The 54,682-nt window shown below is 74.1% G+C and carries 55 protein-coding genes (2 of these 55 cut by a window edge); 31 read left to right on the forward strand and 24 right to left on the reverse strand.

Translation table 11 applies throughout. The annotated features are described in order from the left end of the window. On the forward strand, positions 1-398 hold the 3' end of the coding sequence (locus ACTMS9_RS24165; RefSeq protein WP_441166154.1) for a BTAD domain-containing putative transcriptional regulator. 2,746 nt of this gene lie to the left of the window's left edge; the window shows 398 of its 3,144 coding nt (coding positions 2,747-3,144); its start codon lies beyond the left edge, outside the window; it ends in the stop codon at positions 396-398. Positions 399-414: 16 nt separating this feature from the next. Here the strand turns inward: ACTMS9_RS24165 and ACTMS9_RS24170 are convergent, their stop codons facing one another. The 3 genes from ACTMS9_RS24170 to ACTMS9_RS24180 form a co-directional block, all read right to left on the reverse strand. Continuing rightward, positions 415-1,191, reverse strand: a complete 777-nt coding sequence (locus ACTMS9_RS24170) for a DUF4097 family beta strand repeat-containing protein (RefSeq protein WP_441166092.1) — start codon at positions 1,189-1,191, stop codon at positions 415-417. 245 nt (positions 1,192-1,436) lie between these two features. After that, positions 1,437-2,186, reverse strand: a complete 750-nt coding sequence (locus tag ACTMS9_RS24175; RefSeq protein ID WP_280837635.1) for an ABC transporter permease — start codon at positions 2,184-2,186, stop codon at positions 1,437-1,439. Beyond that, positions 2,183-3,130: an ATP-binding cassette domain-containing protein gene (locus ACTMS9_RS24180; protein WP_441166093.1), complete on the reverse strand. Its 948-nt coding sequence runs from the start codon at positions 3,128-3,130 to the stop codon at positions 2,183-2,185. Before ACTMS9_RS24180 ends, ACTMS9_RS24175 begins: the two co-directional genes overlap by 4 nt. Positions 3,131-3,243: 113 nt before the next feature. On the opposite strand from ACTMS9_RS24180, the gene ACTMS9_RS24185 reads away from it, so the two are divergent. Beyond that, positions 3,244-3,405, forward strand: a complete 162-nt coding sequence (locus tag ACTMS9_RS24185) for a hypothetical protein (protein WP_441166094.1) — start codon at positions 3,244-3,246, stop codon at positions 3,403-3,405. Between the two features lie 156 nt (positions 3,406-3,561). Here ACTMS9_RS24185 and ACTMS9_RS24190 read toward each other — a convergent pair whose 3' ends face one another. Both ACTMS9_RS24190 and ACTMS9_RS24195 read right to left on the reverse strand, forming a co-directional pair. Beyond that, complete coding sequence (locus ACTMS9_RS24190) at positions 3,562-5,952, reverse strand: ATP-binding cassette domain-containing protein (RefSeq protein WP_441166095.1); 2,391 nt, start codon at positions 5,950-5,952, stop codon at positions 3,562-3,564. A 331-nt stretch (positions 5,953-6,283) separates the two neighbouring features. Then, the gene (locus ACTMS9_RS24195; RefSeq protein ID WP_441148218.1) at positions 6,284-6,718 is read right to left on the reverse strand and encodes a helix-turn-helix transcriptional regulator; all 435 of its coding nucleotides are present in this window, start codon (positions 6,716-6,718) and stop codon (positions 6,284-6,286) included. 189 nt (positions 6,719-6,907) lie between these two features. Here ACTMS9_RS24195 and ACTMS9_RS24200 point away from each other — a divergent pair, with 189 nt between their 5' ends. Both ACTMS9_RS24200 and ACTMS9_RS24205 read left to right on the forward strand, forming a co-directional pair. Then, complete coding sequence (locus tag ACTMS9_RS24200) at positions 6,908-7,855, forward strand: SRPBCC family protein (RefSeq protein WP_441148217.1); 948 nt, start codon at positions 6,908-6,910, stop codon at positions 7,853-7,855. Between the two features lie 22 nt (positions 7,856-7,877). Next, positions 7,878-9,050 carry a zinc-dependent alcohol dehydrogenase gene (locus tag ACTMS9_RS24205; RefSeq protein ID WP_441148216.1) on the forward strand — a complete coding sequence of 391 codons (1,173 nt, stop codon included), beginning with the start codon at positions 7,878-7,880 and terminating at the stop codon, positions 9,048-9,050. Between the two features lie 24 nt (positions 9,051-9,074). On the opposite strand, the gene ACTMS9_RS24210 is transcribed toward ACTMS9_RS24205, so the two are convergent. After that, the gene (locus tag ACTMS9_RS24210; RefSeq protein ID WP_441148215.1) at positions 9,075-10,553 is read right to left on the reverse strand and encodes a glutamate--cysteine ligase; all 1,479 of its coding nucleotides are present in this window, start codon (positions 10,551-10,553) and stop codon (positions 9,075-9,077) included. Between the two features lie 165 nt (positions 10,554-10,718). Between ACTMS9_RS24210 and ACTMS9_RS24215 the strand changes: the two genes are divergently transcribed. Then, positions 10,719-11,057 (forward strand): DUF3817 domain-containing protein, encoded by a 339-nt coding sequence (locus ACTMS9_RS24215; RefSeq protein ID WP_350794221.1) that lies wholly within the window; start codon positions 10,719-10,721, stop codon positions 11,055-11,057. Here ACTMS9_RS24215 and ACTMS9_RS24220 read toward each other — a convergent pair. Both ACTMS9_RS24220 and ACTMS9_RS24225 read right to left on the reverse strand, forming a co-directional pair. Next, entirely contained in the window at positions 11,041-11,922 is an 882-nt protein-coding gene (locus ACTMS9_RS24220; protein WP_441148214.1) for an alpha/beta fold hydrolase, read from the reverse strand. The genes ACTMS9_RS24215 and ACTMS9_RS24220 overlap by 17 nt on opposite strands. A gap of 39 nt (positions 11,923-11,961) precedes the next feature. After that, the gene (locus ACTMS9_RS24225) at positions 11,962-12,513 is read right to left on the reverse strand and encodes a hypothetical protein (protein ID WP_441148364.1); all 552 of its coding nucleotides are present in this window, start codon (positions 12,511-12,513) and stop codon (positions 11,962-11,964) included. 144 nt (positions 12,514-12,657) lie between these two features. On the opposite strand from ACTMS9_RS24225, the gene ACTMS9_RS24230 reads away from it, so the two are divergent. Genes ACTMS9_RS24230 through ACTMS9_RS24240 form a run of 3 tightly spaced genes read left to right on the forward strand, consistent with a single transcriptional unit; the run spans position 12,658 to position 16,633 of the window. Next, entirely contained in the window at positions 12,658-13,776 is a 1,119-nt protein-coding gene (locus tag ACTMS9_RS24230; protein ID WP_441148213.1) for a baeRF2 domain-containing protein, read from the forward strand. Then, positions 13,769-15,529, forward strand: a complete 1,761-nt coding sequence (locus ACTMS9_RS24235) for a thiamine pyrophosphate-binding protein (protein WP_441166096.1) — start codon at positions 13,769-13,771, stop codon at positions 15,527-15,529. The genes ACTMS9_RS24230 and ACTMS9_RS24235 overlap by 8 nt, the downstream gene beginning before the upstream one ends. Before the next feature lie 51 nt (positions 15,530-15,580). Further along, complete coding sequence (locus ACTMS9_RS24240; RefSeq protein ID WP_441166097.1) at positions 15,581-16,633, forward strand: iron-containing redox enzyme family protein; 1,053 nt, start codon at positions 15,581-15,583, stop codon at positions 16,631-16,633. Between the two features lie 65 nt (positions 16,634-16,698). On the opposite strand, the gene ACTMS9_RS24245 is transcribed toward ACTMS9_RS24240, so the two are convergent. Continuing rightward, positions 16,699-16,929 (reverse strand): CDGSH iron-sulfur domain-containing protein, encoded by a 231-nt coding sequence (locus ACTMS9_RS24245; RefSeq protein WP_154937606.1) that lies wholly within the window; start codon positions 16,927-16,929, stop codon positions 16,699-16,701. Positions 16,930-17,163: 234 nt separating this feature from the next. Here ACTMS9_RS24245 and ACTMS9_RS24250 point away from each other — a divergent pair, with 234 nt between their 5' ends. Together ACTMS9_RS24250 and ACTMS9_RS24255 are read left to right on the forward strand one after the other, a co-directional pair. Beyond that, a complete protein-coding gene (locus tag ACTMS9_RS24250; RefSeq protein ID WP_441148363.1) occupies positions 17,164-18,534 on the forward strand; it encodes a hypothetical protein in 1,371 nt (456 codons plus the stop codon). Between the two features lie 280 nt (positions 18,535-18,814). Beyond that, on the forward strand, positions 18,815-19,954 hold the full coding sequence (locus ACTMS9_RS24255; protein WP_154937603.1) for a SigB/SigF/SigG family RNA polymerase sigma factor: 1,140 nt from the start codon (positions 18,815-18,817) through the stop codon (positions 19,952-19,954). Between the two features lie 418 nt (positions 19,955-20,372). Here the strand turns inward: ACTMS9_RS24255 and ctaD are convergent, their stop codons facing one another. From ctaD to ACTMS9_RS24280, 5 genes are all read right to left on the reverse strand, one after another. Further along, positions 20,373-22,376, reverse strand: a complete 2,004-nt coding sequence (gene ctaD, locus ACTMS9_RS24260; RefSeq protein WP_441148209.1) for an aa3-type cytochrome oxidase subunit I — start codon at positions 22,374-22,376, stop codon at positions 20,373-20,375. Positions 22,377-22,465: 89 nt separating this feature from the next. Next, on the reverse strand, positions 22,466-23,194 hold the full coding sequence (locus tag ACTMS9_RS24265) for an ATP-binding protein (protein WP_441148208.1): 729 nt from the start codon (positions 23,192-23,194) through the stop codon (positions 22,466-22,468). A 91-nt stretch (positions 23,195-23,285) separates the two neighbouring features. After that, positions 23,286-23,750 carry a DUF4383 domain-containing protein gene (locus ACTMS9_RS24270; RefSeq protein WP_441166098.1) on the reverse strand — a complete coding sequence of 155 codons (465 nt, stop codon included), beginning with the start codon at positions 23,748-23,750 and terminating at the stop codon, positions 23,286-23,288. A gap of 99 nt (positions 23,751-23,849) precedes the next feature. After that, positions 23,850-25,007 (reverse strand): glycosyltransferase, encoded by a 1,158-nt coding sequence (locus tag ACTMS9_RS24275; RefSeq protein ID WP_441166099.1) that lies wholly within the window; start codon positions 25,005-25,007, stop codon positions 23,850-23,852. 104 nt (positions 25,008-25,111) lie between these two features. Continuing rightward, positions 25,112-26,125 (reverse strand): glucosyl-3-phosphoglycerate synthase, encoded by a 1,014-nt coding sequence (locus tag ACTMS9_RS24280; RefSeq protein WP_210778326.1) that lies wholly within the window; start codon positions 26,123-26,125, stop codon positions 25,112-25,114. Between the two features lie 219 nt (positions 26,126-26,344). Here ACTMS9_RS24280 and ACTMS9_RS24285 point away from each other — a divergent pair, with 219 nt between their 5' ends. The 7 genes from ACTMS9_RS24285 to ACTMS9_RS24315 all read left to right on the forward strand — a co-directional run bounded on the left by ACTMS9_RS24285 (position 26,345) and on the right by ACTMS9_RS24315 (position 35,051). Further along, entirely contained in the window at positions 26,345-27,358 is a 1,014-nt protein-coding gene (locus ACTMS9_RS24285) for a Gfo/Idh/MocA family protein (protein ID WP_441166100.1), read from the forward strand. Further along, positions 27,351-28,439, forward strand: coding sequence for a zinc-binding dehydrogenase (locus ACTMS9_RS24290; protein WP_441166101.1), 1,089 nt, complete (start codon positions 27,351-27,353; stop codon positions 28,437-28,439). Before ACTMS9_RS24285 ends, ACTMS9_RS24290 begins: the two co-directional genes overlap by 8 nt. Positions 28,440-28,493: 54 nt before the next feature. Then, on the forward strand, positions 28,494-30,242 hold the full coding sequence (locus tag ACTMS9_RS24295; protein ID WP_441148203.1) for an ABC transporter ATP-binding protein: 1,749 nt from the start codon (positions 28,494-28,496) through the stop codon (positions 30,240-30,242). A 110-nt stretch (positions 30,243-30,352) separates the two neighbouring features. Continuing rightward, a complete protein-coding gene (gene secA2, locus ACTMS9_RS24300; protein WP_441166102.1) occupies positions 30,353-32,644 on the forward strand; it encodes an accessory Sec system translocase SecA2 in 2,292 nt (763 codons plus the stop codon). Between the two features lie 177 nt (positions 32,645-32,821). After that, positions 32,822-33,562: an ANTAR domain-containing protein gene (locus ACTMS9_RS24305; protein ID WP_441148201.1), complete on the forward strand. Its 741-nt coding sequence runs from the start codon at positions 32,822-32,824 to the stop codon at positions 33,560-33,562. 76 nt (positions 33,563-33,638) lie between these two features. Beyond that, positions 33,639-34,145: a DUF2231 domain-containing protein gene (locus ACTMS9_RS24310; RefSeq protein WP_441166103.1), complete on the forward strand. Its 507-nt coding sequence runs from the start codon at positions 33,639-33,641 to the stop codon at positions 34,143-34,145. Positions 34,146-34,292: 147 nt separating this feature from the next. Beyond that, positions 34,293-35,051, forward strand: coding sequence for a class I SAM-dependent methyltransferase (locus ACTMS9_RS24315; protein ID WP_441166104.1), 759 nt, complete (start codon positions 34,293-34,295; stop codon positions 35,049-35,051). Positions 35,052-35,057: 6 nt separating this feature from the next. Here the strand turns inward: ACTMS9_RS24315 and ACTMS9_RS24320 are convergent, their stop codons facing one another. Then, a complete protein-coding gene (locus ACTMS9_RS24320; RefSeq protein ID WP_441148198.1) occupies positions 35,058-36,002 on the reverse strand; it encodes a DUF3500 domain-containing protein in 945 nt (314 codons plus the stop codon). Between the two features lie 233 nt (positions 36,003-36,235). Between ACTMS9_RS24320 and ACTMS9_RS24325 the strand changes: the two genes are divergently transcribed. The 9 genes from ACTMS9_RS24325 to ACTMS9_RS24365 all read left to right on the forward strand — a co-directional run bounded on the left by ACTMS9_RS24325 (position 36,236) and on the right by ACTMS9_RS24365 (position 42,233). After that, the gene (locus ACTMS9_RS24325; RefSeq protein WP_441148197.1) at positions 36,236-36,610 is read left to right on the forward strand and encodes a signal peptidase I; all 375 of its coding nucleotides are present in this window, start codon (positions 36,236-36,238) and stop codon (positions 36,608-36,610) included. A 104-nt stretch (positions 36,611-36,714) separates the two neighbouring features. Continuing rightward, the gene (locus tag ACTMS9_RS24330) at positions 36,715-37,164 is read left to right on the forward strand and encodes a cysteine dioxygenase (RefSeq protein ID WP_441148196.1); all 450 of its coding nucleotides are present in this window, start codon (positions 36,715-36,717) and stop codon (positions 37,162-37,164) included. A 53-nt stretch (positions 37,165-37,217) separates the two neighbouring features. Then, positions 37,218-37,715 (forward strand): rhodanese-like domain-containing protein, encoded by a 498-nt coding sequence (locus ACTMS9_RS24335; protein ID WP_441166105.1) that lies wholly within the window; start codon positions 37,218-37,220, stop codon positions 37,713-37,715. 19 nt (positions 37,716-37,734) lie between these two features. Then, complete coding sequence (locus ACTMS9_RS24340; RefSeq protein ID WP_441166106.1) at positions 37,735-38,331, forward strand: winged helix-turn-helix domain-containing protein; 597 nt, start codon at positions 37,735-37,737, stop codon at positions 38,329-38,331. Between the two features lie 279 nt (positions 38,332-38,610). Beyond that, positions 38,611-39,219 (forward strand): winged helix-turn-helix domain-containing protein, encoded by a 609-nt coding sequence (locus tag ACTMS9_RS24345; protein WP_210778335.1) that lies wholly within the window; start codon positions 38,611-38,613, stop codon positions 39,217-39,219. Positions 39,220-39,336: 117 nt separating this feature from the next. Beyond that, on the forward strand, positions 39,337-40,032 hold the full coding sequence (locus ACTMS9_RS24350) for a uridine kinase (protein ID WP_441166107.1): 696 nt from the start codon (positions 39,337-39,339) through the stop codon (positions 40,030-40,032). 139 nt (positions 40,033-40,171) lie between these two features. Then, positions 40,172-40,570, forward strand: coding sequence for a TraR/DksA family transcriptional regulator (locus tag ACTMS9_RS24355; RefSeq protein WP_441148192.1), 399 nt, complete (start codon positions 40,172-40,174; stop codon positions 40,568-40,570). 51 nt (positions 40,571-40,621) lie between these two features. Then, positions 40,622-41,497, forward strand: a complete 876-nt coding sequence (locus tag ACTMS9_RS24360; RefSeq protein WP_441166108.1) for a DUF72 domain-containing protein — start codon at positions 40,622-40,624, stop codon at positions 41,495-41,497. Positions 41,498-41,804: 307 nt separating this feature from the next. Then, complete coding sequence (locus tag ACTMS9_RS24365; RefSeq protein WP_441148190.1) at positions 41,805-42,233, forward strand: DUF2267 domain-containing protein; 429 nt, start codon at positions 41,805-41,807, stop codon at positions 42,231-42,233. Between the two features lie 47 nt (positions 42,234-42,280). Here ACTMS9_RS24365 and ACTMS9_RS24370 read toward each other — a convergent pair whose 3' ends face one another. Next, positions 42,281-43,030: a DUF72 domain-containing protein gene (locus tag ACTMS9_RS24370; protein WP_441166109.1), complete on the reverse strand. Its 750-nt coding sequence runs from the start codon at positions 43,028-43,030 to the stop codon at positions 42,281-42,283. Between the two features lie 9 nt (positions 43,031-43,039). Further along, on the reverse strand, positions 43,040-43,789 hold the full coding sequence (locus ACTMS9_RS24375) for a PIG-L deacetylase family protein (RefSeq protein WP_441148189.1): 750 nt from the start codon (positions 43,787-43,789) through the stop codon (positions 43,040-43,042). 220 nt (positions 43,790-44,009) lie between these two features. Between ACTMS9_RS24375 and ACTMS9_RS24380 the strand changes: the two genes are divergently transcribed. After that, complete coding sequence (locus ACTMS9_RS24380; RefSeq protein WP_441148188.1) at positions 44,010-44,300, forward strand: hypothetical protein; 291 nt, start codon at positions 44,010-44,012, stop codon at positions 44,298-44,300. A 7-nt stretch (positions 44,301-44,307) separates the two neighbouring features. Further along, on the forward strand, positions 44,308-45,576 hold the full coding sequence (locus ACTMS9_RS24385; protein WP_441148187.1) for a cupin domain-containing protein: 1,269 nt from the start codon (positions 44,308-44,310) through the stop codon (positions 45,574-45,576). A 73-nt stretch (positions 45,577-45,649) separates the two neighbouring features. Here ACTMS9_RS24385 and ACTMS9_RS24390 read toward each other — a convergent pair whose 3' ends face one another. The 5 genes from ACTMS9_RS24390 to ACTMS9_RS24410 all read right to left on the reverse strand — a co-directional run bounded on the left by ACTMS9_RS24390 (position 45,650) and on the right by ACTMS9_RS24410 (position 50,797). Then, complete coding sequence (locus ACTMS9_RS24390) at positions 45,650-46,315, reverse strand: hypothetical protein (RefSeq protein WP_441148186.1); 666 nt, start codon at positions 46,313-46,315, stop codon at positions 45,650-45,652. Continuing rightward, positions 46,312-48,996 carry an FtsK/SpoIIIE domain-containing protein gene (locus ACTMS9_RS24395; RefSeq protein ID WP_441166110.1) on the reverse strand — a complete coding sequence of 895 codons (2,685 nt, stop codon included), beginning with the start codon at positions 48,994-48,996 and terminating at the stop codon, positions 46,312-46,314. Before ACTMS9_RS24395 ends, ACTMS9_RS24390 begins: the two co-directional genes overlap by 4 nt. Beyond that, on the reverse strand, positions 48,989-49,906 hold the full coding sequence (locus tag ACTMS9_RS24400; protein ID WP_441166111.1) for a hypothetical protein: 918 nt from the start codon (positions 49,904-49,906) through the stop codon (positions 48,989-48,991). Before ACTMS9_RS24400 ends, ACTMS9_RS24395 begins: the two co-directional genes overlap by 8 nt. A gap of 10 nt (positions 49,907-49,916) precedes the next feature. Beyond that, entirely contained in the window at positions 49,917-50,177 is a 261-nt protein-coding gene (locus tag ACTMS9_RS24405; protein WP_441166112.1) for a hypothetical protein, read from the reverse strand. 224 nt (positions 50,178-50,401) lie between these two features. Beyond that, positions 50,402-50,797, reverse strand: coding sequence for a hypothetical protein (locus ACTMS9_RS24410; protein WP_280837595.1), 396 nt, complete (start codon positions 50,795-50,797; stop codon positions 50,402-50,404). 123 nt (positions 50,798-50,920) lie between these two features. Between ACTMS9_RS24410 and ACTMS9_RS24415 the strand changes: the two genes are divergently transcribed. Genes ACTMS9_RS24415 through ACTMS9_RS24425 form a run of 3 tightly spaced genes read left to right on the forward strand, consistent with a single transcriptional unit; the run spans position 50,921 to position 54,002 of the window. Then, positions 50,921-53,473: an ATP-dependent Clp protease ATP-binding subunit gene (locus ACTMS9_RS24415; RefSeq protein ID WP_441166113.1), complete on the forward strand. Its 2,553-nt coding sequence runs from the start codon at positions 50,921-50,923 to the stop codon at positions 53,471-53,473. Positions 53,474-53,487: 14 nt separating this feature from the next. Continuing rightward, a complete protein-coding gene (locus tag ACTMS9_RS24420; protein WP_179804587.1) occupies positions 53,488-53,652 on the forward strand; it encodes a hypothetical protein in 165 nt (54 codons plus the stop codon). Beyond that, the gene (locus tag ACTMS9_RS24425; protein ID WP_441148181.1) at positions 53,652-54,002 is read left to right on the forward strand and encodes a DUF3140 domain-containing protein; all 351 of its coding nucleotides are present in this window, start codon (positions 53,652-53,654) and stop codon (positions 54,000-54,002) included. The genes ACTMS9_RS24420 and ACTMS9_RS24425 overlap by 1 nt, the downstream gene beginning before the upstream one ends. A gap of 65 nt (positions 54,003-54,067) precedes the next feature. Here the strand turns inward: ACTMS9_RS24425 and ACTMS9_RS24430 are convergent, their stop codons facing one another. Both ACTMS9_RS24430 and ACTMS9_RS24435 read right to left on the reverse strand, forming a co-directional pair. Further along, complete coding sequence (locus tag ACTMS9_RS24430; RefSeq protein ID WP_210779741.1) at positions 54,068-54,307, reverse strand: hypothetical protein; 240 nt, start codon at positions 54,305-54,307, stop codon at positions 54,068-54,070. A 19-nt stretch (positions 54,308-54,326) separates the two neighbouring features. Further along, a protein-coding gene (locus tag ACTMS9_RS24435; RefSeq protein ID WP_441148180.1) for a LysR family transcriptional regulator crosses the window boundary here: on the reverse strand, positions 54,327-54,682 show its end. The gene runs 625 nt beyond the window's last position; the window shows 356 of its 981 coding nt (coding positions 626-981); its start codon lies off the right edge, out of view; its stop codon occupies positions 54,327-54,329.

Genomic DNA, 54,682 nt, shown 5'->3' on the forward strand with positions numbered 1-54,682 from the left:
TCGCGACAACCATGCTGGGCACCGACGCGGAGCAGGCGAACATCCGCGCGGTGAAACACGACCTCCTCGGCCACCTTGCCGACGATCTCAGCGAGGCCCGTACGCACCACGCGGCGGCCTGCCAGGCGGCCTCCGAGGCGGGGCACGCACCCCTGATCGCGCAGATACTCGTCGGGATCGCGGACCTGGCACTACGCAGCGAAGAGTACGGGCAGGCCGCGCGGCTGCTCGCGGCGAGCACCGGCGTGCGCGGACTGCCGGATCGTTCCCACCCGGATGTGGCCCGGATCGAGCAGGCCGCGCGGAGCCGCCTCGGCGACACACGGTTCGCCGAGGCGGCTCGGGAAGGCACGCAGACGAGCTGGTCTCAGTTGGTCACGGTCACGCTCGCCTCCTGAACGAGGCGCGCGCCCGTCAGCTTGCTGCGCGTTGGATGGTGATGTCGCCGTGCCGCGTACGGGCGTGGACCGTGACCTGGTTGTCGGACGTGTCAGGGTCCTCCTGGGGCGGTAGGGAGTTGTGCACCGACCCTCGCTTGCTGTTGGCGTCCACCCGGGCAGCGGTGCCCTCGCTGATGCCGACCTCGATGTTTCCTGAGTGGTTCGCCAGCTCCGCCCGACCGCGGGTCAACCGGCCGATCCGAATGGCGCCGTCGCCGGTCTTGGCGGTGACGCTGCCGTCGGCGCGGTCGATGTCGAAAGCGCCGCTGCCACTGCTGAGGTCGAGGTCGGCCGATGCGTGGCCGATCCAGATCTGCCCGCCGGAGCTCGAGAGCTTGACGGTGTCCTGGACCTCGCTGATCCGCAGTGCGAACGTGCTGCCGTCGATGGTGGCGCGCTCGGCGATGTGGCCGATCGTGACCTCACCGGCCGCGATGTTCGCCTGCAGCGCGTTGATGCGATCGAGCCGGACCCGACCCGATGCCATGTGCAGCTCGCACTCTCCCAATGAGCCGTCGGCGTGCACCTCCGAGTGCGCCAGGTACGACACCAGGCTGGAGCCGGCGGGCAGGTCGATCGTGATTGCGACCGAACCGTTCTTGTCCCCGGAGGCGGTCGTCTTGACCGACAACTGACCGCCGGCGAAGTCGACCTTGGTCTTGTCGGCCACCCTGACGTCCGACTGGCTCGCCTCGTCGATGGGTTCGACCAGCACCACGGTGTCGGTCCGGTCGCTCGCGGTGACCCGCACCTGAGCACCGGCGACAACGACGGTGGCGACGATGGGTCCTGGCGTGGCGAATGTAGGCATGACGCCTCTCCTCTTGTCTCGAACTTGATCTGCTGGTGGGCGGCTCTGCCGCCCCAGCCGGTGAAGCATCGGCCCGCACGCCCACGGCGCGCGCTCGTCGGCGGCGAGCGCGCGCCGGGTCAGTTCGTCGCTGGCGGCTCGGGGTCAGCCCGATCACGGTCCCCGGAAGGCCACCGCCCGGAAGGTCACGCGCGCTTCGTGAAGGTGGAACGCGCCCACAGGTAGCCGACCAGAGCGATGCCGACGCACCAGGCGACGGCGGTGATCGCGTCGCTGGAGGACGGTGCGCCGTTGAGCAACCCGCGCATGGTTTCGATGATCGGCGTGAAGGGCTGGTACTCGGCGAACTGCCGGAGGCCCGGGCCCATCTTCTCCGCCGGGACGATCGCGCTGCTGAAGAACGGCAGCATGACCAGTGGCACGGAGGCCAGACCCGCCGTCTCCGGAGACTTCGCCGCCAGTCCCAGGGCGACCGTGAGCCAGCCGGCCGCGAAACCGAGCAGCACGACGATGCCGACCACGCCGAGCCAGTCGAGGGAACTCGCCGACGGGCTGAATCCCAGCAGGAAGGCCACCCCGATGAGCGCCCCGATGGCGAGCAGATTGGTCAGCAGACTGGCGACGACGTGACCGGTCAACACCGCACCACGGGAGACGTCCATGACCTTGAACCGGTTGATGATGCCCTTCGTCATGTCGGAGTTCACCGACGTGGCGGTGGCCCCCAGCCCGTAACAGACGGCCAACAGGATCAGTCCCGGCGTCGCGTAGTCGATGTAGTCGACACCGACGTTGAAAGCGTCTCCGAACATGTACACGAACATCAACATGATCACGATCGGCATCAGGACCGCGTTGAACACCGAGGTCGGATTCCGGGCGATGTGCTTGAAGTTGCGACGCAACATGACCATCGAATGGGACTTGGTGCTCATTTCGCGACCACCTCCGTGGTGTGGGTACGGCCCGTCAGGGCGAGGAAGACGTCATCGAGGTCCGGGGTGTGGACGGAGAGCTCTTCGGCCCTGATCGAGTGCTCGTCGAGCCGGTCCAGCAGGGCCCGCAGCGATCTCGTGCCACCGTCGCCGGGAACCCGCAGGGCCAGCGCCTCGTCGTCCCGGGTGGCATCGGTGAGGACCCGCGCGGCCGCGTCGAGTTCGACGACGTCGGTGAACCGAAGCCGGACATGACTGCCGGGGACCTGGCGTTTGAGGTCGTCGGGAGTGCCCTGGGCAACCAGGCGGCCCTGGTTGAGTACCGCGATCCGGTCGGCAAGCTGATCGGCTTCCTCGAGGTACTGGGTGGTGAGGAAAATGGTGACGCCATCGGCCACCAACTCGCGGACGATCTCCCACATCGTGCGGCGGCTGCGCGGGTCCAGTCCGGTCGTCGGCTCGTCCAGGAAGATGATTCGTGGCTTGCCGACCAGCGTCATCGCCAGATCCAGCTTCCGGCGCATGCCCCCGGAATAGGTCGACACCGGCTTCTGCGCCGACTCCGCCAGATCGAACCGCTCCAGCAACTCCGTGACGACCCGCCTGCCCTCGCCGGAGCCCATCCGCTTCAGATCCGCCATCAACCGCAGGTTCTCCTGGCCCGTCAGCAGCTCATCCACCGCCGCGAACTGACCGGTGACCCCCACCAAGGCGCGCACCGCCTTGGTCTCGGTCGCGATGTCATGCCCGGCAACCCGTGCCGTCCCGCCGTCGGCCTTCATCAACGTGGTCAGCACGTTCACCGTCGTCGTCTTGCCCGCTCCGTTCGGACCGAGCAGGGAGAAGACTGTGCCCGCACGAACATCCAGATCGATGCCGTCGAGCACAATTTTGTCCCCGAAGGCCTTTCGTAGCCCGGAAACCTCAATCGCTGAACTTGTCATGCGCCTACCATCGGCGGCCGACCTGTCACCGGCCTGACACGCCCCTGACACGACCCCTGACAGCAGCAGAGCAGGAGCTGGACGCCGCGCGGGCGTACCTCCAGATCGGTGCGGTGCCGGGGGTCGCGCGCCGGCTGATGGACGCGGACGGCATCGCACCGGCTGAGGTCCGGTATCGGCGGGCGACGCGTACGGTGATCGCCGAGATGGCCCGGGGCGACCCGGCGCCGGCCGGCGTAGCGCGCCTGGCGACGCTGGTCGGCCTGACCCGGTGACCTGGGGATGGTGCCGTCGGCGCGGCGCGGGAGTCCCGGAGCGGGCAGCCTGCCGGGACCGAGCCGCTGCGTCACGTCCTGACCGCCGGCGGCGGGCCGAGATCACCTCGGCCCCGCCGCCGTCAACCGAATGCGTCCGACAGGGTAGGGGCGCGGTCAGGCGCCGACGTAGGCGGCGAGGTGCTCGCCGGTGAGGGTGGAGCGGGCGGCGACGAGGTCGGCGGGGGTGCCCTCGAAGACGACCCGGCCGCCGTCGTGGCCGGCGCCCGGGCCGAGGTCGATGATCCAGTCGGCGTGCGCCATGACGGCCTGGTGGTGCTCGATGACGATGACCGACTTGCCGGAGTCGACGAGCCGGTCGAGCAGGCCGAGCAAATGCTCGACGTCGGCGAGGTGTAGGCCGCTCGTCGGCTCGTCCAGGACGTAGACGCCGCCCTTCTCGGCCATGCGGGTGGCCAGCTTGAGCCGCTGCCGCTCGCCGCCGGAGAGCGTGGTGAGCGGCTGGCCGAGGCTGAGGTAGCCCAGCCCGACGTCGGCGAGCCGCTGCAGGATCGCGTGGGCCGCGGGGATCCGCGCCTCCCCGGCGCCGAAGAACTCCTCGGCCTCGGTCACCGACATCGCGAGCACCTCGCTGATGTCGCGGCCGCCGAGGTGGTATTCCAGCACCGACGCCTGGAACCGCTTCCCCTCGCACTGCTCGCACACGGTGGCGACCCCGGCCATCATCGCCAGGTCGGTGTAGATGACGCCGGCGCCGTTGCAGGTGGGGCAGGCGCCCTCGGAGTTGGGGCTGAACAGCGCCGGCTTCACGCCGTTGGCCTTCGCGAACGCCTTGCGGATCGGCTCGAGCAGGCCGGTGTACGTCGCCGGGTTGCTCCGCCGGGACCCGCGGATCGCGGTCTGGTCGACCGACACCACACCGTCCCGCCCGGACACCGAGCCGTGGATCAGGGAGCTCTTGCCGGAGCCGGCGACGCCGGTCACCACGGTGAGCACCCCGAGCGGGATGTCGACGTCGACGTTCTGGAGGTTGTGGGTCGCCGCGCCGCGGATCTCCAGGCTGCCGGTGGGCGTGCGCACCGTCTCCTTGAGGGCGGCCCGGTCGTCGAAATGGCGGCCGGTGATGGTGTCGCTGGCCCGCAGCCCCTCGACGGTGCCCTCGAAGCAGACGGTGCCGCCCGCCGTACCGGCGCCGGGGCCGAGGTCGACGACGTGGTCGGCGATCGCGATCGTCTCCGGCTTGTGCTCCACGACCAGCACCGTGTTGCCCTTGTCCCGCAGCCGCAGCAGCAGGTCGTTCATCTTCTGGATGTCGTGCGGGTGCAGCCCGACGGTGGGTTCGTCGAAGACGTAGGTGACGTCGGTGAGTGAGGAGCCGAGGTGGCGGATCATCTTGGTGCGCTGCGCCTCGCCGCCCGACAGGGTGCCCGAGGGCCGGTCGAGCGAGAGGTAGCCCAGCCCGATCTCCACGAACGAGTCGAGGAGGTGTTGCAGCCCGCTGAGCAGTGGGGCCACCGACGGCTCGTCGAGTCCGCGGACCCAGTCGGCCAGGTCGCTGATCTGCATCGCGCAGACGTCGGCGATGTTCTTCCCCTGGATCTTCGACGACCGGGCCTCTTTGCTGAGCCGGGTGCCGTCGCACTCGGGGCAGGTCGTGAACGTCACCGCCCGCTCCACGAAGGCGCGGATGTGCGGCTGCAGCGCGTCGACGTCCTTGGACAGGAACGACTTCTGGATCTTCGGGATCAGCCCCTCGTACGTCAGGTTGATCCCTTCGATCTTGATCTTGGTCGGCTCCTTGTAGAGCAGGTCGTGCAGTTCCCGCTTGGTGTACTTGCGGATCGGCTTGTCGGGGTCGAAGAAGCCGCAGCCGCGGAAGATGCGGCCGAACCAGCCGTCCATGCTGTAGCCGGGGATGGTGAGCGCGCCCTCGTTGAGCGACAGGCTGTCGTCGTACAGCGCCGACAGGTCGAAGTCGGTGACCGAGCCCATGCCCTCGCAGCGCGGGCACATGCCGCCGGTGATGGCGAAGCTGCGCCGCTCCTTCACGGTCTTGCCGCCGCGCTCGACGGTGACCGCCCCCGCCCCGCTGATCGAGGCGACGTTGAAGGAGAACGCCTGGGGCGATCCGATGTGCGGCTGGCCGAGCCGGCTGAAGACGATCCGCAGCATCGCGTTGGCGTCGGTGGCGGTGCCGACCGTGGACCGGACGTTGGCGCCCATCCGCTCCTGGTCGACGATGATCGCGGTCGTCAGCCCGTCGAGGACGTCGACCTCGGGCCGCGCCAGCGTCGGCATGAAGCCCTGCAGGAAGGCGCTGTAGGTCTCGTTGATCATCCGCTGCGACTCCGCGGCGATCGTGCCGAACACCAGCGAGCTCTTGCCCGAGCCGGAGACGCCGGTGAACACCGTCAGCCGGCGCTTCGGGATCTCGATGCTGACGTCCTTGAGGTTGTTCTCGCGCGCGCCCTGCACGCGGATCAGGTCGTGGCTGTCGGCAACGTGCGGCGCGGGCGACCGCGGGTCCGTCCTCGTGGCCATGCTCATCGTGTCTCCATCTGTGTGGCGGGGCCGCTTCGCGGGCTCCGTCGGCGTCGCGCTCGGCGCGGGAACCACGGTATCCAGGCTGCTCCGGCCCGGGCGCCCCGGTGGCCTCGGCCACCCGGCGCGTCCGGCCGAGGCGTCGGAGCAATCAGCCCTCGCGCATCAGCTCGTGGTCGGGCACCGTCACCGCGCTGGAAGCCGGACGGCTCAGCACAGCTCGTTGATCCGGGTGAGGTTGCCCGTCAGACGCGGAAGGCCAGGGCGGCGTCCGTGTCGGTGTGCGGGAGGAAGGCGTGGTGAATGCTGATGTTCATGGCGGTCACGCTAGTTGCGGCTACGTGGCCCGTGCTTCTCGATTCCTGACCGGTCTGGTCACCTGTTTCGAGATGCACGGCGGCATCTCCGCCGTCGCGCGAGCCTGCTCGGCCCGATAGGTGCTCGGCGGCACCCCGACCAGCTCCGTGAAGCGGGTGCTGAAGGTGCCCAGCGACGAGCAGCCGACCGCGAAGCAGACCTCGGTGACGCTCAGGTCGCCACGGCGCAGCAGCGCCATGGCGCGCTCGATGCGCCGCGTCATCAGATAGGAGTACGGCGACTCGCCGTAGGCCTGCCGGAACTGGCGGCTGAGGTGACCGGCCGACATGTTCGCGCCGCGGGCGAGCGCCTCGACGTCCAGCGGCCGCGCGTACTCCCGGTCGATCCGGTCGCGGACCCGGCGCAGCCGCGCGAGGTCACTCAGACGCTGCGCCTCGGGGGATCTGCTGGTCACCTACCAGATCGTGCCACATCCGGCGGTGTCTGGAGCACGGCCGACCGCCGGGCGACCCGGAGGTCCGCCCGGGTTTCGGGCTGATTCGGGGTTCCTGGGGCGATTCGTGGGCATAGCGTCAGGCGTGGCGGCTTCCGGCCGCCGGGCCGTCCCCGTGGGCGGTCACGGCCGAGCGACGGTGGTGCGGACGTGGACAGGACCGAACCGACGGTGCTGGACGAGTTGGAAGGCAAGGGCCGGGGCACCGGACTGCCCCGGCTGCTGGGCGTGGTCAGTCTCGCCCTCGGCGCGGGCGGCCTGCTCGCCCCGCGCGCGGTGGCCCGGCTGACCGGGGTGGACGACTCCCCGCAGGCGGTGGGTGTCATCCCGGCGGTGGCCGCCCGGGAACTGGGGCACGCCGCCGGGCTGCTCACCGGACGTCGCCCCGGCGGCTGGGCCTGGACCCGGGTGGCCGGGGACGCGGCCGACCTCACCCTGCTCGGCCGGGCGCTGGCCGACCGGTGCGGTGAGCGGCGTCGGCGGGTCGCAGTGACCACCGCCGTCGTCGCCGGCATCGCCGTTGTCGACCTGCTCGCCGCCGTCCGCGCCGGGCGGGCCCGCCGGGCCCGGGAACGGCTGATCCTCATGGAGGTCGGCGTCACCGTCAACCGCCCGGCGTCGGAGGCGTACCGGTTCTGGCGGGACCTGGAGAACCTGCCCCGCTTCATGGCCCACCTGGAGTCCGTCCGCGCCGACGACCTGCGCCGCTCGCACTGGACCGCACGCGGCCCCGCCGGCCGGCTGGTCGGCTGGGACGCCGAGATCGTCGAGGACCGTCCGAACGAGCTGATCGCCTGGCGGTCGCTGCCCGGCGCCCAGGTGCCCAACGCCGGCCGGGTCCGCTTCGTGCCGGCCCCCGGCGACCGGGGCACCGAGGTCCGGGTGGAGCTGGGGTACGCCCCGCCGGCCGGGCGGCTCGGCCGCGCGGTGGCGAAGCTCTTCGGCGAGGAGCCGGAGCAGCAGATCCGCGACGACCTTCGCCGGTTCAAGCAGGTGCTGGAGACCGGTGAGGTGGTCCGCTCCGACGCCAGCCCGCAGGGGATCACCCTGCACCAGCAGCTCAAACAACGTCCCGCCCAGCCGCTGCCCGCCCGCTGACCGCCACCGCGAAGGAAAGACGATGAGAGCCACCACCTGGACGGGCACGGACAGCGTCAAGGTCGTCGACGTGCCCGACCCGCGCATCATGAACGCGCGGGACGCCATTGTGAAGATCAGCTCGACGGCGATCTGCGGCTCCGACCTGCACCTCTACCACGGTTACATCCCGGCCATGCGCAAGGGCGACATCCTCGGCCACGAGTTCATGGGCGAGGTGGTCGAGGTCGGTCCGGAGGTGGACAACCTCGCCGTCGGCGACCGGGTGGTGGTGCCGTTCCCGATCGCCTGCGGCAACTGTGCCTCCTGCCAGCAGGGCCGCTACTCGGTCTGCGAAAACTCCAACCCCAACGCCGGCATCGCCGAGAAGATCATGGGCCACTCGCCGGCCGGCATCTTCGGCTACAGCCACCTGCTCGGCGGGTACGCCGGCGGCCAGGCCGAGTACGCCCGGGTGCCGTTCGCCGACGTCGGCCCGATCAAGATCCCCGACGAGGTGCCCGACGACCAGGCGCTGATGCTCGCCGACGCCTTCCCCACCGCCTACATGGGGGCGGAGATGTGCGACATCACGCCCGGCGACGTGGTGGCGGTCTGGGGCGCCGGGCCGGTCGGCCTCCTCGCCGCCGCCAGCGCCCGGCTGCTCGGCGCGGAGCGGGTCATCGTCATCGACCGGTACCCGTACCGGCTGCGGCTCGCCGCCGATCGGGCCGGCGCGGAGACGATCAACTACGAGCAGCTCGACGTGCTGGACGAGCTGAACCGGCTCACCGCCGGCCGGGGCCCGGACGCCTGCATCGACGCGGTCGGGCTGGAGGGGCACCACGGCAACGCTGCGATGTACGCCTACGACCGGGTGAAGCAGGCCGGCCGGCTGGAGACCGAGCGGCCCTTCGCGCTGCGCGAGGCGATCCTGGCCTGCCGCAGCGGGGGAGTGGTCTCGGTCATCGGGGCGTACGGCGGGTTCGTGGACAAGTTCCCGATGGGCGCGTTCATGAACCGCTCGCTGATCATGCGGACCGGGCAGTGCCACGTGCAGCGCTACACCCGGCCGCTGCTGGCGCGGATCGTGAAGGGCGAGATCGACCCGAGCTTCGTCATCAGCCACCGGATGCCGCTCAAGGACGCGGCCAAGGGCTACAAGATCTTCCAGAAGAAGCAGGACGACTGCACCAAGGTGGTGCTCAAGGTCTGACGGCCCCGGGGCCTGGTCCGCCGCTCAGGGCAGTGGCCACTCGTGCACCGGGCGGTTGCTGTGCATCAGGTCCACGTAGTGGCGGACCACCTCGCGCAGCGCCGCCGGCCGGTCCAGGTGGTCGGCGGACTCCAGCCGGTGCAGGGTCTCGACCTGCCAGGTCGCCCCGTTGCGCCCGGTCAGGCAGCGCTGCTCGATGATGCTGAGCAGCCGGTCGCGCTCGGCCGGGTCCACCCCCCACCGGTCCAGCCCGTGGTACGCCAGCGGCAGCAGCCGCCGCAGCACCAGCTCGGTCACCGGCAGGTAGCCCAGGCCCGGCCAGTAGACCTGCGCGTCGATCCCGTGCCGGGCGCAGTTGGTGAAGTTCTCCTCCGCGGCGCTGAACGACATCTGCGACCACAGCGGACGGTCGGACTCCGCCAGGGCCCGGACCAGCCCGAAGTAGAACGCGCCGTTGGCGACGGTGTCCAGCACCGTCGGCCCGGCCGGCAGCACCCGGTTCTCCACCCGCAGGTGCGGGCGGCCCTTGAGCACGTCGTAGACCGGCCGGTTCCACCGGTAGACGGTGCCGTTGTGCAGCCGCAGCTCGGCCAGCTTCGGCACCCCGCCGGCGGCCAACGCCTCGGCCGGGTCCTCCCGGTCGCAGACCGGCAGCAGCGCGGGGAAGTAGCGGACGTTCTCCTCGAACAGGTCGAACACGCTGGTGATCCAGCGTTCGCCGAACCAGACGCGGGGGCGTACCCCCTGGGCCTTGATCTCCTCCGCCCGGGTGTCGGTGGCCTGCTGGAACAGCGGGATGCGGGTCTCCCGCCACAGCTCCCGGCCGAAGAACAGCGGCGAGTTCGCGCCGAGCGCCACCTGGATGCCGGCGACCGCCTGGGCGGCGTTCCAGTGGTCGGCGAACTGCGCCGGGCTGACCTGGAGGTGGAACTGGGTGCTGGTGCAGGCCGCCTCCGGGGTGATGGTGTCCGCGGTGGTGGCCAACCGCTCCACCCCGTTGATCGAGATCCGCAGGTCCTCGCCCCGGGCGGCGAAGATCTGCTCGTTGAGCAGCTCGTAGCGCGGGTTGTGCGACAGCGTCGCGGCGGTGAGGTGCTCCGGGCGCAGGGTGGGCAGGATGCCGATCATCACCATGTGCGCGCCGACCGTGCGGGCCTTCTGCTCCGCCGCGTTCAGGCTGGCCCGGACGTGCTCCTCGAACTCGGCGGTGCCGGTGCCGGCGAGCCGGCGGGGCGCCACGTTGATCTCGACGTTGAACTGCCCCAGTTCGGTCTGGAAGCTGGGGTCGGCGATGGCGGCCAGCACGTCGGCGTTGCGCATCGCCGGCATCGACTCCTCGTCGACCAGGTTCAGCTCGATCTCCAGCCCGGTCATCGGCCGCTCCACGTCGAACCGCGACTCGCGCAGCATCTCGGCGAAGACGTCCAGACAGCGGCGTACCTTCTCGCGGTAGCGGGCCCGGTCCTCTCGGCTGAAGGTCCGCACGCCGACGTCTTCGCCCATTGGTCACCACCCTGTCACCGTTGGTTCCCCCAAACCTCGCACGTTCCGGCGTGGGCGGGGAAGACCCGAAGGGCTCTTACCTACCCATTCGCGGCCTCCGTGATCCCCGTCCCTCCGCTGCGGTTCCGCCCCGGGTCGAGCGACCCGGCTGGTTAGCATGGCCCGATGCGTGAGAAGACGACCCGGCTGTTCGTGGCGGCGGCGATCGCCGAGGCGTGCTCCTGGCTGGCCCTGCTGGTCGGCATGGCCGTCAAGTACGGCCCACCGGCCAACGAGATCGGCGTCAAGATCTTCGGACCGATCCACGGCGGACTCTTCGTCGCCTACGGACTGCTGGTGCTGGTGATGGCCCGCACCCACCGATGGAGCCTGCCGGTCACCGCCGTCGCCCTGGTCAGCGCCGTGCCGCCGTTCGCCACGCTGTTCTTCGAGCGCTGGGCCCGGCGGCGGGGCATGCTCCGCACCGTCCCCGAGCCGGCCCGCCCGCTCACCCCGGTCGGCTAACCGCCTCGGTCGCCAGGAACGCGCCCAGCACGGCGGCGAGCTGCTCCGGCGCCTCCTCCGCCATGTGGTGCCCGGAGTCGACGGACGCCACCCGCAGGTCCGGGGCCCACTCACGCCAGATCGCGGCCGGGTCGCCGTACAGCTCCGCCATGTCGTCACGGCTGGAGAAACAGAACAGCACCGGGCAGCCGATGCGCCGCCCGGCGGCCCGGTCGGCCTCGTCGGCCGCCCGGTCCGGGCCGAGGCCGGCCCGGTAGTCCTCGCACATCGCGTGCACGGTCGCCGGGTCGTGGATGGCCCGGTGGTAGTCGGCGTACGCCTCCGCACCCATCTCGGCCGGGGAGCCGCCGTACCAGGCGTCCGGATCGGCGTTGATCACCCGCTCGGCCGGCTTGGCCGACTGCGCCAGGAAGAACCAGTGCCACCAGCGGGCGGCGAAGCGGGCGTCGCACCGGGCCAGCGCCTCGCCGATCGGCACCCCGTCGAGGACGCCGAGCCGGCTCACCCGGTCCGGGTGGTCCAGCGCCGTGCGCATCGCCACGTAGCAGCCCCGGTCGTGGCCGACGACCGCCGCCCGGTCGTGGCCGAGGGCGTCGAGCAGGCCGACGACGTCGGCCGCCATTGCCCGCTTCGCGTACCCGGCGTGGTCGGGGCCGGGCGGCGGCTTCGACGAGCCACCGTAGCCGCGCAGGTCCGGGCAGATCACGGTGAACCGGTCGGCGAGCAGCGGCGCCACCCGGTGCCAGGTCGCGTGGGTACGCGGGTGCCCGTGCAGCAGCACCACCGGCGGGCCGGACCCGCCGTGCCGTACCCGCAGCCGGACGGGGCCGACGTCGATGTGTTCCAGGGCGAATCCGGGAAACATGGCGTCCCCGGTGCCCGGGGCGGCGGGCCGGGAAACCCCTCAGCCGGTGACCACCGAGCAGGCCGCCACGCCGGCGAGCAGCAGCGCGCCGATTAGCGCCTGGAGCAGCAGCGGCGGCCCCAGGTGCGACCAGACGGTCGCGGTGCGCGGGGTGAGCAGCTGCCCGGTGGTGACGTTGACGATCCGCTCCACCCGGGGCGGCAGGTCCCGGTCGGGCTGCCGGCGCAGGGTCAGCTGCACGTGGTCGGCCGGGTGCAGCGCGCTCTGCGGCAGGTGGCCGTGCAGCTCCACCTCGTAGAGCAGGCCGGCGGCGTCGCGCACCCGCAGCGGGGTGACCAGGAACTCCGGGCCCTTCTTCAGGTCCTTCCAGCCGCGCCGGGCGCCGCCCCCGCCACCGGTGGAGAGCAGGCTGCGCACCAGCAGCATCAGCAGCCCCACCACGCTCGCCGCGGTCACCACCGCCACCAGCACCGGCTGGCCGACCCGCACCTCGCGGGGATATCCCTCCAGCAACCGGACGACCCGCCCGGTGAGGATCCGCTGCGTCGGATGCACGACGCGGAGCCGGAGATCGCTGTCCATGGCCACCACCGAGAGTCCGGATACGTGCACTGATGGTAGCGGTCGCCCCGGTCGAACGACGTGAATGAACCCCGGTCACGCGGACGTGCCGGCGAGGTGACATCCCCGGTGGCGCGGGTAAGCGTGCGGCCGAGCTGGAAAGGGGTCTTGAGCATGCAGCTGTCCTTCCTGCGCCCGCTCTACGACCGTCCCGGGCCGTGGTGCTCGGTCTACCTGGACGCCTCCAGGGACACCCACGACGCCCACCCCCAGGTGGACCTCCGCTGGCGGGACCTCAAGGGGCGCCTGCTGGAGCAGGGCGCCGACGCGGTGACTGTCGAGGCGATCGGGCAGGTGGTGCGCGGACACGACCCGATGCCCGGGGACTACGGCCTGGCGATCTTCGCCACCGGTGGCCGGGTGGTGCTCACCGAGTACCTCAGCGCGCCACCGTTCAAGAACCTGGCCGTCTGGTCCGCCCTGCCGCACACCATGCCGCTGGTCGCCCAGCGAGGCGAGCAGATCGCCTGGGTCCGGGTGCTGGCCGACCGGACCGGCGCCGAGGCGATCGCGATCAGCGCCGGTGGGGTGCCCCGCCGGGCCCAGGTCGCCGGTCGGGAGAGCGGCCAGCTGCGCCGGGTCCAGCCGGGCGGCTGGTCCCAGTCGCGCTACCAGCGCTCCGCGGTGGAGGCGTGGCACCACAACGCCGGCGACGCCGTCGCGGCCACCGTCCAACTGGCCGAGCAGGTCGGCGCCGAGGTGGTGGTGGTGGCCGGGGACGTCCGGGCCACCGGCATGATCGCCGCGCAGCTGCCGACCCGCTGGCAGGACGTGCTGGTGCGTACCGACGCGGGGGCGCGCGCCGGCGGTGCCGACCCGCAGCTGATGGACGACATCACCGTGCAGGCCATCGCCGAGGTCGCCGAGCAGCACATCAATGCCGCCCTCGACCGCTTCGGCATGCAGGAGGACGTGGGCGCCGGGCTGGAGGCCGTGGTGGCCGCCCTGCAGCGCAACCAGGTCGACACCATGCTCATCGTCGACGACCCGTCGGCGACCGGTCAGCTCTGGATCGGTCCGGAGCCGACCGACATCGCCATCGAGCCGGGGCAGCTCCCCGCGGTGCGCGACCCGCAGCAGGTCCGCGCCGACGCGGCCCTGGTCCGGGCCCTGGTCGGCACCGACGCCGAGCTGGCCGTCCTGGGCCGGGACGAGGCACCGGACCTGACCGACGGCATCGGCGCGGTGCTGCGCTACGTCGACGCCGGCACCCCCGGGCGCGGCAATGGCTGACCGGACGGTCGCGGACCTGGTGGTGGACCGGCTGCGGGCCTGGCGGGTGCCCCGCGCCTTCGGCTACCCGGGCGAGGCCATCGCCCCGCTGGTCGAGGCGCTGGACGCCGCCGGGGGTGACCCGGAGTTCGTGCCGGCCCGCCACGAGGAGACCGCCTCGTTCATGGCCACCGGGCACGCCAAGTACACCGGTGGGATCGGCGTCTGCCTGGCCACCCAGGGCCCCAGCGCGGTGCACCTGCTCAACGGCCTGTACGACGCCAAGCTGGACAGCAAGCCGGTGGTGGCGATCGTCGGCGAGGACGTCACCGGCCCGCTGGGCGGCGCGCACGAGGAGATCGGCCTGAGCCGGCTCTTCGGCGACGTGTGCAACCAGTTCGTCCGGTACGGCCGCACTCCGGGGCAGGTGGTGGTCCTGCTGGATCAGGCGTTCCGGACCGCCGCGGCCACCCGCAGCCCCACCTGTGTGGTGCTGCCCCGGGAGTTGCAGGAGAGCGCCGTACCCGATCTCCAGCCGCAGGCGGCCGGGGTGCTGACCGCGACGCCGGGGGAGCCGCTGGCCCGGGTGCTGCCGCACGACGCGGACCTGGACGCCGCGGCCTCGCTGCTCACCATCGGGCAGCGGGTGGCGATCCTGGTCGGTCAGGGCGCCCGGGGCGCCGAGGACGAGGTCGTGGCACTGGCCGACCGGCTCGGCGCCGGAGTGGCCACCTCGCTGCTCGGCAAGCCGGTGCTCGACGAGCGGCTGCCGTTCCACACCGGGGTGCTCGGCGAGGCCGGCACCACGGCGGCCGCGCAGCTGATGGGCGGCGCCGACACGCTGCTGCTGGTCGGCACGAACGACCCGTGGACCGACTACTTCCCGATGGCCGGGCAGACCCGGACCGTTCAGATCGACATCGACGGGCGGCGGATCGGCACCCGCTACCCGGTGGACGTGCCGCTGGTCGGCGACGCCGCCGAGACGCTGCGCGCGCTGCTCACCCGGGTGCACGACCAGCCGAACCGGCAGTGGCGCGCCACCGTCGAGGGCTCGGTGGACCGCTGGCGGCAGGAATCGATCGCCCGCGCCGAGGCGCCCGCCCAGCCGGTCAACCCGCAGCTGGTGCTGCACGAACTCTCCAACCGGCTGCCCCGGCGCGGCGCGGTCGCCGTCGACGTCGGCTCGGTCATCTACTGGTACGCCCGCCACCTGGAGCTGCCGCCCGGGGTGAACGCGCAGCTCTGCGGCACGCTCGGCTCGATGGGCTGCGCGCTGCCCTACGCCCTCGCCGCCAAGCTCGCCCACCCCGACCAGCCGGTGCTCGCGTTGCTCGGCGACGGCGCCATGCAGCTCAACGGCCTCGCCGAGCTGATCACCGTGGCGCACCGCTGGCACGAGTGGGCGGATCCGCGGCTGGTGGTGCTGGTGCTCAACAACCGCGACCAGTCCGGCATGGGCGGCGGCCGACAGGTCACCGACGCCACCCGCCGCCGCCCGGACGTGCCGTACGCGGGCTGGGCCCGGCTGCTCGGGTTGCACGGGGTCCGGGTCGACCGGCCGGACCTGGTCGGCGCGGCCTGGGACGAGGCGCTCGCCGCGGACCGGCCGTGCGTGCTGGAGGCGGTCGTGGACCCGGAGGTGCCGTTGCGCCCGCCGGAACCGGCGCTGGCCGACCTGCGGGGGGTCTTCGCCGACGGCGACGCCGCCCGCCGGGTCCGCGAGCGGATGCTCGCCACCCGGATGACCGTGGAGGCGGAGGACCTCGTTTAGGGCAATCGGGGCAGGGCATCAGGAGACCCCCAGTCGTCACCGGGAGGTTCCATGTCCGACTCCGTCGACCGCCGCTACGGCCCCGCGCCGCTGCCGCAGCCCCGGGGCCCGGTCTCCACCGCCGTGATCGAGGCGCTGGTCCGGCCGCCGCACGAGCTGCCGGCCGGGCTGGGCGCGGAGCTCGACCCGGCGGACCCGGTGGTCGACGAGGACCTCCAGCTCACCCTCTTCCTCTGCTACGAGCTGCACTACCGGGGCTGGCAGGGGGTGGACGAGGACTGGGAGTGGCAGCCGTCGCTGCTGGCGTTGCGGTCCGTCGCCGAGCGGCCCTTCGAGGCGGCGCTGCGCCGGCTGGTCGGCCCGCTGCCGGCGGTGCTGCCCGGCGGGGTGCCGCGCGCGCTGGCCGACCTGGTGGCCGCCGCCGACGGCCCGTCGCTGGCCGCCGCGCTGCAGCGCCGGGCGACGCTGGCCCAGTTCCGCGAGTTCGTCACCCACCGGTCGATCTACCACCTGCGGGAGGCCGACCCGCACAGCTGGGGCCTGCCCAGGTTGGCCGGTCCGGCCAAGGCCGCGCTCGTGGAGATCCAGATGGACGAGTACGGCAACGGCCGGCTGGACCGGATGCACGCCGAGCTGTTCCGTCGCACCCTGGACCGGCTCGACCTGGACACCGGGTACGCGGCGTACCTGGACCTGGTGCCCGCCGTCACCCTGGCCACCAACAATGTGATCTCGCTGTTCGGCCTGCACCGGCGGCTGCGCGGCGCGCTGCTCGGCCACCTCGCCGCCTTCGAGATGACGTCCTCGCTGCCCAACCGCCGGTACGGCAACGGCCTGCGCCGCCTCGGGCTGGACGAGCCGGCCACCCGCTTCTACGACGAGCACGTCGAGGCCGACGCGGTGCACGAGCAGATCGCCGCGCACGACCTCTGCGGTGGACTGGTCCGCACCGAGCCCGGCCTCGCCGCCGACGTGCTGTTCGGCGCGGCGGCCGCCCTGGCGGTGGACCGGCTCTTCGCCGGCCACCTGCTGGACAGGTGGGCGACCGGCGGCTCGTCGCTGCGGGCCGTCGCCGAGCCCTCCCGGGTGGCCGTGGCCGCCTGAGCCGACCGGCAACCACGCCGCGCGCCCGCCGCATCGCTCAGCGGGTCTGCCCTCCGGGCGGTGGGTCAGCCTTCGCGGTCGGTGCCCGCACGGAAGTTGATCGCCTTGTGGGTGCCGTCGCAGAACGGCTTCAGCGCCGACTTGCCGCACCGGCACAGCGCCACCGTGCCCCGCCGGGCGTCGATGCTGCGCCCGTCCGGGGTGACCAGCGCGAAGTCGCCCCGGACCAGCAGCGGTCCGTCCTCGTAGGGGGTGATGGTCGCCGCCGCGTCGGCGGTGGGGTGCTCGGCGCTCATGGGACCGGATGTGCCCCTGCCGGCCCGGCCGAAACCCGCCGGGGCGGCCGGACGCCGGTGGGCGTCGACTCACCCGAGCGCCCCGGACCGGCGTACCGCCGCCCACCCGAGCATTGCCCCCAATGCCCGTTTAGACCCCATCCGGACGGGAAGCCGGGTCGCGTGGTGAGCGAACGAGGCAAGGTGGGGCCGGTGCCCAAGGTGCAGAAGGGGCTGACGGCAGACGGCGCCGGCATGGCCGGCGACCGGGTCGTCGCCGCGGGCAGCACGGCGCGGGTGCTGGTGGCGGCCACCGCCCGGGCCCTGCGCGGCGTCGACTGCGGCGACCTCGGCCAGGCGACGCCGCTGTCCCGGTTCACCGCGGCGCCCGAATCGGTCCGCCGCGCCGCCGCCGCGCGGGCCGCCGGCCGGGTCGCGCTCACCCCGGACCAGACCGCCGAGGTCGACGCCGAGCGGGTCGCCCGGTGGATCGTCGACCAGTACCCCCGCCGCCGGTACCCCGGGGTGGTGCTGGGCTCCCCGCACGCCTCGGCGGTGCACCTGGCGGTCGCCCTGGGCGTACCGTGGCTGCCTGCCGCCTTCGAGATGACCGCGCACTGGACCCGCGGCGCGGTGGACCGGCCGCGCGCGGCCCTGGACCACGGCGCGGCGCTCGCCGCCCGGGTGCTGGCCGGCAACCCCGAGCTGCACCTGCGGCAGGTGCACTGCCCGGCCAGCCGGGGCGCGCTGGCCGGGTCCACGGTGTCGCTGGTGGCCCGCTGGCAGGCCCTGCCCCGGGCGTACGCCCGCTTCCTGGCCGACCGCCTGGAGCCCGCCGCGTCGCTGGTGGTGGTCCGGGACGCGCGCACCTGGCCGGTCAGCGACGAGGGGCAGGGGCACAGCTTCCAGCTCGGCTGCCCGGGCAGCGGCCTGGAGCCGGTGGACTTCCACCCCGACTCGCACGCGCTGCGCCAGGTGCTCCGCTCGGCCGGCGGCGACGGCGGGCACTGGGAACCGCCGGAGGTCTCCGCCGCCGGGGAGCACGCCGAGCACGGGGTGGAGCCCGGCTTCGTCGACGGGGCGCGGCACTGGGGCCGGCGGCACGGCCACGGGCTGCACGAGGTGCACGTCCCGCAGCCCACGGCGCTGAGCGCGGCCGTCGCCGACCTGTACCGGCGCTGGCTGCGGCGGGCCGGCAAGACCGGCGACCGGCTGGTGGTCGAGTGCGGCCGGCTGCTCGACCCGTGGCAGGTGGTGCGGGCGGGGCTGGTGCCGTACTGGTGCGAGAACGCCACCCGGCGCAGCGTCGACGGGGTGGAGTTGTGGCTGGCCGGCAGCGAGCCGTTCAGCTCGGTGGACGTGCTGCCGGAGTCGCCGGGGATGCGCTCGCCCGCCCTCGCCGGGCTGCCCCAGTGGCTCGCCGTGGCCGCGTTCGGCCGCCGCCGCCGGGCGCTCGACCGCACCGCCGCCCGGGGCTACCCGATCGCCTCGGTGCCCACCCGCCGGGCCACCGAGGTGCTCCGCAACCAGCCGTACGACCTGCCGGTGCCGCCGCCGATCGGGGTGGCCGAGGCGGTCGCCGCGCTGCGGGAGGACGGTGCTCCGATGGGCCTCGCCGTCTCCTGAATCCGGCGGGAAACCGGACGTCCGGCGGTTTCCCGCCGACCCGCCGGACCGAGCTGGCGAAACATCCTCGCGAACCCGGGGTCGCGTGATTGAGTACCTACGGAGCGGGAACACCGCTCGCTGCGACGGATCGAGCACGCCGCGTAGCGTGCTGTCGTCGCTCTCGCGCGTCCGGTGACACCGGCGCGGCACGTGACCCAACTTCCGGCCCGGTGCGTGGCCCGACCACGCGCACGACCGGCTCCCATCCGGGCGGGGGACCTTCCTGAGGGAGGCGCGGATGTTCGGACAGACCACCACAACCACACCACCGCCGACGGAACGCGGCCTGGAGGACCTGGACGCGGCCGCGCTGGCGTACGCGGCGCGAATCGCGGGCCTGCCACCGGAGCGTCGGCAGGAGGCCCGGGACGACCTCGTCCGGTTCGCCCTGCCCTTCGCCGGCCGGCTGGCCCGCCGCTACCGGGGGCGCGGCGAGCCGCTGGAGGACCTGGAGCAGGTGGCCCGCCTCGGCCTGGTCAACGCCGTCGACCGGTACGACCCCGAGCGGGGCTCGTTCACCGCGTACGCGGCGATCACCATCGTCGGCGAGATCAAACGACACTTCCGGGACCGCACCTGGGGGGTGCACGTGCCCCGCCGGCTGCGCGACCTGATCCTGGAGGTCGGGCAGGCCACCGCGGCGCTGACCAGCGAGCTGTCCCGGGCGCCGAGCGTGGCGGAGCTGGCCGCGCGGCTGGAGACCCCGGAGGAGGAGATCCTCGCCGCGCTGGAGTCGGCCGCCGGCTACAGCCCGGCCTCGCTGAACGCGCCGGTGGGCGGGGAGAGCTCGGCCGAGTTCGGCGACCTGGTCGGCGAGTCCGACAACGCGCTGGAGTCCGTCGACGACCGGGTGACGGTCAGCGGGCTGCTGCACCGGCTGCCCTGGCGGGAACGGCGCATCCTGGCCATGCGGTTCTACGGCAACCAGACCCAGGCGGAGATCGCAGCCCGGTTCGGCATCTCCCAGATGCACGTCTCCCGGCTGCTGTCCCGGGCGCTGACCTGGCTGCGCCAGGCGATGCTCGCCGACGCGCCGCCGCCCTGGCAGAACGGCGCCGCCGAGTGCGAGACCGGCCGGAACCGGATCGCGCTCAAGCGCACCGGCGACCGGGTGGTGGTCGAGGTCGGCGGCGAGATCGACCGGGACGGCGCCGACCAGCTGCGCCGGGTGATGCTGGAGGCGGTCACCGGCCAGCCCCGCGAGGTGGTGGTCGACCTGGACGGCGCCGGCGGGGTCGACGCCGGCGGGATCGCCGCCCTGATGGCCGGCCGCGACGCGGCGGCGCGCACCGGCGTCCCGCTGCGGCTGACCCGGGTCCAGCCCGCGGTACGCCGGTCGCTCACCGCCGCCGGCCTGCCCGCCACCGCCGACGCCTGATCACTGCCGCCCGGCCCCGGCACGGCCCGCCCGTGCCGGGGCCGGGCGGCTGCCCGCTTCCCGCGACCAGTGCTCGCCCGCCCCGCTCCCCGGCTCGGTGACGACGGACGGCGGCCAGCGGCCACTTGGCCGCGTCGCTGAGCCGCCCGTTACGGACGGCAGGTCGGCGCGCGGAACGACCTAACCGGCGGCCTTTCGGCCGCCTCGCTGGGCCGCCCACCGCCGACGGCGGTGGGCGCGCACGCCACCCACCCGTAGATCTTCGACAGTTGCCGTCAGCGGCGAACGGCAACTGTCCAAGATCCACCGTTGTCGCCCGCCGCGGCGCGAGAGAGCAGCGGGAGGCGACACGGTGCGGCCGCCACCACCGAGTCGCGGTGGTGACGGCCACGTGCCCGTCGGCGCGGCGAGCGCCCGGTCACTGCTCCTCGGGGTCGCCCTTGGTGTGCGGATGCCGCCAGCGCTCGTCCGACTCCGGGCGCGCCTGGGCGCCGAGCGGGTTCCCCTCCGGCTCGTCGGTCTGCTCGAAGCTGGGCCGGCGCACCACCTCCGGCTCCGGTACCTCGACCGGCCGGGCCCCGGACTGCGGGGCGGGCTGGTACTCCACCGCCTCCCGGGCACCGTGCGCGCCCTCGGCCGCCGGCGACTCCGGGACGTGCCGCTCGTGTCGCAGCTCCTCGCGGAACTCCTGGGGCGGGAGGGTGGTGCGCTGCGGCAGGTCCCGGCCCAGGTCAGCGACGTGCGGGCCGTACTTGGCGTCGAACGCCGGGCGCTCGGAGCGGATCCGGAGCATCCGGTCGAAGTTGCGCAGCGGGGGCGGGCAGGTCGTCGCCCATTCCAGGGAGTTGCCGAAGCCCCACGGGTCGTCGACGTTGACCATCGCCCCGTACCGCCAGGTTTTCCAGACGTTGTAGATGAAGAACAACGTGGACGCGCCGAGCACGAACGAACCGATGCTGGAGACCATGTTCAGCGTGGTGAAGCCGTCCTGCGCCAGGTAGTCGGCGTACCGGCGGGGCATGCCCTCGGTGCCCAGCCAGTGCTGCACCAGGAAGGTGGCGTGGAAGCCGAGGAACATCGTCCAGAAGTGAATCTTGCCGAGCCGCTCGTCGAGCAGCCGGCCGGTCATCTTCGGGAACCAGAAGTAGATCCCGCCGAAGGCGGCGAAGACGATCGTGCCGAAGAGCACGTAGTGGAAGTGCGCCACCACGAAGTAGGTGTCGGTGGTGTGGAAGTCCGCCGGCGGGCTGGCCAGCAGCACCCCGGTGAGGCCGCCGAGCAGGAAGGTGACCAGGAAGCCGATGGCGAAGAGCATCGGCGTCTCGAAGGTGATCTGTCCCTTCCACATGGTGCCGATCCAGTTGAAGAACTTCACCCCGGTGGGCACCGCGATCAGATAGCTGAGGAAGCTGAAGAAGGGCAGCAGCACCTGGCCGGTGCCGAACATGTGGTGCGCCCAGACGGTCATCGACAGCACGGTGATGGCGATGGTGGCGAGCACCAGACCGGTGTAGCCGAAGATCGGCTTGCGGGCGAAGACCGGAATGACCTCGGTGATGATGCCGAAGAACGGCAGCGCGACGATGTAGACCTCGGGATGGCCGAAGAACCAGAACAGGTGCTGCCAGAGCATCGGCCCGCCGGTGGCCGCGTCGAAGACGTGCGCGTTGAGCAACCGGTCCGCGGCGAGCGCGAAGAGGACGGCGGCCAGCAGCGGGAAGACCAGGATCACCAGGACGCTGGTCAGCAGCAGGTTCCAGGTGAAGATCGGCATCCGGAACATCGTCATCCCGGGCGCCCGTAGGGTGAGCGTGGTGGTGATCAGGTTGACCGCGCCCAGGATGGTGCCCAGGCCGGAGAGGGCCAGCCCGACCACCCACATGTTGGCGCCGACGCCCGGGGAGTTCTCCACGTCGCTGAGCGGGTTGTATGCCGTCCAGCCGAAGTCGGCCGCCCCGCTCGGGGTGGCGAACGCGGCGACCACGATGGCGCCGCCGAACAGGTAGAGCCAGTACGCGAGGGCGTTCAGGCGGGGAAAGGCGACGTCCGGCGCGCCGATCTGCAACGGCACGATGTAGTTGCCGAAGCCGAACACCAGTGGCGTCGCGAAGAGCAGCAGCATGATCGTGCCGTGCATGGTGAAGGACTGGTTGTACTGCTCGGCGGAGAGGATCTGCAGGCCCGGCCGGGCCAGCTCGATCCGGACCAGCAGCGCCAGCACTCCGCCGATGATGAAGAAGATGAATGAGGTCGCCAGGTACAGCAGGCCGATCTGCTTGGCATCGGTGGTGCCGAGCAGCTTGATCAGTTTGTCTCCGGGCAGCGCCGGCCGGAGCGGGCCGGGAAAGCCGCCGAACCGAGCCGGCGCCAGGATGGCGGGTCCCCGGTCTCGTGCCGGCTCCGTGGTCACCCGTCTGGGCATTGGCTTCTCACCCCGTCGTCACGACAGAAAGGACGGGCGCGACTACCCGCCCCTCTGCCCATGTAACCAGGCGAGAGAGGGAATTTCGGTCAATTCGCCGGCACGACCGCCCAGACGACCTTTCCGTCGGCGAGCGGGGCGCTGCCCCACCGCTGCGCCAATTCCCGGACCAGCATCAGCCCGCGCCCACCCTCGGCACGCAGCCCCTGGTTGTTCGGCCGTGCCGCGCTGCGGCTGCCGTCGGTCACCGCCACGTGCAGGTACGGCCGGCGCAGCGTCAGCGTCACCTGCATCGGCGTGTGCGCGTGCCGCACCACGTTGCCGACCAGCTCGCTGAGCACCAGCGAGGCCGGGCCGACCAGCTCCGGCGCGTTCCACCGGCCGCAGGCCTCGCCGACCAGCTCCCGGGCGCGCCGGCAGGCGGTCGCCACCGGCTCCAGCCGGGCCCGTAGCCGGGGCGCGGCGACCTCGCCGGCCAGCCGGGTCGCCTCGGCACAGTTCCGGTGCACCGGCACTACCCGGCAGGCGGTGGACTCGGCGAGCCAGGCGGCGGCGTCCGACGGAGGAGCGCAGAGCAGCACCGGCACGGCCGGCCACCCGGCGGCCTCGCGGGCCGTGGCGGCGAAGACGGACAGCGCGAGCCGGTCGGCGACGGTGACGTCCGCCAGGTCGATCACCAGCGCGTCGGGTTGGGCGGAGAGGCAGCGGTCCAGCACGGTGTGCACCGACCGCATCGTGCCGAGGTCGAGCGCGCCGTGCAGGTGGACGACGGTCACGGGGGACTCGTCGCGCACCTCGCAGCTGATCCGGCTCGCCATCGGCCCCTCGATTCCGCTCGCATGCCCAGATCCAGCCAGGTACCCGGGGCTTCTCCGGGTGAAACCGGACCGACCGGATACGGTGGCCGGGTCAGTGGCGATCCCCGTCACGTCGGGTGAGCACGCCGAGCGCGAGCATTCCCGCGCCGAGCGCGAGGTGCAGGACGTCGGCGGCGGGGTTGACCGGGATGAAATTCGCCGCGCTGCGCTGGTCGACGGCCAGCCCGTAGAGCCACAGCACCAGGTAGACCGCCCCGCCGCCGACCAGGTAGGCGCGCGCCAGCCCGACGGTGCGCGACAGCGCCAGCCCGGCCACGCCGAAGGCCAGGTGCAGCAGGTTGTGCAGCACCGACACCTGGAACAACCCGAACAGCTGGGCGCCGGACTGGTGCCCAGCCAGCCGCAGGTCGGCGTAGTCGCTGGTGATTCCGGGCACGAACCCCAGGGCCCCGAGCAGGAGGAACACCGTCCCGACCGTGGCGGCGGCCCGGCGTACCGGCGCGCGGCCGTCCGCCGGGTTGCGCCGGGCCCGGGAGTGGGCCATCGGACCGGCCATCGCGCGCTCCCTCCGTCGCGCCGTGGCGTTCCCGCCTCCCGGCCCGACAAACGGGCCCGGACCATGCCGGTCCGGGCCCGTGAGAGCAGGGGGTACGCCTCAGGCGACCTGCAACTGCCGGGCCCGGGCGCCCTCGCGGACCCGCTCGTACAGCTCGACGTAGCGCTGCGCCATCATCGCCGGGGTGAACCGGGTCGCGGCCTCCCGCCGGCACTCGTCCGCGTCGAGCAGACTGGCCGCCAGCAGCAGGTCGCCGAGCTCGTCCTCGTCGGTGGTGAGCAGGCCGGTGCGGCCGTGCTCGATCAGCTCGGGCAGGCAGCCGCGGGCGGTCGCCACCACGGGGGTGCCCAGCGCGAGGGACTCCACCACGGCGGTGCCGCCCGGTTCCTCCCAGCGCAGCGGGAACAGCGAGGCCTTCGCCCCGGCCAGCAGGTCGTCGCGGTCCTGACCGGCCACCGTGCCGACCCAGCGGACCAGCTCGCCGTCGACGTGCGGGGCCACCTCGTCGTAGAAGAAGCGCACGTCGGGGTTCTGCCGGGCCTCGTCGCCGGCGGCGGCCAGGTCCTCCGGCCGGTGGTACGGCCCGACCGGGCCGGCGAGCACCAGCGGCACTCCGACCCGCTGGGCCAGCCGGGCGCCCACGTCCTGCCCCTTGCCCGGGTTGATCCGCCCCAGGATGATCGCGTAGTCGCCCTTCTCCGGGCGCGGCGTGCGGTCCGCGCCGACGGCCAACGGGGTGGACAGGTGCACGTGCCCCACCGAGTGCTCCCGCAGCGCCCGGGGAGCGCGGGCCAGCTGGGAGGCGGAGACACCGTTGACCCGGACCCGGTCACCGGCGTCCAGGTTGCCGTAGAGCTCGGGGTGCTTGGCCAGGTCCCAGTGCAGGGTGTGCAGCACGGGCGGGCCGTCCGGCCCCATCGCGGCCAGGGTGGCCAGCCCGACCGCCTCCACGTGGTCGTGCACCAGGTCGATGTCGTCGCGGTGGTGCAGCTGCCGGATCACCCCGTTGAGGTGGGCCTGGGAGACGCCGCACACCTGGTTGTAGGGGCGTTGCAGGGCGTGGAACTGCCCGTCGGGAAAGACCGAGAACTTCTCGTCGACCGGCAGGGTGCTGCTCTCCACCGAGGCCAGCACCACCCGTACGCCCAGGCGTCGCAGCTCCGGCACCAGGGTGGCGATGACGTTCTCGATCCCGCCGTAGCCGGGGGGCGGCACCGACAACCAGGGGCCGGCGTTCATCAGGACGGTGAGGCTCATCGCGTTGTGGTCCTTCCCTCGGCGGAGACCCGATGGGTCGTCCGCTCTCCGCCCCCCGGCCGGCTCGTGCCGGCCGTCGGGTACCCGTCGCGGCGACCCGCCGCTCACGCCGCCACCCGCCGGCGCGGCACCCGGTGCCGCAGCTGGGCCAGCGGCGGGCGCTCGTCCACGGAGACGTCGCTGACCACGATCTCCCGGTCCAGGTTGGGCAGCGCGTCCGAGCCGCCCCGGCGGAACTGGGTGAGCATGGTGGCCGGCATGGTGCCGGGGCTGGCCCAGCCCCGGCGCTGCAACCGCGACCAGGCGGTGTGCATGATCTGCGCGGACATCCGGCCCAGGGCCGCGGTGTCCTGGTGGCGGTGCTTGCGCTCGCCGAGGTCGACCTGGGCGAGGGCGTCGAGGCCGACCAGCTCCAGCAGGTCGATCAGCATCGCCGTCTCGACCCCGTAGCCGGAGACGAACGGCACCTGCTCCAGTACCTCCCGGCGTCCGGCGTACTCGCCGGCGAGGGGCTGCACGAAACCGGCCAGCTCCGGCCAGAAGAGGTTGAGCAGGGGGCGGGCCATCAGCTCCGTCACCCGCCCGCCACCGTCGGCCTCCACGCTGCTCGCGCCGACCAGCGGCCGATGGTAGAAGCCCTTCACGAAGTCCACCGACGGATCGGTCAGCAGCGGGCCGATCAGGCCGGTCACGAAGTGCGGACGGAACTCGCGCAGGTCGGCGTCGATGAACGCGACCACGTCGCCCTCGGCGGCGGCCAGACCGGCCCAGAGCGCGTCGCCCTTGCCGGTCAGTCGGGGGAGCCCCCGGGTCATCGCGTCCTGGCTGACCACCTCCGCGCCGGCGGCCCGGGCCACCTGCGCGGTCCGGTCGGTGGACCGGGAGTCCACCACGATCAGCTCGTCGACCAGGGCGACCCGGTCCATCAGGTGTTCGCGGATCGTCGACACGATCGCGCCGACGGTGACCTCCTCGTTGCGGGCCGGCAGCACCACACTGACCCGGGTGTCACCCTTGGCCCGCATCAGCCGCCGCGTCGGCCAGTCGTTGGCCGAAGTCGTCCGGTAAGTCGCCCATGCCTCCACCACTGGTGAGACGATCGAATCTGTATCCCGCACTGGCACACCCCCAGATCGTGGCGGAAAACGCGGAGTTGGTTTTCCCATCTCCGCCCGCGCGCTAACCGGATCATGCCTAACAGCTTGATCACGGGCCGTGCACCAGCCGGTTCCCGGCAGATGAACGGTTCGTTGCCGAACGCACGGGGTTTCGCGTTCGGGCGGTGGGGGGAGTGCTGTTCCCGCGAGTCGGAGAACAGCGTCGAGAGGGTCGGTGGAATGCGCACGTGCCGGGTGGGACTGGTAGGGGCCGGTGGGGTGGCACAACGCCACGCCCGCGTGTTGGGCGGTTTCGAGGACGTGGAGCTGCTCGGGGTGCACGACGTGTCCCGGGACGCGGCGGCGGAGCTGGCCGGGGCGTACGGCGGCCGGAGCTTCGTCGACGTGGACGAGCTGCTCGCCGCCGGACCGGACGCGGTGTACGTCTGCGTGCCGCCGTTCGCGCACGGGCCGGTGGAGGAGGCGGTCATCGCCGCCGGCGTCCCGATGTTCGTGGAGAAGCCCGTCGCGGTCGACCTGGAGACCGCCGAACGGATCGCCGCGCTGGTGCAGGAGAAGCGGCTGCTCACCGCCGTCGGCCACCACTGGCGCTACCTGCACGTGGTGGAGCGGGCCCGCGAGCTGCTGGCCGACCGGCCGGTGCGGATGGTCAACGGTTCCTGGCTGGACAAGGTCCCCCCGGTGGCCTGGTGGGCGGTGCGGGACCGCTCCGGCGGCCCGGTCGTCGAGCAGGCCGCGCACGTGCTGGACCTGGTGCGGTCGCTGGTCGGCGAGGCGGTCGAGGTGACCGCGTACGGCGACGGGAACCCGCCGCCGGTCGAGGGCGCCGACATCGACTCGGTGACCGCGGCCACGCTGCGCTTCGCCAACGGGGCGGTGGGCACCCTCGCCGCAGCCTGCGTGCTGGGCTGGAAGCACCGGGCGGGGCTGGAGATCCTCGCCGACGGCCTGGCGCTGTCGCTGGCCGAGGACGGCCTGGTGATCTGCGACGCCGACGGGGAGCGCCGGATCGAATCCGATCCGGACGGTGCCCGGATCGCCGTCGACCGGGCCTTCATCGACGCGGTGACCGGCGTCGGCGACGACGTCCGGGTGCCGTACGCCGAGGCGATGCGGACCCAGCGGCTGGCCCTCGCGGTCGCCGAGTCCGCCCGTACCGGGCGTGCCGTGACCCTGCCGACCGGCCCGGCGTCCGTGCCGCTGGCCACCGCGGGGGTGAGCGTCGATGCGTGACAAGGTCGTGGTGGTCAGCGGTCCCGGCGCCGTCGAGCTGGCCGAACAGGACGCCGCCGAGCTGCGCGAGGGCACCTTCCGGGTGGAGACCCTCTACAGCGGCGTCTCCGCCGGCACCGAACTGAGCTTCGTCAAGGGCACCAACCCGTACCTCAACGTCACCTGGAACACCGACCTCGGCCTGTTCCAGCCCGGTGCGGCGAGCACCCCGTACCCGGTCACCCGGCTCGGCTACATGCAGGTCGGCCGGGTGGTGGAGAGCCGCACCCCGGCCGTCGCCGTCGGCACGGTGGGCGCCATGACCTACGGCCACCGCACCGGGTACGTGGCCGACCCGGTGGCCGAGCGGTTCGTCCCGCTCCCCGACGACCTCGATCCGCTGCTCGGCATCTACGTCGCGCACATGGGCCCGATCTGCGCCAACGGCCTGCTGCACGCCGCCGCCGACCTGTGTGGCACCGACGTGCGCTCGCTCGGCGACGGGGTGCGCGGCCGGCGGGTCGCGGTGGTCGGCAGCGGCGTCGTCGCCCTGCTCACCGCCCTGTTCGCCAAGCGGCACGGCGCCGCCTCCGTGGTGGTGCTGGACCCGACGCCGCAGCGCCGCCAGGTCGCCGAGGCGCTGGGCCTGGAGACGCTCGACCCGGAGGCCGACGACCCGGCCGTGGTGCTCAAGACCCGGTGGAACCACGCCGCCGGGGACCGGGGCGCCGACGTGGTGTTCCAGTGCCGCGGCCAGGCCTGGGCGCTGCACCTGGCGCTGCGCCTGCTGCGCCCGCAGGGCACCGTGATCGACCTGGCCTTCTACCAGGACGGCGCGGACGCCGTCCGGCTCGGCGAGGAGTTCCACCACAACGGGCTCTCGCTGCGCTGCGCCCAGATCGGTCGGGTGCCGCGCGGCCTGACGCCGACCTGGGACCGGGAACGGCTCTCCGCCGAGACCATCGAGCTGCTGCGGCAGTACGGCGACGTGATCCGCAAGCACCTCGTCTCGGCGGTGGTGCCGATGGACGAGGCGCCCGCCCTGCTGACCGACCTGGCCGAACGTCGCCGGCAGGAACTCCAGGTGGTGCTGACCGGCTGAGCCGGGCAGCCGGCACCCGGCACCCGGCTGGGCGCGGGCGGCTACGGTCGGCCCATGACCACCGCCGCCGCCCGCCGGCCCGCCGGCCTGGCCGCCCTGCTGCCGTACCTGCGCGCCCACCGCGGCACCCTCGCCGTGGTGGGCGCGTTGTCGTTGGCCGGCGCGGGCGCCGCGCTGGCACAGCCGCTGCTCACCCGCCAGGTGCTCGACCAGATGGCGGCGGCCCGGCCGGTCACCGGCCTCGTCGCGGCGCTGGTGGCCCTGGTGGTGGCCGGCGCCGCCCTCGGCGGCCTGCGCGACTTCCTGCTGCAACGCACCGCCGAGGGCGTCGTGCTGGGCACCCGGCGCCGGCTCGCCGGGCACCTGCTGCGGCTGCCCATCGTCGAGTACGACCGGCGCCGCACCGGCGACCTGCTCTCCCGGGTGGGCTCGGACACCACCCTGCTGCGGGCCGTGGTCACCTCCGGGCTGTTCGAGACGGTCACCGGCGCGGTGATGGTCCTCGGCGCGGCCGGCGCGATGGCCCTGCTCGATCCGGTGCTGTTCGGGGTGACCCTGCTGGGGGTGGCCGCCGGCGTCGGTTTCGCGCTCACCGTGGCCCGCCGGGTGCGCGGGCTGTCCCGCGCCGCCCAGGAGCGCGTCGGGGAGATGACCTCCGCCGTCGAGCGGGCCATCTCCGCCGCCCGGACCATCCGCGCCGCCCGGGCCGAGCACCGCGAGGCCGAGGCCGTCGGCTCCAGCGCCGCCCAGGCGTACGCGGCGGGGCTGCGGGTGGCCCGGGTGCAGGCGGTGGTCGGCCCGGTCAGCACGGTCACCATCCAGGGCGCGTTCCTGCTGGTCCTCGGCGTGGGCGGGGCCCGGGTGGCGGCCGGGGCGATCACCGTGGGCGACCTGGTGGCCTTCGTGATGTTCCTGTTCTTCCTGGTCCTGCCGCTCGGCCAGGCGGTGCACGCGTACACCCAGCTGCAGACCGGGCTGGGCGCGTTGCAGCGGATCGAGGAGGTGCTGGCCGTACCCGCGGAGGACGCCGGGGACGGCGCGGACCCGGCGGCGGCCCCGCCCGCCGGCCGCCCGGCGGCGATCGAGTTCGACCGGGTGGGGTTCGGCTACCCGGACGGCGCCCCGGTGCTGCACGAGGTGAGCTTCACCGTGCCGGCCGGCAGCCGCACCGCCCTGGTCGGCCCCTCCGGAGCCGGCAAGTCGACCCTGCTCGCGCTCGTGGAGCGCTTCTACGAGGTCGACTCCGGGTCGCTGCGGCTCGACGGCGTCGACGTGCGCCGGCTGCCCCGCGACGCCCTGCGGGCCCGGCTCGGCTACGTCGAGCAGGAGGCCCCGGTGCTGGCCGGCACGCTGCGGCAGAACCTGCTGATCGGCGCCCCGGACGCGACCGACGCCGCGCTGCTGGCCGTCCTCGACGAGGTCAACCTCGGCCACCTCGCCGAGCGCACCGACGCCGGGTTGGACGTGCAGGTGGGGGAGGGCGGGGTGCTGCTCTCCGGCGGCGAGCGGCAGCGCCTGGCGATCGCCCGGGCGCTGCTCGCCGGCCCACCGGTGCTGCTGCTGGACGAGCCGACCAGCAACCTCGACGCGCGCAACGAGGCGGCGCTGCGCCGGGCCATCGACGCGGTGGCCGTGCGGCGCACCCTGCTGATCGTCGCGCACCGGCTCGCCACCGTCGTCGACGCCGACCAGATCGTGGTGCTCGACGGCGGCCGGGTGGTCGCGGTCGGCAGCCACGACGAATTGACCGTCACCAGTCCGCTTTACCGGGAGCTGGCCGCCCACCAGCTGCTGGTGAGCTGACCCGACCCGGCGCCCCTGACCTGCGCGGACGCGCCGGAACGGGGACACCCGGGACGCCCCGGACGAGCCGGGCAGCGACAGCCCGGCCGGTTCGCGTACCGTTGCCGCTCATGGGTGTGTCGCAACGGTTGAAGAGCAGGTTCCGGCGGTTCCTCCAGCGCCCGGGGACGACGGTCGACCTGGCCCCGCTGGAGAAGTTGCTGCCGAAGATCGCCGCGCGCGAGGACGAGCTGTCCGCCCTCGACGACGCCGAGCTGACCGAGGCCGCCGGCGCCGCCACGGAGTACGCGGAGATCTGCGCGATCGGCCGGGAGGCCGCCCGCCGCGGGCTGGACCAGCGGCCGTACGACGTGCAGCTGCTCGGGGCGATGGCGCTGCTGTCGGGCAAGGTCGCCGAGATGGCCACCGGTGAGGGCAAGACGCTCACCGCCACCATCGCCGCCTACGGGCACGTCCGGTTGGGCAACGGGCCGGTGCACGTGCTCACCGTCAACGACTACCTGGCCCGCCGCGACGCCGAGTGGATGGCGCCGGTCTACCGGCTGCTCGGGCTGACCGTGGGCTGGGTCAACGAGGCCTCCACCCCCGAGGAGCGGCGCGACGCGTACGCCTGCGACGTGACCTACGTCGCGGTCAGCGAGGCCGGCTTCGACTTCCTCCGCGACCAGCTCGTCACCGACCTCGCCGACCGGGTCCAGCCGCCGCTGAAGACCGCGATCGTGGACGAGGCCGACTCGATCCTGATCGACGAGGCCCGGGTGCCGATGGTGCTCGCCGGCGCGGTCGCCGGCGAGCAGGACCCGGCGCACGCCGCCGCGGCGCTGGTGCGTGGCCTGCGCAAGGGCACGCACTACACCGTCGCCGAGGACGGCCGCAGCGTGGCGTTCACCGCCGCCGGCCTCGCCACCGTCGAGGCGAAGCTCGGCGACATCGACCTGTACGACACCGAGCACGTGGGGCAGCTCTCGGCGGTCAACGTGGCGCTGCACGCGCACGCCCTGCTGCACCGCGACGTCGACTACATCGTCCGGGACGGCTCGGTCGAGCTGATCGACGAGATGCGCGGCCGGGTGGCCCAGCGCCGCCGCTGGCCGGACGGCCTGCAGGCGGCGGTCGAGGCCAAGGAGGGCCTGGACGCCACGGCCGAGGGCGAGGTGCTGGGCACCATCGCCGTGCAGGCGTACATCGGGCTCTACCCGACGGTCTGCGGGATGACCGCGACCGCCGTGCTCGTCGGCGAGCAGCTGCGCGAGTTCTTCGGCCTCGAGGTGGCGGTGATCCCGCCGAACACCCCCTGTGTCCGGGAGGACGAGCCGGACCGCATCTACGCCACCCGGGCCGAGAAGGAGGAGGCGCTGATCGACGAGATCACGCGCTGCCACCAGGCCGGCCGGCCGGTGCTGGTCGGCACCCTGGACGTCAAGGAGTCCGAGGGGCTGGCCGCCGGCCTGCACGCCGCCGGGGTGCCCTGCGTCGTGCTGAACGCGAAGAACGACGACGAGGAGGCGGCGATCATCGCCGAGGCGGGCGCGTACGGCGCGGTCACCGTCTCCACCCAGATGGCCGGCCGGGGCGTGGACATCCGCCTCGGCGGCAGCGACCAGAGCGACCGGGACCGGGTGGCCGAGCTGGGCGGCCTGTACGTGATCGGCAGCGGCCGGCACGACAGCCGCCGGGTCGACGACCAGCTGCGCGGCCGGGCCGGCCGGCAGGGCGACCCGGGTGGCTCGGTCTTCTTCGTCAGCCTGGAGGACGACCTGGTGGTCCGGCACGCCGGCGACACCGTGCCGGCCTCGCCGCGGATGAACGCCGACGGCCTGGTCACCGACGAGCAGGTGGACTACGCCGTGGAGCACGCCCAGCGGGTGGCCGAGGGCGTCAACCACGAGATCCACCGCAACACCTGGCGGTACAGCGTGGTGATCGAGCAGCAGCGCAAGGCGCTCGCGGAGCGCCGCGAGCGGCTGCTCACCAGCGACGTGGCCGCGCTGATGCTGCTCGACCGGGTGCCGGACAAGGCCGGCGAGATGGACGAGGACCTGCTCGCCCGGGTGGCCCGGTCGATCGCCCTCTACCACCTCGACCGGCTCTGGGCCGAGCACCTGGCCGAGCTCTCCGAGGTCCGCGAGGGCGTGCACCTGCGGGCGCTGGGCCGCCTCGACCCGCTGGACGAGTTCCACCGGGCGGCGGTGCCCGCGTTCAACAACCTCGTCCCCGAGATCGAGACCCGCACCATCGCCACCTTCACCGAGACCGAGTTCGACGCCGACTGGGAGCCGGACGCCGCCAAGCTGGTGCGGCCGAGCGCCACCTGGACGTACCTCGTCCACGACAACCCGTTCGGCTCCGAGCTGGACCGGCTGATCGCCTCGGTCGGCCGGCGGCTCTCCGCCGCGCGCTGAGCGGTCACCGGGGTCCCTTCCGGCGCGGACCCGCGCCGGAAGGGACCCCTTTACGCGGTTTCGATCCTGGTTTGCGAGGGTAGAAGCCCGGGGCTCATGAGTCAGGGGAGATCACACGATGGGACAGGCAATGGGGCCGGTCGACGGGGTCGGTCGACGCGCGGGGGCCGTGCGCCGGTGAACCTGGACATGCGAGAGCCGACGATCGACACCCTCGGCGTGCTGGAGACCGCCGGCCTGCTGCGCGAGCTGACCGCCGGCCTGATCGCGGCCGACGACTTCGACGAGGCGCTGGCCCGGCTGGTGCGGATCGCCCGGGACGCCGTACCGGACGTGACCTGGTGCGGCTTCACCGCGCTGCGCGCCGGGGAGCCCGCCGGGGTGGCCGCCTCCGACCCCGGCCTGGCGGAGCTGGACGACCTGCGGCACGGCCCGGAGTCGCCGGCGATGAGCGCCATCGGGCGCCGGGAGATGACCGTCGCGCAGGATCTCGCCGTCGAGGAGCGTTGGCCGGGCTGGACGGCCCGGGCGCGGGGCCTCGGGGTGCGCGGGGTGATCTCCGCGCCGGTCGACGTCGACGAGCAGGCGATCGGGGTGATCAACCTCTACACCGACTCCGCCGGCACGTTCACCACCCGGCACCAGCTCACCGCGATGCTGCTCGCCGAGCACGCGGGCCTGCTGCTGGCTGCCGTGCGTGACCGGGTCAAGCAGGCCGAGCGGGCCGGTGAGCTGGACGAATCGCTGCTGGGGGAGGGCGTCGTCGGCCAGGCGGTCGGGGTGATCATGACCCAGCGCGGGTGCCCCGCGCCGGAGGCCCTCGACGTGCTGCGCAACGCCGCGTCCTCGCTGGACATCCCGCTGCGCGAGGTCGCCGAGCGGCTGGTCGCCACGGTGTCGCGTCCCCGGGAAGGTTGAGCGCGCCGTTTCGCCGGACTGGTGCCCGGGTAGCACCCTGGTTTCGTGAGCTGACACGAAATCTGGGGAGGAACCGATGGAGAGCCGGCTGCGGGTGCAGGGGCATCCGATCCAACCGATGCTGGTGACGTTCCCGTTCGGGCTCTTCGTCAGCGCGGTCCTCTTCGACCTCGCCGACGTGGCCGGCGGGCCGGCCTTCCTCGGCGAGGTGGGCTACTGGACGGCGGTCGCCGCCCTGGTCGCCGCCGGGCTCGCCGGGGTCGCCGGCATGGTCGACCTGTGGGACGTCCGGGCCGGCCGGACCCGCCGCACCATGGTCACCTTCAACCTGGCCAACGCCGGCATGGCCGCGCTGTTCCTGCTCGCCTGCCTGATCCGGGCCGACGCGCCGCAGCGCGGCGCCACCGCGGTCCTGGTGATCACCGAGTTGGTCGCCCTGGCCGTGGGCGCGGTCGGGGTCCGGCTGGGTGCCCGCCTGATGCGCCAGTTCGACGCCGACCGCCGGGAGCCGAGCGGCTTCGAGGCCTTGGAGGGCGTGCCGGCCGCCGGCGCCACCGTGGAGATCATCCGCCCCCGCGCCTGACCCCGCCGCTCGCGCCGGACCGCCCGCCGGCCCACGTCGGCGACGTGGCGGTGTCCCCCCCCAGGGCGGCCTTCTCCCCGATCCGGGGTCGACGCGGCCGGCGGAATCCGGTTGTCGGTCACCCCTCTGGCCCGGCAGGGTGGCCGGATGGCACAGCCCGCCTTCGCCGAACTGGTCGCCGAGGCGGCGGCCGCGCCCGTGCACGGCTGGGACTTCTCCTGGCTCGACGGCCGGGCCACCGAGGAACGCCCGCCGTGGGGCTACGCCCGGCTGGTGGCGGCCCGGCTGGCGGCGGCCTCCGCCGCCCTGGACGTGGACACCGGCGGGGGAGAGGTGCTGGCCGAGGCGCCGGCCCCGCCGCCGCTGCTGGTCGCCACCGAGGCCTGGCCGCCCAACATCGCGGTCGCCCGGCGTACGCTGCGCCGGGTCGGCGCCACCGTCGTCCAGGTCGGCCCGGCGTCCGGGCTGCCGTTCCGGGACGCCTCCTTCGACCTCGTCACCAGCCGGCACCCGGTCGCCACCGAATGGACCGAGATCGCCCGGGTGCTGCGCCCCGGTGGGGCGTACCTGTCCCAGCAGATCGGCCCGGGCACGATGCGGGAGTTGAGCGAGGCGATCCTCGGCCCGCTGCCGCCCCCGACCAGCCGGCAGCCGGAGCGGGCCGTGGCCGCCGCCCGGGCCGCGGGCCTGTCCGTGGTCCGCCTCGAACAGGCCACCCTGCGGGCGGTCTTCCACGACGTCGGCGCGGTGGTCTGGTTCCTGCGCAAGGTCGTCTGGACGGCGCCGGGCTTCGACGTGGACCGGCACCGGCCGCAGCTCGCCGCGCTGGACCGGCGGATCCGCGCGGAGGGGGCCTTCGTCGCCCACGCCCGCCGGTTCCTGATCGAGGCGGTCCGGCCGGCCTGAGCGGCGTCAGTGGGCGCGGGCGTGGTGGGCGGCGAGCACGTCGGCGCCGAAGTCGCCGGCCGGGCGGCGCAGCACCGTGTGCGCGTGGTTGCCGTCCTCGGTGGTGTTGTCGTACTCGATCAACAAGTTGTCGCCCTGCACCCGGTAGTAGTGCCGCCCACCCGGTCGGGTCGACCCGGCCCAGGCGAAGTGCAGCACGCCGCCGGCGAGCCGGTCCGCCTCGCGGACCGCCAGCTCGGCGGGGAGCCGGTCCAGGTAGAGCGCCACCAGCTGGTCGAGCAGGGCGCGGCCGGTGACACCGAGCCGGTCGCCGGGCACGCCCAGCGGGGTGAGCGGCCCGTCGACCGACGGCCGGGTGGCGCTCACGATGTCCGCCGGAGCCTCGTCGGCGATGATCGCGGCGGCCCGCCCGGCCGACCCGATCGCCTCCAGCAGCTCCCGGCCGAGGTCCTCCTCGATGCCGAGCGGGCGGGAGACGGGCCGCCCGGCGTGCCGGACGGTGGCCGGGTTGGCGCCGAGGAAGAGCGGGGCGGGGGAGACCTCGTCGTCGACCACCGTCATGCTCACCGACAGGTGGTGCCCCTCGAACCGCCACGCCCAGCGGTCGTCGCGGGCCGGGTCGCCGTAGAGCGCCACCCAGTAGTCGCCGCTGTGCCGGCCGCGTCGCCACTCCTCGGCCCGGTCCAGCACCTCCTCCAGCGCCACCACGGTCATCGCCTGGGCGTACGCCGGTGGGCTCAGCGCGGTGGCCAGCAGCCGGTGCGCCGCCTTGCGCCCGGCGCGGTCCAGGTCGGCCAGGCACACCCCGGGGCGGGGCCGGGGCCGGTACTCCAGCCACCGCCGGCCCTCGTCGTCGAAGGCGTGCCCGGCGGCGGCGCGGGCCGGCTCGTCGAGCGTGGCCAGCAGCGCGCCGGCCGCCGTGCGCATCCGCTCCGGTACGGGATCGTCCATGGTGCCGCCTCAGCGGGAGTTGAGCAGGGTGTCGCCCTGGTCGTTGGTCATGTTCACCGGCGGGCCGACGTCGACGTGGCCGATGAGCTCCTCGGTCTCACCGGCGCGGGCCAGGTCGAACATCCGATGGGCGAAGGCCAGCGTCTCGACGTCGAGGTCGTCGTCACCCGTCCAGGCTAGTCGGCCGCCGCGTTCGGCGGACTGGTAGCTTGCCAGCCCACGACGGGAGGGTCATGGACGACGTGTACGTCGGCAACGCGGGTGTGGACGGTGCCACGAACGCCGGTTGGCTGCTCGGGCACTTCATGCCCGTCGGCGACCCTCGGCACAGTGCCGAGGTCGAGGTGAAGTGGGGCGTGCACCCGCCGGGGGAGGCCCGCTCGCGGTGGGCCAGCCAGGAGCGGCGGATCGCGTTGCTGGTCCTGGTGAGCGGCCGCTTCCGGGTGGAGTTCCCGGACCGGACGGTGGTGCTGGGCACGCCGGGCGACTACGTGGTGTGGGGCCGCGGCGTGGACCACTGCTGGTACGCCGAGCAGGCGTCGGTGGTGCTGACCGTGCGCTGGCCCTCGGTGCCGGGCTACCGGGTGGACCCGCCGGTCTCGCGCTGATCCCCGGCATTCCGGTTGCCGTCCCAGCATCCGGTATTACCTACTAAACCTATAGGCTTTGACTCCTATAGTGGTGGCCGGACGCATCACCACGGGAGACCGCCATGACCGACCCGCACACCGACCTGCTCGCCGTCGCCGCCTCGTACGCCGACCCGGCCCGCTGGCCGGTGCCGCTGCGCTTCGACCCGGTCGAGCGCTGGTACGCCCGGCTCGCCGGCACCGACACGCACGAGGTCTGGGCGCTGAGCTGGCTCCCCGGCCAGGGCACCGACCTGCACGACCACGGCGGCTCCTCGGGAGCGTTCCTGGTCGTCGCCGGTGAACTCACCGAGGAGACGGTGTCCGGTGCACGGCTGCGCCCGCACCGCCTGGCCGCCGGGGCCGGGCGACGGTTCGGCCCGCGGCACGTGCACGTGGTGACCAACCGCGCCCACCAGCCCGCGGTCAGCGTCCACGTCTACCGGCCCGCGCTGCGCCGGATGACCCGCTACCGGCTCGACGCCGGCCGGCTGCGGGTCGCCGACGTGGCCGAGGCCGGCGTCGCCTGGTGACCCCCGCCGCCCCCACACCCACCCGCCGGCTCGTTCCTGGAAGGACCGCGAGGATGTCGCACCAGCACCACCACCCGAGTACCGACAGCCCGCCGGTGCCACCACCGGGATCCCGGGGCATCGACGAGATCCTCGCCGCCGCCCGCGCCCGGCTGCGCCGGCTCGACCCCGAGGCGGCGCACCTGGCGTACCGTGCCGGGGCCCTGCTGGTCGACATCCGGCCGGCCGCCCAGCGGGCCGCGCACGGCACCGTGCCGGGCGCGTTGGCCATCGAGCGCAACGTGCTGGAGTGGCGGCTCGACCCGCGCTGCCCGGCCCGGCTGCCCCAGGCGGTCGGCTACCACCTGCCGGTCGTCGTGATCTGTCAGGAGGGCTACACGTCCTCGCTGGCCGCCGCCGCGTTGCAGGATCTCGGCCTGCACCGGGCCACCGACGTGGTCGGCGGTTTCGTCGCCTGGCGCATCGCCGGCCTGCCCGCGCTCGGCCCGACCCCGCCGGCCGGCTCCCCGGCCACCGCGCCCCCGGTGACCGCCGGCCGGGCGCCGCGCTGACCGCCACGCTCCACCGGGCGTGGCGGACGACCCGTCATCTCAGGAGGCACCGATGTCCGTCGTCGCCATCACCTCGCGCCCGCACCCGCCGGGCCGCTCCGACCGGCCCGGGCCGCCCCGGCCCCGGTCCGCCCCGACGCTGACCATCACCCTCGACCTGGCCGCCGCGCCGCTGACGCCCCGGCTGGCCCGCCTGGTGGACCTGCTCGGCGAGCTGGCCGAGGCGGGGGAGGGCGTGGTCCGGCTGGCCGAACCGGTGCCGGTGCGGGCGGTCACGGCCGTGCCCGCGCCGGCCCCCGCCGACGAGCACCCGGACACGCTGCGGATCCTGGCCGGCTCCCGGGTGGTCCGGCAGGGCGACCGGGAGATCCCGCTCACCCGGATCGAGTTCGACCTGCTGCTCTTCCTCGCCGAGCACCCGCACCGGGTCTTCACCCGGCTCCAGCTGCTGGGCAGCGTCTGGGGCTACGAGCACGCGGTGGCCCGGACCGTGGACGTGCACGTGCGCCGGTTGCGCGCCAAGCTCGGCGCGGACACCCCGCTGGTGACCACCGTGTACGGCGTCGGCTACCGGCTGGCCGACGAGGCCCGGGTCCGGGTCGACCGGTTCCGCTGACCGGGCGCCGGCGCGGCGGGCCCGGGGGACCGTCCGCCGTGGTGCGTCGGGCCGGACCGGCCAATGTGAAACGAGCGGGTACCCCCCGTATCCGACCGCCCCGGCGACTCTGCTGTAATCATCTGGCTCGTACGCAGAGCGAGGGTTCGGCTGCGATGTGTTCGTCAATTGTCACATTCATGCAACGTGGCCGCCCCTTGACCCTCGCTCAGGGGCCGGGAAGCATCGATGAAGCGGCGTCCCGGGCCGTGGGTTTACCCGGACCAGCCAAGGAGGACCATGTCGGTCAGCCCCGCCTCGTCGCGCGCCGGATGGCATACGTCCCAACCTGCGGTTCCCGGTCGTCCCCCCGGCGGCCAGCGCCGCCCGGCGAACACGGCCGCACCCGTGCTCACCGTGACACTGTCCATCCCGTTGGCGTGTGAGGAGTCGTTGACCCCGCCGGCCCGCCGGCTGCTCGAGGCCGCCCGCGAGATGTTGGAACGCGGCGAGGGCACCATCATCACCAACGGTGTCCCCGCCGAGCGGCGGCCCGAGCCGCTGCCCGGCGGCCGGTCCCCGGCCCGGTCGCTCGCGCCGACCATCCCGGCCTTGCACATCCTGGCCTCCTCCCGGTCCGTGCTGCGCGACGGCGAGCCACTGCCGCTGACCCGGCTGGAGTTCGACCTGCTGCTGCACCTGGTGGCCCACCCGCGCCGGGTCTTCACCCGGTTGCAGCTGCTCAACGCGGTCTGGGGCTACGAGCACGCCGGGGTCCGCACCGTCGACGTGCACGTGCGCCGGCTGCGCGGCAAGGTCGGCGTGGACGTCCCCCTGGTGACCACCGTCTACGGGGTCGGCTACCGGCTCGCCGACGACGCCCGGGTCACCATCGACCGCACCGGCTGACCGACCGGCGCGCCATCGACCGCATCGGCTGGCCGACGGGCGCCATCGACCGCACCGGCCGACCCGGCCGGGTGACCATCGACCGCGCCGGCCGACCGGCCGGGGCACCATGGTCGGATGCGCGTCCGACCCATCTCGCCCGAGCGGCTCGTCGCCGAGCTGACCGAGCGGCTCCTCGCCGCCGCCACCGAGCCGGGCCTCCCGGCCGCGACCGGTGGCGGCCCCGACGCTCCGGCCGACCGGCCCGGCCGACTGCGGGTCGCCGTCGACGGCCCGCCGGCCGCCGCGCCGCAGCGCCTCGCTGAGGCGCTGGTCGACCCGCTGCGCGCGCTCGGCCGTCCGGTGCTGCACGTGCGCGCCGAGAACTTCCTGCGGCCCGCCTCGATCCGCTTCGAGCTGGGTCGGACCAACCCGGACGCGTACTACGAGAGCTGGACCGACGAGCCCGGGCTGCGCCGCGAGGTGCTCGACCCCGCCGGCCCGGGCGGCTCCGGGCGGGTGCTGCCCTCCCTCTGGGACCCGGCGACCGACCGGGCCAGCCGGGCCGCGTACGTCCCGCTGCCGCCCGGCGCGGTGCTGCTGGTCAGCGGGGCGCTGCTGCTCGGCGGCGGGCTGCCCTTCGACGTCGCCGTGCACCTGGCGCTCTCGCCGGCCGCCCTGGCCCGGCGCACCGACCCGGAGCTGCGCTGGACCCTGCCCGCCTTCGCCCGGTACGCCGACGAGGTCGACCCGGCCTCCTTCGCCGACGTGGTGGTCCGGGCCGACGACCCGCGGCACCCGGCTCTCGTCGAGCCGGACGAACCGGTCGACTGAGGCCGGAAAAACTCGTCGGTTTGATCCACTGCGGAGGTGGGTATTCGCCCGGCTCACAGAGCACGGGTGATCTCGCCCGTGCGGACCGTATCCGGGCGACCGGCCGAGCCGGCCGGAGCCCCACGAAAGGCAGGCAGCGATGCTCGTCCACGACACCGTCGGTACGGGCCGATCCCAGGCGGAGATCGACCAGATCCGACTCTCCCTGCAGGCCCGCTACGACGAGCTGTCCGCGGAGTACGAGCAGGCCGTCGCGCAGAGCCAGGTGCTGCGGCTCGTGGAGGTCGGCGACACCGCCGGCGACGACCAGGCCGACAGCGGCACCAAGACCGCCGAACGGGACACCGCGCAGTCGCTGCTGCGCACGATCCTCGATCGTCGCGCCCAGTTCGAGCACGCGCTGACCCGCCTGGACCAGGGCACCTACGGCTTCTGCGAGGGCTGCTCGGCGCCGATCCCGGTCGAGCGCCTGGAGATCTTCCCGTCGGCCACCTCCTGTGTGGCCTGCAAGCAGACGCGGGAGCGGCGGGCCGCCTGAGCGGCGGGCGTCGCGGTTGCCGGTCAGGTCCGGGCGCGGTGGACTCCTTCCATGGGTGACATCAAGGTGGGCACCGCGTCCTGGACCGACCGGACCCTGCTGGAGTCGGGGTGGTATCCGCAGACCGCGGACACCCCGGAGAAGCGCCTGGCGTACTACGCCCGGCGCTTTCCGCTGGTCGAGGTGGACGCCACCTACTACTCGCCGCCGGCCGAGCGGACCGCCCGGCTGTGGGCCGAGCGCACCCCGGCGGGGTTCACCTTCAACGTCAAGGCGTTCAGCCTGCTGACCGGGCACCCGACGAAGGTGTCCGCGCTCTACAAGGACCTGCGCCCGGAGACGGAGAAGAAGAACCTCTACCCGGACGACCTGCCCGCGCAGGCGTACGAGGAGGTGTGGACCCGGTTCCTGTCCGCGCTGGACCCGCTGGTGGCGGCCGGCAAGCTCGGCGCGGTGCTGTTCCAGTTCCCGCCCTGGTTCACCATCAAGCGGGAGAACAAGGAGTACCTGCTGGAGGTGGAGCGGCGCTGCCGCCCGCTGCGGGGGGTCTTCGAGTTCCGGCACGCCTCCTGGTTCGACGGCGCCAACGCCGACGAGACGGTCGCCTTCCTGCGCAAGCACCGGTTGCCGTACGTCTGCGTGGACATGCCGCAGGGCCACCGCTCCTCGGTACCGCCGGTGCTGGCCGCCACCGCGGACCTCGCGGTGGTGCGCTTCCACGGGCACAGCGACAAGTGGACCAGCAAGGACATCCACGAGAAGTTCGGCTACCACTACTCCGACCGGGAGTTGCGGGACTGGGCGCCGAAGCTGCGCGAGCTGGCCGACTCGGCCGGGCAGACCCACGTACTGATGAACAATTGTTACCGCGATTTTGCCCAGACCAACGCCGCCACCCTGGCCGGCCTGCTCGACGCCGCCGGCTGACGCGGTCGCCGGAGTTCACCCGGGCGGGGTGACGCCGGCTCACCCGATCGACGCCAAGCATGGGCGGTGTCTGCGGTCCGTCGACCGACGGAACCGTGAGGCCGACAGCGACGGAGGTGGCCCATGGCGGTTCGCGTCGTGACGGACAGACGACGTGGCGGGGTGCTGCACGTGGTCGGAAGGGCCGACGGCAACGCCCGCGAGCGACCCGGTCGGATCAGGCCGACCCGGCTGTGGCGGGGGCCGAGCGGGCCGCCGCGCCGCACCGACGACCGACGATGGGAAGACGACGCACGGGGGTGGACAGATGGCTGAGCAGCTGCAAGCGGCGTTCGAGTCCTCTTTGGAGAAGACGAACCTGATGCTCAAGGACATCGAACAGGCGTACGGTTGGCCCAAGGAGCAACGCAACCAGTCCTACTGCGCGCTGCGCACTGTTCTGCACCTGCTGCGCGACCGGATGCCGGTGCAGGAGAGCGTGGAGTTCGCCGCGCAGTTGCCGGTGCTGGTCCGCGGGATCTACTTCGACGGCTGGAAGCCGATGGACGTGCCGATCAAGCTCAATCGGGACGACTTCCTCCTCGAGGTCCGGCGGCACTTTCCGTACGACGTCGAGGGCGGCACCGAGCGCGTGGTGCAGGTGGTGCTGGACGCCCTGAGCCGGCACGTGACCCAGGGCCAGTGGGACGACGTGAAGGACAACATGCCCAGTGACCTGCAACGGATGATGCCGTGACCGGATGACCCATGGCCCGTCCCGCCCGTCCGGTGGGGCGGGCCGCTTCACTGCGTCCGGCTGACCGGCCGGCCCGCCCGCCGGGCCAGCCTCGCGAAGGCCATCGCGTCGACCACGGCGGCCCCGCCCGGGTCGTTGTTGAAGTAGACGTACGCCGGCTCGGCGTCGTCGAAGACCTCGGCGAGGCGGCGTACCCAGGAGGCGAGCGCGGCCCGTCCGTAGCGCGGCCAGGGTTGGGCGCGGCCCTCGTGCAGCCGCAGGTAGCCGAAGTCCGTGGTGCGCCACAGCGGGGTCACCGGCCGGCCCCGCCGGTCCGCCCAGACCAGCGCGGCCCGCCGGCGTTCCAGCACCTGCCGCACCGGCGCCGTCCACCAGGACGGGTGCCGGGGTTCCACGGCCACCCGCACCTCGGTCGGGAAGAGGCGCAGGGTGGCGTCCAGCGCCTCCGCATCGGCGGGCAGGTTCGGCGGGAGCTGCACCAGCACCGGCCCGAGCCGGTCGCCAAGCGCGGTGGCCCGGCCCAGGAACCGGGCGACCGGCTCGGCCGGGTCGCGCAGCCGTTTGATGTGGGTCAGGTAACGGCTCATCTTCACCGCCACGCAGAAGTCGTCCGGGGTACGCGCCCGCCAAGCGGCGAAGGTGTCCCGCTCGGGCAGCCGGTAGAAGGCGTTGTTCACCTCGACGGTGGCGAACCGGGTGGTGAAGTGCTCCAGCCAGAGCCGCTGGGGCAGCTTCGGCGGGTAGAAGCGCTCCCGCCAGTCGCGGTACTGCCATCCGGAGGTGCCGACCAGGATCATCGCTTCCGCCTAGTGCAGGCCCAGCGGGAAAACCTCGAACGCGGCGCCGTAGCGGACCCCGAGCCGGGTGCCGACCGGGCGGCTGATGCTCTCCAGGAACTCCGCCGGGTCGAACCCGCCGTCGCCGAGGCCCCGCAGGTAGGCGTCGTGCGCGCGCAGCGAGGCCAGCCCCGCGTCGAAGGTGGCGGTGACGTCCACCCCGTGCCGGGACAGCGGCGAGGCGGCGGCCCACACCTCCCGGACCCGGTTCCACGGCGCCACGCCGCCGGCCAGCTGCTCCGGGAAGATCCACCGGTTGCCGGCGTCGCGGGCCGCGTCGAGCACGGCCCGCCCGGTCGCGATGTGGTCGGCCTGGTTGAGCGCGTACGCCCCGTCCCAGGTGTCGCGGAAGTTGTTGGTGATCACCACGTCGGGGCGGTACCGCCGGATCACCTCGGCGATCGCCCGGCGCAGCGGCACGCCGTACTCCAGCAGCCCGTCCGGCTGGCCGAGGAACTCCACCGTGGTCACCCCGACCACGGCGGCCGAGGCCCGCTGTTCCTCCTCGCGGACCACCCGGGCCCGCTCCGGGGTGGTCCCGTCGATGCCGGCCTCGCCGCTGGTGACCAGGCAGTAGACGACCTCCTTGCCCTGCCCGGTCCACCGGGCGACGGCGGCGGCCGCGCCGAACTCCAGGTCGTCGGGGTGGGCCACCACGGCCAGGGCGCGCTGCCAGTCCTCGGCCAGCGGCGTCAGCGGTGCGGGCTGCGGCTGCCCCATGGTGACCTCCCTGCCGGACGGGCCGTCCCCCCATCCTGGCACCGCCGTCGCCGCCGCGCCCGGTTCGCGGCGCGCCGATGAGCCCCGGCGGGCCGGGCGAAGTGTCCCGCTCGCCGGGTCCCGCCGTCTACGGTGTGGTTAGAGAAGATCGCGCGTGGGGTACCACCCGCTGCACGACGGACCCCGCCTGTGGCGGGGCGGCACACCCGAGGGAGCACCCATGGCACTCAACGACGACGACATGCAGACCACCAGCGGCGGCGGCCTCGAGGGCCCGGCCGACGGTGGCGCGACTCCGGGTCAGCAGGACGGCGGCGCCGACGGCGGCGCGGACCGTGGTGCGGAGCGCGGCGCCGACCAGGGCGCCGACCGGGGTGCCGAGGGTCCGGCCGACGGTGGCGCCACCCCCGGCCAGCAGGACGGTGGCGCCGACGGTGGTGCCGAGGGTCCGGCCGACGGCGGCGCGACCCCGGGCCAGCAGGACGGCGGCGCCGACGGCGGCGCGCGCTGACCAGCTCATGACGATCATCGACCCGCCGGGCGGTCACCGCCGCCCGGCGGTTCCGTCCGCCGCCGAGGCCCTGGCGCGCTGCGTCAGCGTGGAGCCGGCGAAGTTCGCCGCCGCCCACTGGGGACGGGCCCCGCTGCTCTCCCGCGCCGACGAGCTGCCCAACCCCGACGGCTTCACCGACCTGCTCAGCCCCGCCGACGCCGACGAGCTGCTCAGCCGCCGGGGTCTGCGTACCCCGTTCCTGCGGGTGGCCAAGGACGGCCAGCTCGTGCCGGCGGCGCGCTACACCGGCGGCGGCGGCGCCGGCGCCGAGATCACCGACCAGGTCCTCGACGAGAAGGTGCTGGAGCTGTACGCATCCGGCGCCACGCTGGTGCTCCAGGGACTGCACCGCACCTGGCCCGCCCTGGTCGACTTCGCCCGCGACCTCGGCGCGGCGCTCTCCCAGCCGTTGCAGGTCAATGCCTACCTGACTCCGGCCGGCAGCCAGGGCTTCGCCACCCACTACGACACCCACGACGTCTTCGTGCTCCAGGTCGACGGTCGCAAGCACTGGCGCATCCACCCGCCGGTGCTGCCTGACCCGCTGGAGCAGCAGCCCTGGGGCGGGCGGGCCGACGAGGTCGCCGCCACCGCCGACGGTCCCGCCGCGCTGGACGTGGTGCTCGCCCCCGGCGACGCGCTCTACCTGCCGCGTGGCTGGCTGCACAGCGCGCAGGCGCAGGAGTCCAGCTCGCTGCACCTGACCGTCGGCATCCGTGCGCTGACCCGGTACGCCATGGTGGAGGAACTGCTCACCCTGGCCGCCGAGGACCCCCGGCTGCGTGCCGGGCTGCCCTTCGGCACCGACGTCGCCGACCCCGACGCCGTCGAGCCCGAGCTGACCGAGACCGTGGAGGCGCTGCGGGACTGGCTGCTGCGCGTCGACCCGGCGGCGGTCGCCGCCCGGCTGCGGCAGCGCGCCTGGCCCGCCGCCCGGCCGGCCCCGATCCGGCCCCTCGCCCAGGCCGCCGCGCTCGCCGCGCTCGACGCCGACAGTCGAATCGCCCCGCGGGCCGGGTTGCGCTGGCAGCTCACCGCCACCGACGACCACCGGGTGGCGCTGCGGCTGCCCGACCGGACCATCACCCTGCCCGGCACCTGCGAGCCGGCGGTGCGCACCCTGCTCACCGACACCGTCACCCGGGTGGGCGACCTGCCCGGCCTGGACGACGACGCCGACCGGCTGGTGCTGGCCCGCCGGCTGCTGCGCGAGGCCGTCGCGGTCCCCGCCTGACAGCCGCTGCGCCTCGGCGGGTCCACCGAGCCGACCGGGCGGCCCGCCGCCCGGTCCCGCCGGACCGCCGGGTTCAGCGGGTCGACACCAGCAGGGCCACCGTGGTCGCCACCCCGGCGACCAGCACGATCGCCATCGGCCGCGGCCCCAGCAGGGCGTGCCGCCGGTCGGCCAGCCGCTTCGCCGGCGCCAGGCCGGCCAGCGGTCCGAGCAGCGTCACGACCAGGGCCAGCACCGGCATCCCCACCGCCAGGTCACCGCCGTAGCGGTGGCCGAGCGCGCGGGCGCCCACCCCGAGGCCGTACGCCACCAGCGCTCCCGCCACCCCGCAGAGCGCCAGCAGCGGGTTCACCGACGCGGGCAGCTCACCCGGCTGCCCGGCGCGGTCCAGCAGCTCCCGCACCCCGCGCAGCGACGACACCGGGTCACCGGCCGCGTCCCGGGCCGGCCCCGGCGCCGGGCCGAGCCGCCGCCCGCCCAGTCCCAGCCGGCCCCGCAGCTCCGCCCAGAGGTGCCCGACCTCGGCGTCGACCCGCTCCACCATGGACCGGGCCTCGGTCACCTCCGCCTCGGCCCGGCGGAGTTGCGCGGTCGCCTCGGCCACCGCCCGTTCGGCGGCGGCGCACTGCTGGTCGTGCCAGGCCTGCGCCTCGGCCCGCTGGGCCCGGACCCGGCCGGTCAGCTCGGCCAGTCGGCGGACGTGGGCGGCGTACGTGTCACTGGCGACCGGTTCGTTCATCGCGACGGACCATAAGGGATGATCACCTGTCCGGTGCGGTGCACCGCCCGGTCGAAGAAGAGCCCGCGCCACGGACGGGGGTACCAGTCCGGGCCGCCGGTGCCGGGGTAGAGCGAGGAACCCAGCTCCGCGCCCTGCACGTCGAGGGCGACCCAGGCCCCGATCTGGTCGGTGCGGGCGGCCGGGCCGCCGAGGTCCACCCGCATCCGGGCGATCCCGCGCCACCAGGCCAGCACGTGGGTACGCCGCTCCGGCCCGTCGTGCAGGATCCGGCGCAGCTGCTCCAGCCCGCTGCGCCCGCCGGCGGGCGCAGCCAGCCGTCCGGCCGCCGCGTCCACGGCGAACAGCAGCAGGTAGTGCGGGGTGCTCGGGGTGCCCGGCCGGCCCAGCGCCTCGGCCGTCTCGGCCATCAGCTCCGGCACCGTCTCCTCGTCGTACCAGGCCGCGTCGTCGGCCAGGTCCTCGTAGAGGGCGCGGGCGGCCGGGTCGGCGTCCGGGTCGAGGCAGGCGATGGAGAACCGGGCGGTACCCGGGCGGTGCTGGCGGGCCAGCGACCGGGCGGCGGCGTCGAGCACCGCGCACGCCTCGTCCACCCGGGTGCCCAGCACCGCCAGGTTGCGCCCGGGGGCGCGGGGCAGCCGCAGCGCCGCCGAGCGGGCCTGCACGTCGATGATCTCGCCGAGCAGGGCGACCGGACCCCGGGGCGGCGGGGTGTCGCCCTGCGGGGTCAGCGCACGGTAGTCGGGCGCGTCGACCAGCCGGGGGACGGCGTCGCCGTCGAAGAGCCGCGCCGGCGCGGCGTCCTGCGGCCGCATCCGCCACAGCCGGTGCTGCAGTTCGCTCCAGGTCTCCCAGTCGCTGGCCGACGGGATCCGGGCCACCTGGTTGCCCTCGGTCATCCCGGACTCGGCGTTGACCACCGCGTGGTGCCGGGGCAGCGCCTGCGCCGCATCGTTGCGCTCGGCCAGGATGCGCAGCGCCTTGGGCAGCGCGATCCGCAGGGTGAACTGCGCGACCAGCGCGGGCCGCCCCCAGAGCGCCTCGATGCCCCGCACGTCCTGCGAGGCGAGCACCAGGTGGATGCCCTGCGACCGGCCCCGCCGGGCCAGGTCCTCCAGCAGGTCGGCGGCCTCCCGGGCCACCACGTCCCGCCCGGCCAGCAGCGCCTGGAACTCGTCGACCACCGCCACGATCCGCGGCCAGTGGCCGGTCGGGTCCACCGACCGCAGCTCGGCCAGCTTGGTGACCTCGTGCTTCTTGGCGGCGTCGGCCCGCCGGCGCAGCTCCTCGGCGAGGAACCGCAGCAGGGCCAGGCCGAACTCCCGGTCGGTGTTGACGTTGATCCCGACCAGCCGCATGTGCGGCAACCAGCTCGGGTCGCGCCGGCCCTGGGCGAACCGGGCGAAGGACACCCCCTCCTTGAAGTCGAGCAGATAGAACTCCAGCTCGGCGGGGGAGTAGCGGGCGGCGAGCGCGCCGATCCAGGCGAAGATCAGGTTGGTCTTGCCGGTGCCGGAGGGGCCGCCGATCAGCGCGTGCGGCGGGTAGTCGCCCAGGGTCAGCAGCACCGGTCGCCCGTGCGGGCCCTCGCCGATCGGCGCGGTCAGCCCGTGCGCCGAGTCCTCCTTCCACATCTGCTCCGGCGGGGGCAGCAGGTCGGTGAAGGGCGTCGGGGGCGGGCCGGCGTTGACCCGGGAGGCGATCTCCCGGCAGGTCTCGGTGACCAGCGTGGCGGGCGGCGGCGGGTCGAGGCGTACCGGCAGGCCGGGCGGGGCGCCGACGCGGGCGTCGCCCGGCTCGGCGACGACCCGGGTGACCGTCGGGTCCTCCGGCAGCGGGATGCCCCGGACCACCAGGTGCACCCCGCAGGCCGCCCCGGTGCGGACCACCCGGTCCAGCTGGCCGCGTTCGTGCCGGGACAGCTCGTCCCCGCCGAGCAGCACCGCCACCCGCCACGGCTCCGGCCGGCGACCGGTCGCCGCGGCCAGCTCGCGCAGCGAGGCGTACTCGCCGGCCAGCACCGTCTCGTTGATCCGGCGGATCTGCTCCACCAGGTCGTCGAGCAGCCGGCCGAGCCCGCCCGGACCGACGAAGGTGAGCAGCCCGGCGGTGCCCAGCGGGGCGAAGCCGGCCAACCCGCCGCCCAGGTGCTCCGGGTCGTAGCCGTACAGCCGCACCGCGCCCGGGTCGGCCCGACCGACCCCGCGCAGCAGCAGCGCGCCGACCACCGCGTCGGCGCCGTCCCGGTCGCCACCGGACAGGTGCACGTGGCCGGCGTCCAGCAGCGGGACCAGCGCCGGGACCGGTTCCGCCCCGGCGATGCGCAGCGTGCCGACGCGTACCGGACCGACCGGCTCGCCGCGCCCGGCCGGGGCCGCCCGCCAGGCCGTCCACGACGCGGACGCCGCGCCCGGCGCCTCCCGCAGCGCGGCGGCGGCGGCCCGGCGGGCCAGCTCGGCGATCCGCGCCGCGTGCCGGTCGTCGATCTCGGCCAGCCGGCGGTCGCGTTCCGCGCCGACCCGCTGCGGCACCGCCGCGGCCGCCCGCCGCACCCGGACCAGCCGTTCGCGGGCGGCGGTCAGCTCCGTCTCGGCGCCGGCCAACCGGGTACGCGTCGCGCCGAGGGCCTCGGAGAGCATCCCCCGTACCCGCGTGGCCAGTTGGCTGCGCAGGTCAGCCACGGTGCCCACCGTCGGGCCGGCGCCCGGCGACCGGCGCGGCGGCGGCCGGCGCCCGGCGGGCGTCGGGCTCGTCGCGGGGCAGGTCCCGACCGAGCCGGGCCAGCAGCACGCCGGTCACCACCCCGGCGGTGACCGCCGGGTCGGCGGCGTGCGGCTGCTCGCCGGCGCGGGGCGGGGGCATCCGGCAGACCCGGGTGAGCAGGGTGTCCAGCACCGGCGGCGGCAGCCCGGGGAGCAGGTCGCGGACCCGGCCGTCCAGCTCGCGCCGCAGCCGGCCCAGGTCGTCGGCGCGCGGCGGGTGCCCGAGCAGTTCCCCGGCCAGGTCGCGCAGCAGCGGCGGGGCCACCGCGGCCAGCCCGAGGCCGACGTCGGCGTGCGCCGTGCGCAGCTCCCGGTGCAGCCGGTCCCGGTCGCCGGAGCGGACCCCGGTGACCACCCGGCGCAGCAGCTCCCGGGAGTCGGCGATTCGCTCGTCCGGCTCGTCCGGCGGGCCCTCCCGGCCTCCGGTCAGCTCCGCCACCCGCACCGACCACCAGCGCTTGACCGTCGGGTCGGCCGATGGCTGCGGTGCGGGACCGCTCGGCGGCGCGGCGTCCGCGCGGGGCGCGTCGTGCCTCGGCTCGCGGCGGGCCGGCGCCGCGGGCGGCGCGCCGTCGGGGGCCAGCCCGATCGCGGCCAGGTACGCCGACAGCTGCTCCTGGGCCACCCGCAGCGCGTGCCCGGCGGCTTCGGCGTGCTCGGTGGCCGCGGAGAGCTCCGGCACCCCCATCGGGTTGGCCGACTCCTGCCGGACCCAGCGCAGCCGCTCGGTGGCCTGCCCGAACTTCTCCAGGGCCTGGGCCAGCGGCGCCAGCGGCAGCTCCTCGGCGGCGGCGCGCACCTGCGCCCCGACGTCCTCGATGATGGACACGGCCGCCCGCTCAGAGCGTCGAGACGTAGAGCTGCGCCTGCTCGACCGCGGCGAGGGTCGCGGCGAGGCACTCCTCCAGCTCCTGGCCGGCCTGGGTCAGCGAGGCCTGCGCGCTCTCCACCGTCTCGTGCCCGCTGCCCTCCAGCGCCCCGGCCAGGGTCTGCTGCGCCTCGGAGAGCTTCTCACCGGCCGCCTGCACGGCTGTCTGCCCGTCACCGATCTGTTGGAGGGCGACCTCGATGGCTGCCTTCAGCTCGGCGACGCTCGCCACGGTGACCTCCTGGGGGCGGGGAGACGTCCATTACAACGCATACCCGTGGGTAGCGAACATCCGCCCTTGTCGCCGTTCCCGCCCTGGTGTCCGGTTACCCCCGTGACCTGCGGGAAAGCGCCCGCCGCCGGACCGTCCGGTCCCACCAGGGGATCCCCCGGTCCCGCTGACGGGACCGTCCGACCGCCGCGCGAACTCCCTGCTCACGGGGGCGGGCCGGCGGATCAGGTGGTCGGGTGGGTGTGCTCGCGCAGCCAGCGCGGGCCGTGCAGCTCCGCGCCGAGGGCCGCCACCCGGTCGCGCAGCTCCCGGTCGGAGGTGACCACCAACCGGCGCCGGTCCGGCGCGTCGCGCACCAGCGCCACGATGGCGTCGTCACCGGAACCGGGCGCCGGCACCGTGTGCACCCCGACCACCCCGGGCACCTCCCGCGCCGCGCCCTCCACCACCAGCACCACCTCCACCGGCGGCGGCAGCTCCGGCGGCAGCCCCCGGTCGGCCAGCGGCGCCAGGGCGTCGCGCAACCGGGCCGCCGCCCCGGCCCGGTCCCGCCACCAGCCGTCCGGGCGGGAACCGACCACGTTGGCGCCGTCGACGATCAGCAGCGGGCGGGAGTCCATGCCCCCCACCCTGCCATCCCCTGGCGTTTGTCGCGCCGGCCGCCGGGTAGCCACCGGCGACCGTGCCGCGCCCGCGGTGTCGCCCTCGGCGACCGTGCCGCGCCCCGACTGCGGAGGACAGAGATGATGGGACCCGGTGACTACGGCTCCGACCCCTGGGACGAGTTCCTGGCCCGGTACTTCGGCCGGGGTGAGGGCGGACGCCGACCGGCCCACCGGGTCGACATCACCCGGCTGATGACCGCCGACGCCCGGGAGATGCTGGCCGACGCGGCCCGGCGGGCCGCCCAGAAACACAGCAACGACCTGGACACCGACCACCTGCTCTGGGCGGCGCTGCAACGCGAGCCGCTGCGCGACCTGGTACGCCGGGCCGGCGCCGACCCGGACGCCCTGGTCAACGCCCTCGGCGGGCGGGGCGACGGCGCGCCCGGGGGCGAGGTGCCGACGAACCTGTCGCTCACCCCCGCCGCCAAGCGGGCGCTGCTCGACGCCCACCAGCTGTCCCGGGCGATGGGGGCGAACTACATCGGCCCCGAGCACATCCTGATGGCGCTGCCGCTCAACCCGGAGTCGCCCGCCGGCCGGATGCTCGCCGCCGGCCGGATCCAGCCCGAGTCGTTGCAGGCGGCCAGCGCGGAACGCGGACCGATGGGCGGGCCGAAGCCCGACCGGGGCACCCCGACCCTCGACCAGTACGGGCAGGACCTCACCGAGCTGGCCCGGATGGACCAGATCGACCCGGTGATCGGGCGGGCCGACGAGATCGAGCAGGCCGTGGAGATTCTGTCCCGGCGGACCAAGAACAACCCGGTGCTGATCGGTGAGGCCGGCGTCGGCAAGACCGCGATCGTGGAGGGGCTGGCCGAGCGGATCTGCGACGGCGACGTGCCGCAGACCCTGCTCGGCAAGCGGGTGGTGCAGCTCGACCTCGCCGGCCTGGTCGCCGGCACCCGCTACCGCGGCGACTTCGAGGAACGGCTGAAGAAGGTCATCGAAGAGATCCGGGCGCACCGGGACGAGCTGATCATCTTCCTGGACGAGATCCACACCCTGGTCGGCGCGGGCGGCGCCGGCAGCGAGGGCGGCATGGACGCGTCCAACATGCTCAAGCCGGCGCTGGCCCGCGGCGAGCTGCGGGTGATCGGCGCGACCACGCTGGACGAGTACCGCAAGAGCATCGAGAAGGACGCCGCGCTGGCCCGCCGCTTCCAGCCGGTCCTGGTGCCCGAGCCCAGCGTCGAGGACACCGTCACCATCCTGCGCGGCCTGCGCGACCGGTACGAGGCGCACCACCAGGTCCGCTTCACCGACGAGGCGCTGGTCGCGGCCGCCGAACTCGCCGACCGCTACGTCACCGACCGCTTCCTGCCGGACAAGGCGATCGACCTGATCGACCAGGCCGGCGCGCGGGTACGGCTGCGCACCCGCACCCCCGACGCCGACGTGCGCGAGCTGGAGCAGCAGCTCGACGAGGTGCGCCGGGACAAGGAACAGGCGGTCGCCGACGAGCAGTACGAGCGGGCCTCCGCGCTGCGCGACCGGCTCGCCGAGGTCGAGGAGCAGATCCGCCGCGCCCGGGGCGACGAGGGCACCGGCCGCGTCCCCTCGGTCGGCCCGCAGGAGATCGCCGAGGTGGTCTCCCGCGCCACCGGCATCCCGGTCAGCCAGCTCACCGAGGAGGAGCGGGACCGGCTGCTGCGGCTGGAGGGGCAGCTGCACGAGAAGGTCGTCGGCCAGGACGAGGCGGTCACCGCGGTGGCCGAGGCGGTTCGCCGCTCGCGTACCGGGTTGGCCGACCCGAACCGGCCGATGGGCAGCTTCCTCTTCCTCGGCCCCACCGGCGTCGGCAAGACCGAGCTGGCCCGGGCCCTGGCGGAGGCGCTCTTCGGCGAGGCCGACCGGATGGTCCGGGTCGACATGAGCGAGTTCCAGGAGCGGCACACCGTCGCCCGGCTGGTCGGGGCGCCCCCCGGCTACGTCGGGTACGAGGAGGCCGGCCAGCTCACCGAGGCGGTGCGCCGCCGCCCGTACGCGGTGGTGCTGCTCGACGAGATCGAGAAGGCGCACCCGGACGTCTTCAACATCCTGCTCCAGGTGCTCGACGACGGCCGGCTCACCGACAGCCAGGGCCGGACGGTGAACTTCAAGAACACCGTCCTGATCATGACGAGCAACCTGGGCTCGGAGCTGATCACCGGCACCACCCGCGCGGTGGGCTTCGAGGCCGGCGCGCCCGGCGGCACCCAGGAGAGCGACGAGCTGCGCGAGCGGCTGATGCGCCGCCTCCAGGAGAACTTCCGCCCGGAGTTCCTCAACCGGATCGACGAGACGATCATCTTCCGCCGGCTCGAGGCCCAGCAGCTGCGGCAGATCACCGAGCTGCTGCTGGAGGAGACCCGCCGCCGGCTGCACGCCCAGGACGTCCAGATCGAGTTCACCACCGCCGGCGTCGACTGGCTCGCCGAGCACGGCTACCAGCCGGAGTTCGGCGCCCGGCCGCTGCGCCGGGTGATCCAGCGGGAGGTCGACAACCGGCTGTCCCGGATGCTGCTGGAGCACCAGATGTCGCCGGGGCAGAAGATCACCGTCGACGCGCGCGACGGTCAGCTCACCTTCGACGTGGCCGCGGGAGAGCGGGACTACAGCCCGGCCTCGACGTCCCACCCGCGATGACCCGGAGGACGGAGATGACCGAACCCGAGGAGAGCGACGAGGAGACCGACCGCACCGAACCGATCCTCGCGCCGCCGACGGCGAACCCGGCCCGGGTGCAGGTGCCGCCGGAGGGCCTGAAGCAGCAGACCGACGACGGGAGCCCGGCGCCGTCCGGGCCACCGGAAGAGGAGGCGTGATGGTACGCGAGCAGCGACTCGACCCCGAGGTCGAGGTGATCTGGGACGACTTCCACGCCGAGGTGAACGTCCCCTCCGAACAGTTGCGGCAGTGGCTGTTGACCCGGGGCTCGGGGGAGGAGTCGTTCGGCCCGAACCCGAGCATGGACCTGCCCGAGCCGGGCCGGCAGATCCTGCGGGTGCTCAGCAAGCGCAAGGTGGACCTGACCCCGGAGGACATCGAGGTGATGCGGGAGGCGATCGACCGGATCCGGGCGCTGACCGCGGAGAAGCCGCGCGGCGGCAACGCCGACGACGAGTGGCGGCACGCCCTGCTCGACCTGGGCCACGACGTCCTGGTCGAACGCTGACGCGCACAGGCGGCGGCACCCGGGACGCTCTCCCGGGTGCCGCCGCCCGTCGGTGTCGCCTCGCGCTACGGCTCGGTGCCGAGGCTGGGCAGCTCCAGGCCGGCTGCGGTGGCGGCGGCCTGCCGCTCGGCCCGGGTCTGCTCCTCCTGGGTGACCAGGTTGGCGTACTCGGTGATGTCGGCCGGATCGGGCACCGCCGGCAGCCGACGCAGGAACGCCTCAAGGTCCCGGACGGCGGCGGAGTGCGCGGCGGCGGCCTGACGCAGCAGTTCCCGCTCGTCGACGTCGGGGTAGCGATCGGTCATGGGGTCCAGGTACCCGCCGTCAGGCGATTCGCACCCCGCCGACCGGTCGGGCCCCGAACTCCGGGTGGCGTAGCAGCCAGGCCAGGTAGTCGGGGTGCGGCGCCAGCGAGTCGGTGTACGCCGCCACCGCCGTCTCCAGCACCGCCTCGGCGACCCGGGCGGCGGGGGACTCGGGGTGCCAGCCGAGCAGCAGCCGCCAGCGCAGCGGCACGCCGGCCAGCCGGCGGGTGACCAGACCGTCGACCGGGCGGAAGGTCGCCTGGCACAGCGCCACCGCCTCGCCGGCGTCGACCAGGTCCACGCAGCCGCGCACGTCGGTCTCGTACACCTTGCGGGGGGTGAAGCCGGCCCGGGCGCAGGCGGCGGCGAAGCAGT

It is taken from the genome of Micromonospora sp. L31 (assembly GCF_052068075.1).
Lineage (GTDB): Bacteria > Actinomycetota > Actinomycetes > Mycobacteriales > Micromonosporaceae > Micromonospora > Micromonospora purpureochromogenes.

Bases quoted from the DNA above. Each gene is read 5' to 3' on its own strand.
- ACTMS9_RS24175 (WP_280837635.1), bottom strand. From the start codon at position 2,186: ATGAGCACCAAGTCCCATTCGATGGTCATGTTGCGTCGCAACTTCAAG.
- ACTMS9_RS24180 (WP_441166093.1), bottom strand. From the start codon at position 3,130: ATGACAAGTTCAGCGATTGAGGTTTCCGGGCTACGAAAGGCCTTCGGG.
- ACTMS9_RS24190 (WP_441166095.1), bottom strand. From the start codon at position 5,952: ATGAGCATGGCCACGAGGACGGACCCGCGGTCGCCCGCGCCGCACGTT.
- ACTMS9_RS24205 (WP_441148216.1), top strand. From the start codon at position 7,878: ATGAGAGCCACCACCTGGACGGGCACGGACAGCGTCAAGGTCGTCGAC.
- ACTMS9_RS24210 (WP_441148215.1), bottom strand. From the start codon at position 10,553: ATGGGCGAAGACGTCGGCGTGCGGACCTTCAGCCGAGAGGACCGGGCC.
- ACTMS9_RS24215 (WP_350794221.1), top strand. From the start codon at position 10,719: ATGCGTGAGAAGACGACCCGGCTGTTCGTGGCGGCGGCGATCGCCGAG.
- ACTMS9_RS24220 (WP_441148214.1), bottom strand. From the start codon at position 11,922: ATGTTTCCCGGATTCGCCCTGGAACACATCGACGTCGGCCCCGTCCGG.
- ACTMS9_RS24230 (WP_441148213.1), top strand. From the start codon at position 12,658: ATGCAGCTGTCCTTCCTGCGCCCGCTCTACGACCGTCCCGGGCCGTGG.
- ACTMS9_RS24235 (WP_441166096.1), top strand. From the start codon at position 13,769: ATGGCTGACCGGACGGTCGCGGACCTGGTGGTGGACCGGCTGCGGGCC.
- ACTMS9_RS24240 (WP_441166097.1), top strand. From the start codon at position 15,581: ATGTCCGACTCCGTCGACCGCCGCTACGGCCCCGCGCCGCTGCCGCAG.
- ACTMS9_RS24245 (WP_154937606.1), bottom strand. From the start codon at position 16,929: ATGAGCGCCGAGCACCCCACCGCCGACGCGGCGGCGACCATCACCCCC.
- ACTMS9_RS24250 (WP_441148363.1), top strand. From the start codon at position 17,164: ATGGCCGGCGACCGGGTCGTCGCCGCGGGCAGCACGGCGCGGGTGCTG.
- ACTMS9_RS24255 (WP_154937603.1), top strand. From the start codon at position 18,815: ATGTTCGGACAGACCACCACAACCACACCACCGCCGACGGAACGCGGC.
- ctaD (WP_441148209.1), bottom strand. From the start codon at position 22,376: ATGCCCAGACGGGTGACCACGGAGCCGGCACGAGACCGGGGACCCGCC.
- ACTMS9_RS24265 (WP_441148208.1), bottom strand. From the start codon at position 23,194: ATGGCGAGCCGGATCAGCTGCGAGGTGCGCGACGAGTCCCCCGTGACC.
- ACTMS9_RS24270 (WP_441166098.1), bottom strand. From the start codon at position 23,750: ATGGCCGGTCCGATGGCCCACTCCCGGGCCCGGCGCAACCCGGCGGAC.
- ACTMS9_RS24275 (WP_441166099.1), bottom strand. From the start codon at position 25,007: ATGAGCCTCACCGTCCTGATGAACGCCGGCCCCTGGTTGTCGGTGCCG.
- ACTMS9_RS24285 (WP_441166100.1), top strand. From the start codon at position 26,345: ATGCGCACGTGCCGGGTGGGACTGGTAGGGGCCGGTGGGGTGGCACAA.
- ACTMS9_RS24290 (WP_441166101.1), top strand. From the start codon at position 27,351: ATGCGTGACAAGGTCGTGGTGGTCAGCGGTCCCGGCGCCGTCGAGCTG.
- ACTMS9_RS24295 (WP_441148203.1), top strand. From the start codon at position 28,494: ATGACCACCGCCGCCGCCCGCCGGCCCGCCGGCCTGGCCGCCCTGCTG.
- secA2 (WP_441166102.1), top strand. From the start codon at position 30,353: ATGGGTGTGTCGCAACGGTTGAAGAGCAGGTTCCGGCGGTTCCTCCAG.
- ACTMS9_RS24310 (WP_441166103.1), top strand. From the start codon at position 33,639: ATGGAGAGCCGGCTGCGGGTGCAGGGGCATCCGATCCAACCGATGCTG.
- ACTMS9_RS24315 (WP_441166104.1), top strand. From the start codon at position 34,293: ATGGCACAGCCCGCCTTCGCCGAACTGGTCGCCGAGGCGGCGGCCGCG.
- ACTMS9_RS24320 (WP_441148198.1), bottom strand. From the start codon at position 36,002: ATGGACGATCCCGTACCGGAGCGGATGCGCACGGCGGCCGGCGCGCTG.
- ACTMS9_RS24325 (WP_441148197.1), top strand. From the start codon at position 36,236: ATGGACGACGTGTACGTCGGCAACGCGGGTGTGGACGGTGCCACGAAC.
- ACTMS9_RS24330 (WP_441148196.1), top strand. From the start codon at position 36,715: ATGACCGACCCGCACACCGACCTGCTCGCCGTCGCCGCCTCGTACGCC.
- ACTMS9_RS24335 (WP_441166105.1), top strand. From the start codon at position 37,218: ATGTCGCACCAGCACCACCACCCGAGTACCGACAGCCCGCCGGTGCCA.
- ACTMS9_RS24345 (WP_210778335.1), top strand. From the start codon at position 38,611: ATGTCGGTCAGCCCCGCCTCGTCGCGCGCCGGATGGCATACGTCCCAA.
- ACTMS9_RS24350 (WP_441166107.1), top strand. From the start codon at position 39,337: ATGCGCGTCCGACCCATCTCGCCCGAGCGGCTCGTCGCCGAGCTGACC.
- ACTMS9_RS24355 (WP_441148192.1), top strand. From the start codon at position 40,172: ATGCTCGTCCACGACACCGTCGGTACGGGCCGATCCCAGGCGGAGATC.
- ACTMS9_RS24360 (WP_441166108.1), top strand. From the start codon at position 40,622: ATGGGTGACATCAAGGTGGGCACCGCGTCCTGGACCGACCGGACCCTG.
- ACTMS9_RS24365 (WP_441148190.1), top strand. From the start codon at position 41,805: ATGGCTGAGCAGCTGCAAGCGGCGTTCGAGTCCTCTTTGGAGAAGACG.
- ACTMS9_RS24370 (WP_441166109.1), bottom strand. From the start codon at position 43,030: ATGATCCTGGTCGGCACCTCCGGATGGCAGTACCGCGACTGGCGGGAG.
- ACTMS9_RS24375 (WP_441148189.1), bottom strand. From the start codon at position 43,789: ATGGGGCAGCCGCAGCCCGCACCGCTGACGCCGCTGGCCGAGGACTGG.
- ACTMS9_RS24380 (WP_441148188.1), top strand. From the start codon at position 44,010: ATGGCACTCAACGACGACGACATGCAGACCACCAGCGGCGGCGGCCTC.
- ACTMS9_RS24385 (WP_441148187.1), top strand. From the start codon at position 44,308: ATGACGATCATCGACCCGCCGGGCGGTCACCGCCGCCCGGCGGTTCCG.
- ACTMS9_RS24390 (WP_441148186.1), bottom strand. From the start codon at position 46,315: ATGAACGAACCGGTCGCCAGTGACACGTACGCCGCCCACGTCCGCCGA.
- ACTMS9_RS24410 (WP_280837595.1), bottom strand. From the start codon at position 50,797: ATGGACTCCCGCCCGCTGCTGATCGTCGACGGCGCCAACGTGGTCGGT.
- ACTMS9_RS24415 (WP_441166113.1), top strand. From the start codon at position 50,921: ATGATGGGACCCGGTGACTACGGCTCCGACCCCTGGGACGAGTTCCTG.
- ACTMS9_RS24420 (WP_179804587.1), top strand. From the start codon at position 53,488: ATGACCGAACCCGAGGAGAGCGACGAGGAGACCGACCGCACCGAACCG.
- ACTMS9_RS24425 (WP_441148181.1), top strand. From the start codon at position 53,652: ATGGTACGCGAGCAGCGACTCGACCCCGAGGTCGAGGTGATCTGGGAC.
- ACTMS9_RS24430 (WP_210779741.1), bottom strand. From the start codon at position 54,307: ATGACCGATCGCTACCCCGACGTCGACGAGCGGGAACTGCTGCGTCAG.